51 protein-coding genes (2 of these 51 only partly in view) are annotated in these 56,376 nt (G+C 63.2%); 21 read left to right on the forward strand and 30 right to left on the reverse strand.

Going from position 1 to position 56,376, the window contains the following annotated elements; all coding sequences use genetic code 11:
- On the forward strand, window positions 1–14 hold the 3' end of the coding sequence (gene phoR, locus PSEEN_RS25275) for a phosphate regulon sensor histidine kinase PhoR (protein ID WP_231845328.1). The gene continues 1,258 nt to the left of window position 1, outside the view; 14 of the gene's 1,272 nt are visible here — the last part of the coding sequence; its start codon lies off the left edge, out of view; it ends in the stop codon at window positions 12–14.
- Between the two features lie 206 nt (window positions 15–220).
- Window positions 221–1,561, forward strand: a complete 1,341-nt coding sequence (locus PSEEN_RS25280) for a hemolysin family protein (protein WP_011536429.1) — start codon at window positions 221–223, stop codon at window positions 1,559–1,561.
- Window positions 1,562–1,615: 54 nt separating this feature from the next.
- Here the strand turns inward: PSEEN_RS25280 and PSEEN_RS25285 are convergent, their stop codons facing one another.
- From PSEEN_RS25285 to PSEEN_RS25320, 8 genes are all read right to left on the reverse strand, one after another.
- Window positions 1,616–2,512, reverse strand: coding sequence for a peptidoglycan DD-metalloendopeptidase family protein (locus tag PSEEN_RS25285; protein WP_011536430.1), 897 nt, complete (start codon window positions 2,510–2,512; stop codon window positions 1,616–1,618).
- A 191-nt stretch (window positions 2,513–2,703) separates the two neighbouring features.
- Window positions 2,704–3,612: a response regulator gene (locus PSEEN_RS25290; protein WP_011536431.1), complete on the reverse strand. Its 909-nt coding sequence runs from the start codon at window positions 3,610–3,612 to the stop codon at window positions 2,704–2,706.
- Between the two features lie 163 nt (window positions 3,613–3,775).
- A complete protein-coding gene (gene phoU, locus PSEEN_RS25295; protein ID WP_011536432.1) occupies window positions 3,776–4,546 on the reverse strand; it encodes a phosphate signaling complex protein PhoU in 771 nt (256 codons plus the stop codon).
- A 194-nt stretch (window positions 4,547–4,740) separates the two neighbouring features.
- Window positions 4,741–5,574 (reverse strand): phosphate ABC transporter ATP-binding protein PstB, encoded by an 834-nt coding sequence (pstB, locus tag PSEEN_RS25300; protein ID WP_011536433.1) that lies wholly within the window; start codon window positions 5,572–5,574, stop codon window positions 4,741–4,743.
- A gap of 72 nt (window positions 5,575–5,646) precedes the next feature.
- Entirely contained in the window at window positions 5,647–7,317 is a 1,671-nt protein-coding gene (gene pstA / locus PSEEN_RS25305) for a phosphate ABC transporter permease PstA (RefSeq protein WP_011536434.1), read from the reverse strand.
- 17 nt (window positions 7,318–7,334) lie between these two features.
- Complete coding sequence (locus PSEEN_RS25310; RefSeq protein ID WP_011536435.1) at window positions 7,335–9,623, reverse strand: ABC transporter permease subunit; 2,289 nt, start codon at window positions 9,621–9,623, stop codon at window positions 7,335–7,337.
- A gap of 142 nt (window positions 9,624–9,765) precedes the next feature.
- On the reverse strand, window positions 9,766–10,764 hold the full coding sequence (locus PSEEN_RS25315) for a phosphate ABC transporter substrate-binding protein PstS (RefSeq protein ID WP_011536436.1): 999 nt from the start codon (window positions 10,762–10,764) through the stop codon (window positions 9,766–9,768).
- A 238-nt stretch (window positions 10,765–11,002) separates the two neighbouring features.
- Window positions 11,003–12,292: an MFS transporter gene (locus PSEEN_RS25320; RefSeq protein WP_011536437.1), complete on the reverse strand. Its 1,290-nt coding sequence runs from the start codon at window positions 12,290–12,292 to the stop codon at window positions 11,003–11,005.
- A gap of 361 nt (window positions 12,293–12,653) precedes the next feature.
- Here PSEEN_RS25320 and PSEEN_RS25325 point away from each other — a divergent pair, with 361 nt between their 5' ends.
- Together PSEEN_RS25325 and PSEEN_RS25330 are read left to right on the forward strand one after the other, a co-directional pair.
- Window positions 12,654–13,052, forward strand: a complete 399-nt coding sequence (locus PSEEN_RS25325) for an acyl-CoA thioesterase (protein ID WP_011536438.1) — start codon at window positions 12,654–12,656, stop codon at window positions 13,050–13,052.
- A gap of 73 nt (window positions 13,053–13,125) precedes the next feature.
- Entirely contained in the window at window positions 13,126–14,022 is an 897-nt protein-coding gene (locus PSEEN_RS25330; protein ID WP_011536439.1) for a D-hexose-6-phosphate mutarotase, read from the forward strand.
- Between the two features lie 117 nt (window positions 14,023–14,139).
- On the opposite strand, the gene PSEEN_RS25335 is transcribed toward PSEEN_RS25330, so the two are convergent.
- From PSEEN_RS25335 to PSEEN_RS25355, 5 genes are all read right to left on the reverse strand, one after another.
- Window positions 14,140–14,673 (reverse strand): DUF3299 domain-containing protein, encoded by a 534-nt coding sequence (locus PSEEN_RS25335; RefSeq protein ID WP_011536440.1) that lies wholly within the window; start codon window positions 14,671–14,673, stop codon window positions 14,140–14,142.
- Window positions 14,674–14,723: 50 nt separating this feature from the next.
- Window positions 14,724–14,969: a GlsB/YeaQ/YmgE family stress response membrane protein gene (locus tag PSEEN_RS25340; RefSeq protein ID WP_011536441.1), complete on the reverse strand. Its 246-nt coding sequence runs from the start codon at window positions 14,967–14,969 to the stop codon at window positions 14,724–14,726.
- A 97-nt stretch (window positions 14,970–15,066) separates the two neighbouring features.
- Window positions 15,067–16,149, reverse strand: a complete 1,083-nt coding sequence (locus PSEEN_RS25345) for a 5-(carboxyamino)imidazole ribonucleotide synthase (protein WP_011536442.1) — start codon at window positions 16,147–16,149, stop codon at window positions 15,067–15,069.
- 10 nt (window positions 16,150–16,159) lie between these two features.
- Window positions 16,160–16,651: a 5-(carboxyamino)imidazole ribonucleotide mutase gene (purE, locus tag PSEEN_RS25350; protein ID WP_011536443.1), complete on the reverse strand. Its 492-nt coding sequence runs from the start codon at window positions 16,649–16,651 to the stop codon at window positions 16,160–16,162.
- Window positions 16,652–16,821: 170 nt separating this feature from the next.
- A complete protein-coding gene (locus PSEEN_RS25355) occupies window positions 16,822–17,751 on the reverse strand; it encodes a LysR substrate-binding domain-containing protein (RefSeq protein ID WP_011536444.1) in 930 nt (309 codons plus the stop codon).
- Window positions 17,752–17,932: 181 nt separating this feature from the next.
- Here PSEEN_RS25355 and aspA point away from each other — a divergent pair, with 181 nt between their 5' ends.
- Complete coding sequence (gene aspA / locus PSEEN_RS25360; protein WP_044488595.1) at window positions 17,933–19,357, forward strand: aspartate ammonia-lyase; 1,425 nt, start codon at window positions 17,933–17,935, stop codon at window positions 19,355–19,357.
- Window positions 19,358–19,447: 90 nt separating this feature from the next.
- On the opposite strand, the gene PSEEN_RS25365 is transcribed toward aspA, so the two are convergent.
- From PSEEN_RS25365 to PSEEN_RS25375, 4 genes are all read right to left on the reverse strand, one after another.
- The gene (locus tag PSEEN_RS25365; RefSeq protein WP_011536446.1) at window positions 19,448–21,601 is read right to left on the reverse strand and encodes a lipase family protein; all 2,154 of its coding nucleotides are present in this window, start codon (window positions 21,599–21,601) and stop codon (window positions 19,448–19,450) included.
- Between the two features lie 6 nt (window positions 21,602–21,607).
- Entirely contained in the window at window positions 21,608–22,216 is a 609-nt protein-coding gene (locus PSEEN_RS26435; protein WP_231845287.1) for a hypothetical protein, read from the reverse strand.
- Window positions 22,217–22,319: 103 nt separating this feature from the next.
- Window positions 22,320–23,216: a DUF4123 domain-containing protein gene (locus tag PSEEN_RS25370; protein ID WP_011536448.1), complete on the reverse strand. Its 897-nt coding sequence runs from the start codon at window positions 23,214–23,216 to the stop codon at window positions 22,320–22,322.
- Window positions 23,213–25,264 (reverse strand): type VI secretion system Vgr family protein, encoded by a 2,052-nt coding sequence (locus PSEEN_RS25375; RefSeq protein ID WP_011536449.1) that lies wholly within the window; start codon window positions 25,262–25,264, stop codon window positions 23,213–23,215. Before PSEEN_RS25375 ends, PSEEN_RS25370 begins: the two co-directional genes overlap by 4 nt.
- Before the next feature lie 211 nt (window positions 25,265–25,475).
- Between PSEEN_RS25375 and PSEEN_RS25380 the strand changes: the two genes are divergently transcribed.
- The 3 genes from PSEEN_RS25380 to PSEEN_RS25390 all read left to right on the forward strand — a co-directional run bounded on the left by PSEEN_RS25380 (window position 25,476) and on the right by PSEEN_RS25390 (window position 28,829).
- Window positions 25,476–26,468, forward strand: a complete 993-nt coding sequence (locus PSEEN_RS25380) for an AraC family transcriptional regulator (protein ID WP_011536450.1) — start codon at window positions 25,476–25,478, stop codon at window positions 26,466–26,468.
- Between the two features lie 214 nt (window positions 26,469–26,682).
- Window positions 26,683–27,723 (forward strand): histone deacetylase family protein, encoded by a 1,041-nt coding sequence (locus PSEEN_RS25385; RefSeq protein WP_011536451.1) that lies wholly within the window; start codon window positions 26,683–26,685, stop codon window positions 27,721–27,723.
- Window positions 27,724–27,725: 2 nt separating this feature from the next.
- Window positions 27,726–28,829: an extracellular solute-binding protein gene (locus PSEEN_RS25390; protein WP_011536452.1), complete on the forward strand. Its 1,104-nt coding sequence runs from the start codon at window positions 27,726–27,728 to the stop codon at window positions 28,827–28,829.
- A 46-nt stretch (window positions 28,830–28,875) separates the two neighbouring features.
- Here PSEEN_RS25390 and PSEEN_RS25395 read toward each other — a convergent pair whose 3' ends face one another.
- Together PSEEN_RS25395 and pdxR are read right to left on the reverse strand one after the other, a co-directional pair.
- Entirely contained in the window at window positions 28,876–29,340 is a 465-nt protein-coding gene (locus PSEEN_RS25395) for a hypothetical protein (RefSeq protein ID WP_044488598.1), read from the reverse strand.
- Between the two features lie 271 nt (window positions 29,341–29,611).
- Complete coding sequence (gene pdxR, locus PSEEN_RS25400) at window positions 29,612–31,138, reverse strand: MocR-like pyridoxine biosynthesis transcription factor PdxR (protein ID WP_011536453.1); 1,527 nt, start codon at window positions 31,136–31,138, stop codon at window positions 29,612–29,614.
- 90 nt (window positions 31,139–31,228) lie between these two features.
- Between pdxR and PSEEN_RS25405 the strand changes: the two genes are divergently transcribed.
- From PSEEN_RS25405 to PSEEN_RS25415, 3 genes are read left to right on the forward strand one after another with little or no spacing between them, the layout of a single operon-like run.
- Window positions 31,229–31,858: an FMN-binding negative transcriptional regulator gene (locus PSEEN_RS25405; RefSeq protein ID WP_011536454.1), complete on the forward strand. Its 630-nt coding sequence runs from the start codon at window positions 31,229–31,231 to the stop codon at window positions 31,856–31,858.
- A gap of 12 nt (window positions 31,859–31,870) precedes the next feature.
- Window positions 31,871–32,317 carry a GNAT family N-acetyltransferase gene (locus PSEEN_RS25410; protein ID WP_011536455.1) on the forward strand — a complete coding sequence of 149 codons (447 nt, stop codon included), beginning with the start codon at window positions 31,871–31,873 and terminating at the stop codon, window positions 32,315–32,317.
- 7 nt (window positions 32,318–32,324) lie between these two features.
- The gene (locus PSEEN_RS25415; RefSeq protein WP_011536456.1) at window positions 32,325–32,996 is read left to right on the forward strand and encodes a GNAT family N-acetyltransferase; all 672 of its coding nucleotides are present in this window, start codon (window positions 32,325–32,327) and stop codon (window positions 32,994–32,996) included.
- 146 nt (window positions 32,997–33,142) lie between these two features.
- Here PSEEN_RS25415 and oadA read toward each other — a convergent pair whose 3' ends face one another.
- Window positions 33,143–34,951 (reverse strand): sodium-extruding oxaloacetate decarboxylase subunit alpha, encoded by a 1,809-nt coding sequence (gene oadA / locus PSEEN_RS25420; RefSeq protein ID WP_011536457.1) that lies wholly within the window; start codon window positions 34,949–34,951, stop codon window positions 33,143–33,145.
- A gap of 11 nt (window positions 34,952–34,962) precedes the next feature.
- Window positions 34,963–36,378 carry an acetyl-CoA carboxylase biotin carboxylase subunit gene (locus PSEEN_RS25425; protein ID WP_011536458.1) on the reverse strand — a complete coding sequence of 472 codons (1,416 nt, stop codon included), beginning with the start codon at window positions 36,376–36,378 and terminating at the stop codon, window positions 34,963–34,965.
- Between the two features lie 189 nt (window positions 36,379–36,567).
- Here PSEEN_RS25425 and PSEEN_RS25430 point away from each other — a divergent pair, with 189 nt between their 5' ends.
- Window positions 36,568–37,530, forward strand: coding sequence for a LysR family transcriptional regulator (locus PSEEN_RS25430; protein WP_011536459.1), 963 nt, complete (start codon window positions 36,568–36,570; stop codon window positions 37,528–37,530).
- On the opposite strand, the gene PSEEN_RS25435 is transcribed toward PSEEN_RS25430, so the two are convergent.
- Together PSEEN_RS25435 and hexR are read right to left on the reverse strand one after the other, a co-directional pair.
- Window positions 37,472–37,690 carry a PA3496 family putative envelope integrity protein gene (locus tag PSEEN_RS25435; RefSeq protein WP_011536460.1) on the reverse strand — a complete coding sequence of 73 codons (219 nt, stop codon included), beginning with the start codon at window positions 37,688–37,690 and terminating at the stop codon, window positions 37,472–37,474. The genes PSEEN_RS25430 and PSEEN_RS25435 overlap by 59 nt on opposite strands.
- A gap of 179 nt (window positions 37,691–37,869) precedes the next feature.
- A complete protein-coding gene (gene hexR, locus PSEEN_RS25440) occupies window positions 37,870–38,736 on the reverse strand; it encodes a transcriptional regulator HexR (protein WP_011536461.1) in 867 nt (288 codons plus the stop codon).
- 103 nt (window positions 38,737–38,839) lie between these two features.
- On the opposite strand from hexR, the gene zwf reads away from it, so the two are divergent.
- Together zwf and PSEEN_RS25450 are read left to right on the forward strand one after the other, a co-directional pair.
- Window positions 38,840–40,282 (forward strand): glucose-6-phosphate dehydrogenase, encoded by a 1,443-nt coding sequence (gene zwf, locus PSEEN_RS25445; RefSeq protein WP_044488601.1) that lies wholly within the window; start codon window positions 38,840–38,842, stop codon window positions 40,280–40,282.
- A 182-nt stretch (window positions 40,283–40,464) separates the two neighbouring features.
- Window positions 40,465–40,782 (forward strand): hypothetical protein, encoded by a 318-nt coding sequence (locus PSEEN_RS25450; protein WP_011536463.1) that lies wholly within the window; start codon window positions 40,465–40,467, stop codon window positions 40,780–40,782.
- A gap of 24 nt (window positions 40,783–40,806) precedes the next feature.
- On the opposite strand, the gene PSEEN_RS25455 is transcribed toward PSEEN_RS25450, so the two are convergent.
- Entirely contained in the window at window positions 40,807–43,668 is a 2,862-nt protein-coding gene (locus PSEEN_RS25455) for an EAL domain-containing protein (protein WP_158020278.1), read from the reverse strand.
- Window positions 43,669–43,923: 255 nt separating this feature from the next.
- On the opposite strand from PSEEN_RS25455, the gene uvrD reads away from it, so the two are divergent.
- The 3 genes from uvrD (at window position 43,924) to PSEEN_RS25470 (ending at window position 47,681) form a co-directional block, all read left to right on the forward strand.
- Window positions 43,924–46,107: a DNA helicase II gene (gene uvrD / locus PSEEN_RS25460; protein ID WP_011536465.1), complete on the forward strand. Its 2,184-nt coding sequence runs from the start codon at window positions 43,924–43,926 to the stop codon at window positions 46,105–46,107.
- Between the two features lie 206 nt (window positions 46,108–46,313).
- The gene (locus PSEEN_RS25465) at window positions 46,314–47,159 is read left to right on the forward strand and encodes a Tim44 domain-containing protein (protein WP_011536466.1); all 846 of its coding nucleotides are present in this window, start codon (window positions 46,314–46,316) and stop codon (window positions 47,157–47,159) included.
- A gap of 114 nt (window positions 47,160–47,273) precedes the next feature.
- Window positions 47,274–47,681 carry an SMI1/KNR4 family protein gene (locus PSEEN_RS25470; RefSeq protein WP_011536467.1) on the forward strand — a complete coding sequence of 136 codons (408 nt, stop codon included), beginning with the start codon at window positions 47,274–47,276 and terminating at the stop codon, window positions 47,679–47,681.
- A 137-nt stretch (window positions 47,682–47,818) separates the two neighbouring features.
- Here the strand turns inward: PSEEN_RS25470 and PSEEN_RS25475 are convergent, their stop codons facing one another.
- Window positions 47,819–49,579, reverse strand: coding sequence for a cation:proton antiporter (locus PSEEN_RS25475; protein WP_011536468.1), 1,761 nt, complete (start codon window positions 49,577–49,579; stop codon window positions 47,819–47,821).
- A gap of 325 nt (window positions 49,580–49,904) precedes the next feature.
- Between PSEEN_RS25475 and PSEEN_RS25480 the strand changes: the two genes are divergently transcribed.
- Window positions 49,905–50,390: an acyl-CoA thioesterase gene (locus tag PSEEN_RS25480; RefSeq protein ID WP_011536469.1), complete on the forward strand. Its 486-nt coding sequence runs from the start codon at window positions 49,905–49,907 to the stop codon at window positions 50,388–50,390.
- 158 nt (window positions 50,391–50,548) lie between these two features.
- Here the strand turns inward: PSEEN_RS25480 and pdxY are convergent, their stop codons facing one another.
- The gene (gene pdxY / locus PSEEN_RS25485) at window positions 50,549–51,421 is read right to left on the reverse strand and encodes a pyridoxal kinase PdxY (RefSeq protein ID WP_011536470.1); all 873 of its coding nucleotides are present in this window, start codon (window positions 51,419–51,421) and stop codon (window positions 50,549–50,551) included.
- Between the two features lie 120 nt (window positions 51,422–51,541).
- Here pdxY and PSEEN_RS25490 point away from each other — a divergent pair, with 120 nt between their 5' ends.
- On the forward strand, window positions 51,542–51,934 hold the full coding sequence (locus PSEEN_RS25490) for a DUF3301 domain-containing protein (RefSeq protein WP_011536471.1): 393 nt from the start codon (window positions 51,542–51,544) through the stop codon (window positions 51,932–51,934).
- On the opposite strand, the gene PSEEN_RS25495 is transcribed toward PSEEN_RS25490, so the two are convergent.
- The 3 genes from PSEEN_RS25495 to zigA form a co-directional block, all read right to left on the reverse strand.
- A complete protein-coding gene (locus tag PSEEN_RS25495) occupies window positions 51,935–52,909 on the reverse strand; it encodes a CobW family GTP-binding protein (RefSeq protein ID WP_011536472.1) in 975 nt (324 codons plus the stop codon).
- 172 nt (window positions 52,910–53,081) lie between these two features.
- Entirely contained in the window at window positions 53,082–53,702 is a 621-nt protein-coding gene (locus tag PSEEN_RS25500; RefSeq protein WP_011536473.1) for a DUF1826 domain-containing protein, read from the reverse strand.
- Window positions 53,699–54,907 (reverse strand): zinc metallochaperone GTPase ZigA, encoded by a 1,209-nt coding sequence (zigA, locus tag PSEEN_RS25505; RefSeq protein WP_011536474.1) that lies wholly within the window; start codon window positions 54,905–54,907, stop codon window positions 53,699–53,701. Before zigA ends, PSEEN_RS25500 begins: the two co-directional genes overlap by 4 nt.
- 109 nt (window positions 54,908–55,016) lie before the next feature.
- On the opposite strand from zigA, the gene PSEEN_RS25510 reads away from it, so the two are divergent.
- Window positions 55,017–55,394 carry a hypothetical protein gene (locus PSEEN_RS25510; protein ID WP_011536475.1) on the forward strand — a complete coding sequence of 126 codons (378 nt, stop codon included), beginning with the start codon at window positions 55,017–55,019 and terminating at the stop codon, window positions 55,392–55,394.
- A 25-nt stretch (window positions 55,395–55,419) separates the two neighbouring features.
- The gene (gene folE2 / locus PSEEN_RS25515; protein WP_011536476.1) at window positions 55,420–56,301 is read left to right on the forward strand and encodes a GTP cyclohydrolase FolE2; all 882 of its coding nucleotides are present in this window, start codon (window positions 55,420–55,422) and stop codon (window positions 56,299–56,301) included.
- A gap of 5 nt (window positions 56,302–56,306) precedes the next feature.
- On the opposite strand, the gene PSEEN_RS25520 is transcribed toward folE2, so the two are convergent.
- Window positions 56,307–56,376, reverse strand: partial view of a DUF3617 domain-containing protein gene (locus PSEEN_RS25520; protein WP_011536477.1) — the end only. Its footprint extends 458 nt past the window's final position; only the last 70 of its 528 coding nucleotides appear in the window; its start codon lies beyond the right edge, outside the window; the stop codon is at window positions 56,307–56,309.

Consider the following 56,376-nt stretch of genomic DNA (forward strand, 5'->3'; position numbering starts at 1 on the left):
TGAGCAAAGGTTGAGATCGCCGGGCTGCTTTGCAGCCCATCTGCCGGCAGCCGGCTCCTACCGTAGGCGCCGGTTTGCCGGCGATGGGCGCAAAGTGCCCCAATAAGACCACGGCCCTTTGCTTTTGCGGCCTCAGCCGCTACATTGGATCCCCTGTGCCAGCCATCGCTGGCACTTTTTTTCTTCCTTTCTCAAAGACGGACCCCGTAAAAACTCCATCATGGACCCTTCCCCTGGTATCAGCCTCACCTCGTTGTTCGCCGATTTCGGCATGATTCTCTTTGCCCTGTTCCTGGTACTGCTCAACGGCTTCTTCGTGGCCGCCGAGTTCGCCATGGTCAAGCTGCGCTCCACCCGGGTCGAAGCCATCGCCGAGCTGCATGGCTGGCGTGGCAGCATCCTGCGCAAGGTGCACAACCAGCTCGACGCCTATCTCTCGGCCTGCCAGTTGGGCATCACCCTGGCCTCCCTGGGCCTGGGCTGGGTCGGTGAACCCGCGTTCGCCCACCTGCTCGAACCGCTGCTGGCCGCCGTGGGCGTGGATACCCCGGAGTTGATCAAGGCGATCTCGTTCTTCGTCGCCTTCTTCGTGATCTCCTACCTGCACATCGTGGTCGGCGAACTGGCCCCCAAGTCCTGGGCGATCCGCAAGCCCGAGCTGCTGTCGCTGTGGACCGCCGTGCCGCTGTACCTGTTCTACTGGGCGATGTACCCGGCCATCTACCTGCTCAACGCCAGCGCCAACACCATCCTGCGCATCGCCGGCCAGGGTGAGCCCGGCCCGCACCACGAGCACCACTACAGCCGCGAGGAGCTCAAGCTGATCCTGCACTCCAGCCGTGGCCAGGACCCGAGCGACCAGGGCATGCGCGTGCTGGCCTCGGCCGTGGAGATGGGTGAGCTGGAAGTGGTCGACTGGGCCAACTCCCGCGAGGACATGGTCAGCATCGACGCCCATGCCCCGCTCAAGGAGATCCTGGCGCTGGTGCGCCGGCACAAGTTCAGCCGCTACCCGCTGTACGACGCCGAGCGCGAGGCGTTCACCGGCCTGCTGCACATCAAGGACCTGCTGCTGGAGCTGGCCGAGCTGGAGCACCTGCCCGAGACCGTCGACCTCGACGACCTCGCCCGCCCGCTGGAGCGCGTGTCGCGGCACATGCCGCTGGCGCAGTTGCTGGAGCAGTTCCGCAAGGGTGGCGCGCACTTCGTGCTGGTCGAGGAAGCCGACGGCAAGGTCATCGGCTACCTGACCATGGAAGACGTGCTGGAAGTGCTGGTGGGCGATATCCAGGACGAGCACCGCAAGACCGAGCGCGGCATCCTCGCCTACCAGCCGGGCAAGCTGCTGGTGCGCGGCGACACGCCGCTGTTCAAGGTCGAGCGCCTGCTGGGCATCGACCTGGACCACATCGAGGCGGAAACCCTCGCCGGGCTGATCTACGAGACCCTCAAGCGCGTGCCCGAGGAAGAGGAAGTGCTGGAAGTCGAAGGCCTGCGCATCATCATCAAGAAGATGAAAGGGCCGAAGATCGTGCTGGCCAAGGTGCTCAAGCTCGATTGAGCACCGGCTCGCCGGCACAGCCCGCTCCCGCAGGAGCCGGCTTGCCGGCGAACCTCAAGGATTCCCCGCCGTGAAATTCGGCAACCCGCCAATCGGCCGGTCGAACTGGAACGGAATCGACTCCAACGCCAACCCCACGTTGCGCTGCACCACGAAATGCAGGTGCGGCCCGGTGCTGTTGCCGGTGTTGCCCGACTTCGCCAGCGCCTGCCCCACCCCCACCCGCTGCCCCTCCGCCACCACCACCGAGCCACGCATCAGGTGCAGGTACACGCCCATGGTGCCGTCCGGGTGGAGGATGCGCACGAAGTTGCCCGACGGGTTGGTGCCCCGTCCGCTCTGGCTGTTTTCGACCTTCACCACCACGCCGCCGCGCGCCGCGATGATCGGCGTGCCCTCGGGCATGGCGATGTCCATGGCGTAACGGCCCTTGGGCCCGAAATGGCTGAAGCGACCGTTGGGCCCCTGGGTCAGGCGGAACGGCCCGCCCTTCCACGGGAACGGATAGCGATAGCCCTCGGAGCGCTGGATCGGGTCGCCCATGGCGTAGTTGAACGTGCTCGAATACTTCAACGGCCCGCCCGGAGCGGCCAGCACTACGCTGAGCACCTTGCTCGAGCGCGGCCCGATCACGCGCCGCACGACGCGCGGGGCATTACCGCCGAAGGCGTTGGCCAGCTTGTCCACGCGCAGTTCCACCTCCAGCGGCACGTACAGTTCGTTGCGCGCGATGAAACGCACACCACCGGGGAAAGGCTCGGCCTGCAGGCGCACCTGGCGGTCCAGGCGCTCGACGATCGGCTCGCGGAAGACGAACGGTTTGGCCCCCGGGCTTGGTCGGTCGGAATAAGAGACCACACCGAAGTTGTCGGTGGTCTTGTAGATGGTCATGGCCAAGCTCGGCGCCGAGGCCCAGAGCAAGGCACAGAACAGCAGCAGGCGGGCGGGCATGATGATGGCTTTGTGACAGTTATGGTCTGTCGAAGCCTAGCAGCCCAGATAAAGACAGGTTGTGACAGCTGGTCGGAAGTTTTTAGAGCCTTCTGTAGGAGCGGCTTCAGCCGCGATGCAGACAACGCGGTGTCTGGCACCCGCTTTGCGGGTGATCGCGGCTGAAGCCGCTCCTACAGAGTGTGCAGCGGTCAGGCGCCTGGGGTGAAGTGCTTCTGCGTGGTCCCGCGGGCAATCAGGCGCGACAGGTAGTCGAGCTTCTGCGCATCCTGGTCGACGAACTTGAAGGTCAGCTGCAGCCAGTCGCTCTCAGGCTTGGGCTCCAGCGCGGCGATGGCGTGCAGATAGCCGTTCAGGCGCGCCACCTCGGCGTTCTCGCCTTGCTCCAAGTCCAGCACTGCGCCTTCGAGCACCTGTGGCAGGTTGGCGCTGCGGCGCACCACCAGCAGGGCTTCCTTCAGGCTCAAAGCCTTGATCACGCACGGCTGGGTGCCGCTGGACAGGCGCAGCTGGCCCTGGCCTCGGCCAGCCTGGGCCGCGGCGGCGGCTGTCTTCGGCGTTGGGGCGTTGATCAGCGGCTTGGCTGCTGCCACAGGCGCGGCGGCGGGCGCGGCCACCTTGGCCGCTTCCGGGCGACCGCCGGTCAGGGCGCTGAGCGAGTCGTTGGCGAACGCCGAGTTGACCCGCGCCGGCGCGCTGGACATCAAGGCATCAAGCTTGCCGATCTTGGTCAGCGACTTCTTCACCTTGGTCAGCAGCTGCTCGTTGGTGAACGGTTTGCCGACGAAATCGGAAACGCCGGCCTGGATGGCCTGGATTACGTTCTCCTTGTCACCACGGCTGGTCACCATGATGAACTGCATGGTCTTCATCTCTTCCTGCTGGCGGCACCAGGTCAGCAGTTCGAGGCCCGACATCTCGGGCATCTCCCAGTCGCACAGGACCAGGTCGAAACGTTCCTTGCTGAGCATTGCCATGGCCTTGCGACCATTGACCGCGTCCTCGATTACCACGCCGGGGAAGGCGTTACGCAGGCACTTCCTTACCAGGTCGCGGATGAACGGGGCATCGTCCACGACCAGCACATTCACTTTACTCATCGATATTCCTCTTGAATCCCGGCTAGCATACCGCCGACTGATGGCCATTTGCCAAACCACTGGTCACGCCGGGACTTCTCACACGGTTCGCGGGTGCCTGCTGGTGCTCGACCGCAAACGAAAACGCCCGGCGATTGCCGGGCGTTCATGCTCGGGAGCAATTCTATTTATCGTCCGGTTCGGCCGGAACATTAGCGATTTCACCCTCGTCGAAGGCCTCGCCTTTCACTTCGGCTTTCATGCGTTTGAGGCCCATGTGGCGCACGTCGGTACCGCGCACCAGGTAGATCACCAGCTCCGAGATGTTGCGCGCGTGGTCGCCGATGCGCTCCAGCGAACGCAGAGCCCAGATCACGCTCAGCACGCGGGAGATCGAACGTGGATCTTCCATCATGTAGGTGACCAGCTCGCGCAGCGCGGTCTTGTACTCGCGGTCGATGGTCTTGTCGTACTGGGCCACCGACAATGCCAGGTCGGCGTCGAAGCGGGCGAAGGCGTCCAGCGCGTCGCGGACCATGTTGCGCACCTGGTCGCCGATGTGGCGCACCTCGACGTAGCCGCGCGGCGACTCGCCTTCCTCGCACAACTGGATGGCGCGGCGGGCGATCTTGGTCGATTCGTCGCCGATGCGCTCCAGGTCGATCACCGACTTGGAGATGCTGATGATCAGGCGCAGGTCGGAGGCCGCCGGCTGGCGGCGGGCGAGGATGCGCACGCACTCCTCGTCGATGTTGCGCTCCATCTGGTTGATCTGTTCATCGACTTCGCGCACCTGCTGGGCCAGGCCCGAGTCGGCCTCGATCAGCGCGGTGACGGCGTCGTTCACCTGCTTCTCGACCAGCCCGCCCATGGCCAGCAGGTGGCTGCGCACCTCCTCGAGCTCGGCGTTGAACTGCTGGGAGATGTGGTGGGTAAGGCTTTCTTTGTTGATCATCGTTTCGCTCCGCGAAGCAGCTGCAAGCTTCAAGTGATTCGTGTCGTTCCCTGGCCTGTAGGAGCGGCCTTGTGTCGCGAGAGGGCTGCAAAGCAGCCCCGGTGATTTTTGCATCAAGGCTGAAACCCTGGGGCTGCTTTGCAGCCCTTTCGCGGCACAAGGCCGCTCCTACACAAGCACCCTGTGGGCAATCGTTAGCCGTAGCGACCGGTAATGTAGTCTTCGGTCTGCTTCTTTGCCGGGTTGGTGAACAGGGTGTCGGTGTCACCGAATTCGACCAGTTTGCCCATGTACATGAAGGCGGTGTAGTCCGAAACCCGGGCCGCCTGCTGCATGTTGTGGGTCACGATGACGATGGTGTACTTGGATTTCAATTCGTAGATCAGTTCCTCGACCTTCAGCGTCGAGATCGGGTCCAGTGCCGAGCACGGTTCGTCGAGCAGCAGCACTTCCGGCTCCACGGCGATGGTGCGGGCAATTACCAGACGCTGCTGCTGGCCACCGGACAGGCCCAGCGCCGAGTCGTGCAGGCGGTCTTTCACCTCGTCCCACAGCGCCGCGCCCTTCAGCGCCCACTCGACGGCTTCGTCGAGCACGCGCTTCTTGTTGATGCCCTGGATGCGCAGGCCGTAGACCACGTTCTCGTAAATGGTCTTGGGGAACGGGTTGGGCTTCTGGAACACCATGCCCACGCGGCGGCGCAGCTCGGCCACGTCCTCGCCCTTGCGGTAGATGTTGTTGCCGTACAGGTTGATGGCGCCTTCGACGCGGCAGCCATCGACCAGGTCGTTCATGCGGTTGAAGGTGCGCAGCAGGGTGGACTTGCCGCAGCCGGACGGGCCGATGAAGGCGGTCACGCGCTGCTTGGGGATGTTCATGCTGACGTCGAACAGCGCTTGCTTGTCGCCGTAGAACAGGGACAGCCCGGGTACTTCGATGGCCACGGTCTCTTCGGCCAGGCGCAGGCTCTGCTTGTCGCGGCCCAGGGCCGACATGTCGATGCCGTGGGCGTGGGATTCATGCTGCATGGTCAACTCCATACGCTATCAATTCGTTTCAAAGGGCCGCCCGCTGTTCGGGCGGCACGCTTGCAATCAGGATCAGTGGTCCAGGGCCTTGTACTTCTCGCGCAGGTGGTTACGGATCCACACCGCCGAGAGGTTGAGGGTGGCGATCACCAGCACCAGCAACAGCGCGGTGGCGTAAACCAGCGGCCGCGCGGCCTCGACGTTGGGGCTCTGGAAGCCGACGTCGTAGATGTGGAAGCCCAGGTGCATGATCTTCTGGTCCAGGTGCAGGTACGGGTAGTTGCCATCCACTGGCAGCGACGGCGCCAGCTTCACCACACCCACCAGCATCAGCGGGGCCACTTCGCCCGCGGCGCGGGCCACGGCGAGGATCATGCCGGTCATCATGGCCGGGCTGGCCATCGGCAGGACAATTTTCCACAGGGTCTCGGCCTTGGTCGCGCCCAGGGCCAGCGAACCTTCGCGCACAGTGCGCGGAATGCGCGCCAGGCCTTCCTCGGTGGCCACGATCACCACCGGCACCGCCAGCAGCGCCAGGGTCAGCGAGGCCCACAGCAGGCCAGGCGTGCCGAGGGTCGGCGCCGGCAGCGACTCGGGGAAGAACAGCCGGTCGATCGAGCCGCCCAGCACGTAGACGAAGAAGCCCAGGCCGAACACGCCGTAGACGATCGCCGGGACACCAGCCAAGTTGTTCACCGCGATGCGGATCAGGCGGGTCACCGGGCCCTGCTTGGCGTATTCGCGCAGGTAGACCGCAGCCAGCACGCCGAACGGGGTGACGATCACGGCCATGATCAGGGTCATCATCACGGTGCCGAAGATGGCCGGGAAGATACCGCCTTCGGTGTTGGCCTCACGCGGGTCGTCGCTGAGGAATTCCCACACCTTGGCGAAGTAGGCGCCCATCTTGGTCATGCCGGACATGGCGTTCGGCTGGATGGCGTGGACCACCTTGCTCAGGTTGATCTCCACTTCGCGGCCATTGCCGTCGCGGGCCACCAGGCTGTCGCGGGCGAAGGCCTGGTGCAGGCCGGTCAGGCGCTCCTCGATGGCCTTGTAGCGGTTGTTCAGCTCGGCGCGCTCGGCGTCCATGTCGGCCTGGGCGGCGGCGTCCAGCTTGCCGTCCAGCTCCAGCTTGCGGCCGTGCAGGCGCAGCCGCTCCAGACCATGGTTGATGGCGCCGATGTCCTTCTTCTCCAGCTTCACCAACTGGTCGTTGAGCTCGCTGGCGCGCTTGAGGCGGGCCTGCAGCTCGTTCCAGGCTTCCGGGCCCTGGGCAACCACGCGGCCTTCTTCCTTGACGCTCACCAGGTAGCCATAGAAGTTGCCCCACTCGCGGCGCTCCAGGGCGATCAGGTCGACCGGCTTGCGCTGGTCCACCAGCCACTCACCGACCACCCAGGTGAAGTCGCTGCCGTTTAGGTCGCGGTTACCGACCTTGATCAGCTCGCGGGTCATGAACTCCGGGCCCTGGTCGGGTACCGGAAGGCCGGCGCCCTTGAGGCGTTCGCGGGGTACTTCTTCCTTCTGTACCACTTCACCGATGACCACGTGGTCGGCCTGGCCCGGCACCTTGTAGGTGGCCTGGACCAGGTCGGCCGGCCAGAAGTGGCCCAGGCCGCGCACGGCGATCACGGCCAGCAAGCCGACGGTCATGATGACCGCCATGGCGACCGCGCCACCACTGATCCAGACGCCGGGGGCGCCGCTCTTGAACCAGCCTTTGAGGGAATCCTTTTTCACGGATCTCTACCTTTCTATCAAAGCGACGAGTATTTCTTGCGCAGGCGCTGGCGAATCAGCTCGGCCAAGGTGTTCATCACGAAGGTGAACAGCAGCAGCACGAGGGCGGCGAGGAACAGCACACGATAGTGGCTGCCGCCGACTTCCGATTCGGGCATTTCCACGGCCACGTTGGCGGCCAGGGTGCGCATGCCCTCGAACAGGTTCAGCTCCATCACCGGGGTGTTGCCGGTGGCCATCAGCACGATCATGGTCTCGCCCACCGCACGGCCCATGCCGATCATCAGCGCCGAGAAGATACCCGGGCTGGCGGTGAGGATGACCACGCGGGTCAGGGTCTGCCACGGTGTGGCGCCCAGCGCCAGCGAACCCAGGGTGAGGCTGCGCGGCACGCTGAACACGGCGTCTTCGGCGATGGAGTAGATGTTCGGGATGACCGCGAAGCCCATGGCGATACCGACCACCAGGGCGTTGCGCTGGTCGTAGGTGATACCGAGGTCGTTGGTGATCCACAGGCGCATGTCGCCGGCGAAGAACCAGCTCTCCAGGAACGGGCTCATGTACAGGGCGAACCAACCGATCACCAGGATCACCGGGATCAGGATCGCCGCTTCCCAGCCATCGGGGATGCGCAGGCGGATCGACTCCGGCAGGCGGCTCCAGCCGAAACCCGCGAGCAGGATGCCGACCGGCATGATCACGAACAGGCTGAACACGCCCGGCAGGTGGCCTTCGAGGTACGGCGCGAGGAACAGGCCGGCGAAGAAGCCAAGGATCACCGTCGGCATCGCTTCCATCAGCTCGATCACCGGCTTGACCTTGCGGCGCATGCCCGGAGCCATGAAGTAGGCGGTGTAGATGGCGGCGGCGATGGCCAGCGGGGCGGCCAGGATCATCGCGTAGAACGCGGCCTTGAGCGTACCGAAGGTCAGCGGCGACAGGCTCAGCTTGGGCTCGAAGTCGGTGTTCGAGGCGGTCGACTGCCAGACGTATTTAGGCTCGTCGTAGTTCTCGTACCAGACCTTGCCCCACAGCGCGCTGAAGGAGATCTCCGGGTGCGGGTTGCGCAGGCTCAGGGGCAGCAGCTTGCCGCCTTGCTCGATGACGATGCGGTTGGCCCGCGGCGACAGGGCCAGGATGCCCGCGCCTTCGGCGACCGGCTCGACCAGCAGGGTGCGGTGCGCGGTGCTGTGGAACACACCGAGCTTGCCTTCGCTGTCCAGGGCGACGAAGCCCTTGCGGCGCTCTTCGGCATCGATCTGCACCACCGGGGCCTTGCCCAGCTGGAAGCTGCGGATCAGCTTGAAGCGCGACTCGCCATCCGGGTCACGGGCCATGAACCACTGGCTCAGGCCACCCTTGGAGTCACCGAAGATCAACGAGATGCCACCGACCAACTGGGTGCTGGCAGTGATTTCGGCGTTGCCGTCCTCCAGCAGCTTGTAGCGGCCATTGAGGCTCTTGTCGCGCAGACTGAACACGTCGGCGGTGGCGCGGCCGTTGACCACATAGAGCCACTGCTGGCGTGGGTCGATGAAGATGTTCTTCACCACCTCGGTCATCTGCGGCAGCTCGATGCGGTTCTGCTCGATGGTGACCTCGTCGGTCATCATGTTCTCGGTGCGCGACAGCTCGATCACCTGCAGGTGCGCGCCGGTGGAACCGGCCAGCAGCAGGGTGTCGCCGTTGACGTTGACACTCACGTGCTCAAGCGCGCGGCCTTCGCTGTCCAGGGTGAACAGGTCCTGACCATAGGGGTAGTCGATACCCGGCTCGATGGTCTTCTTGTTGTCGGGGTAGGTGATCTTGTAGGTGTGGTGGAACACCAGCGCCTGGCCGTTGGACAGGCCCAGCACCACCAGCGGGCTGCCGGGCTGGTCGGTGCTGATCGAGCTGACCTGGGTGCCGGCGGGCAACGGCAGGTCGACACGCTTCAGTTCGCCACCGGTCTTGGTGTCGAAGAACAGGGCCTGGCCCTTGTCGGAAACGCGCATGCCCACGAGGTTCTGCTCCTCGAGGGCGATCATCAGGGGTTTGCCGGCGTCCTGTTGCAGCCAGGTCGGCTCCAGGGCCTTCTTGCTGGTCAGCTCGGCGCCCTGGAACAGTGGCAGCACCACGTAGGCCAGGTAGAAGAAGATCAGCGTGATCGCTGCCAGCACGGCGAGGCCGCCCACCAGGACATACCAGCGGGTCAGGCGGTCCTTCAGGGCGCGCATGCGGCGCTTGCGTTGCAACTCGGGCGTATTGAAGTCAATGCGCACGGGAGGAGAATTTTGGGTCATTGTGGAGTTGGCCAGATCATTCATGCGCACACCCTAGCGGTCCCGTATGACAAAAACATGACAGTGCAGTGACGCAAAAAAGCCCGCCGCTCAGGAGCCCTGGCTTCGGACTAAGGAATTCGTGGAGGAGGCCGGCATGATAGTCACCGGCCTCGTCCTCAGTTACTTACTTCTTTGCAACGTTACCCGCGTGGGACAGGCCCAGGTCGGCCAGGGTCTTGTCGACCACTTTGGCTGGCAGCGGGATGTAGCCGTCCTTCACCACCACTTGCTGGCCGGCCTGGGACAGGACCAGCTTGACGAACTCGGCTTCCAGCGGGGCCAGAGGCTTGTTCGGGGCCTTGTTGACGTAGACGTACAGGAAGCGCGACAGCGGGTAGGTGCCGTTCAGGGCGTTGGCTTCGTTGTCTTCGACGAAGGCGCCGCCTTCTTTCTTGGCCAGGGCCACGGTCTTGACGCTGGCGGTCTTGTAGCCGATGCCCGAGTAGCCGATGCCGTTCAGCGAGGAGCTGATCGACTGCACGACCGAGGCCGAGCCAGGCTGTTCGTTGACGTTAGGCTTGAAGTCGCCTTTGCACAGGGCTTCTTCCTTGAAGTAGCCGTAGGTGCCCGATACCGAGTTGCGGCCGAACAGCTGGATTGGCTTGTTGGCCAGGTCGCCGGTCACGCCGACGTCGCCCCAGGTCTTGATCTCGCTCTTGCCACCGCACAGGCGGGTGGAGGAGAAGATGGCGTCGACCTGAGCCATGGTCAGGCCCTTGATCGGGTTGTCCTTGTGCACGAACACGGCCAGGGCGTCGACGGCAACCGGGATGGCGGTCGGCTTGTAGCCGTACTTCTGCTCGAAGGCCTGCAGCTCGACGTCCTTCATCTTGCGGCTCATCGGGCCCAGGTTGGCGGTGCCTTCGGTCAGCGCGGGTGGCGCGGTGGAGGAGCCGGCGGCCTGGATCTGGATGTTTACGTTCGGATATTCCTTCTTGTAGGCCTCGGCCCACAGGGTCATCAGGTTCGCGAGGGTGTCGGAACCGACGCTGGAGAGGTTGCCCGATACACCGGTGGTCTTGGTGTAGGTCGGGATTGCTGGGTCGACGGCGGCGACCGCATTGGCGGCAGCGACGCCAGCGGCGGCAAAGGTCAGGGCCGCCATCAAACGCTTCAGTTTCATGCCTTGCTCCTAGCAGGAATATCGTGGGTTGTGAGATGGAACGGGCCCAAGTATCTGCAGGCCGCATGAACACTCTATGACTCGAATGTGACAATTGGATGAAAGGCCATCACCGGGTACCGGGGTGGCCTTTTCAGGATGTTTCAGGAGGGGGGTAGGCAGGTTTGGCCCATTCGCCGGCAAGCCGGCTCCTACAGGTATTGCGCGCCTCTGTAGGAGCCGGCTTGCCGGCGAACTGTCAGCGTTTCCTGGCCAGCAGGTAGGTGCCTACGGCCAGACCAACGGCGCACAGACAGGCAACATAATAGGCCGGCGCCATAGGGCTGAACTTCAGCAGCGCGGTGACCACCATCGGCGTCAGGCCACCGAAGATCGCGTAGGCCAGGTTATAGGAGAACGACAGGCCGCTGAAACGTACCACCGGCGGGAACGCCTTGACCATCACGTAGGGCACGGCACCGACGATGCCCACGCACAGGCCGGTCAGGGCATACAACGGGAACAGCAGGTCCGGGCGGGTTGGCAGGCTGTGGTAGAAGGCCCAGGAGGACGCCAGCAACGCCAGGCTCCCCACGATAAAGACGCGCCCTGCACCAAAGCGGTCGGCCAGGCTGCCAGCGCCGATGCAGCCCAGGCTGAGCAGCACGATGGCCAGGCTATTGGCCTTGAGCGAATCCGTTGGGCTCACGTGGTAGAGGCTTTGCAGCAATGCCGGAGTCATGAGGATGATCACCACGATGCCAGCCGACAACAGCCAGGTGAGCAGCATCGACAGGATGATCGCGCCGCGGTGGTCGCGCAGCACCGCGCGCAGCGGCAGCTCTTCGGCCAGCGCCTTGCGCGCCTGCATCTCGGCGAACACCGGGGTTTCATGCAACCAGCGGCGCAGGTAGACCGCGAAGAAACCGAACACCCCACCCAGCAGGAACGGAATACGCCAGGCGTAGTCCGCCACTTCTTCAGGACTGTAGATCGTGTTGATCAGCGTCGCCACCAGCGAGCCAAGCAGAATGCCCGAGGTCAGGCCGGCGGTGAGCGTGCCGCAGGCATAGCCGGTGTTGCGCGCGGGCACGTGCTCGGAGACGAACACCCAGGCGCCCGGCACCTCGCCACCGATGGCCGCGCCCTGGATCACCCGCATCAGCAGCAGCAGGATCGGCGCCCACAGGCCGATCTGTGCATAAGTCGGCAGCAGGCCCATCACCAGGGTCGGCACCGCCATCAGGAAGATGCTCAGGGTAAACATCTTCTTGCGCCCGAGCAGGTCGCCGAAGTGGGCCATGACGATGCCCCCCAGGGGCCGCGCCAGGTAGCCGGCGGCGAAGATGCCGAAGGTCTGCATCAGGCGCAGCCATTCGGGCATGTCGGCAGGGAAGAACAGCTTGCCGACCACGGTGGCGAAGAACACGAAGATGATGAAATCGTAGAACTCCAGCGCACCGCCCAGGGCGGACAGCGAAAGGGTCTTGTAGTCACTGCGGGACAACGGCCGGGACGGCTGCTCGATACTGCTCTGCACGGAGGTCATCGCTGTGGTTTCTCTTATTGGTCTGCGGACCGCTTGGCATGCGGCTTCTGGGTAGGTCAGGCAGCGAAGATAGCAAATTGCCGAGCCGCGCTCATAGCGGTACAAAATCCGTACAGATATTCATCAATGTGCGGTCGTCGCTGGCTGTGTGGGTATATATACTGCCCGCTCGTAGGAAAAGGTTGCTTGCATCAAGGGATATTGTGCGAAAACGTCGGTCAGAAGCGTCGGACTGTTTCGCAGAGTCTCCCTTTGGCCGCCCCTGAAGCGAAATCAGCGTAGTATGTGTGTTGCTGAATCGTTTTTATGGCGTCCTTCACTGCGCCACCCACGAAGCGTCACGGGTCAGAGGCCCCACGGCATGATTGAGCTCGAACAAGAAGATCCTATCCCGCAAGGTGACCTGGCCTTGCAAATCACCGCGCTGCCGCGCGAAACCAACGGTTTCGGCGATATCTTCGGCGGCTGGCTGGTGGCCCAGATGGACTTGGCCGGTACCGCCATGGCCAGCCGCGTCGCCGGTGGCCGGGTGGCCACCGTATCGATCGATCGCATGGCGTTCCTGGTGCCGGTGGCCGTGGGCGCGCAACTGTCCTTCTATACCCAGACCTTGAAGATCGGTCGCAGCTCGATCCAGATGAGGGTCGAAGTGTGGAACGACGATCCGCTGTCTGGCGAATGGCGCAAGGTGACCGAAGCGGAGTTCGTGTTCGTCGCCATCGACGGCAGCGGTCGTACCCGCTCCGTGCCTCGTCGCTGAGCCACGCGGGCGTTAAACTCATGGCAGGTCACCGGGTCCAACGGCCCGACAGGCAACCAATGAGACGAGTGCAATGGCTAACTTCCAGGTCGACACCGAGCAACACGGCGAACTCAACTGCTGGCGCATCACCAGCGAACACGCCGAACTGCTGATCGCCCAGCAGGGCGCGCAGGTCCTCAGCTACCAGCGGATCGGCGAGCCGCCGCTGCTGTGGCTGAGCGACCAGGCCATCTTCCGCCAGGGCAAGTCGGTGCGCGCCGGCGCGCCGGTGTGCTGGCCGTGGTTCGGCATCTTCGAGCGCAACCCCGACTCGGTCAAAGCCATGTACAAGGGCGAGCAACCACCGGCCCACGGCCTGGTGCGTGGCCGCGACTGGCAGTTGCTGGGCGTCGAGGAGGCCGGCGACACCTTGCGTATCGAGTTCGCGCTACCCGAAGCCCAAGGCGATCTGCCGGGCTGGCCGCACGAAGTGGAGCTCAAGCTTGTGGTGGAGCTGGGCCAGCAACTGAAGCTGACCCTCACCAGCTATAACCTCGGCAACACCGATGTCACCCTGAGCCAGGCCCTGCATAGCTACTTTGCCGTTAGCGACGTGCGCCAGGTGCAGGTGGAAGGTGTGGATGGGCTGGCCTATATCGAAACCCTGGCCAACTGGGAACAGCGCCAGCAGCAGGGCAACCTGGGCTTCGCGGGCGAGACCGACCGCATCTACCTGAACGCCCCTGAGCGCCTGGCCATCGTCGACCCGCACTGGAACCGGCGCATCACCCTGCAGGCCGGCGGCTCACGCACTGCGGTGATCTGGAACCCCTGGACCGACCGCGCCCGCGACCTGCCGGACATGGCCGACGATGGCTGGCAGCGCATGCTGTGCATCGAGACGGCGAATGTGATGGATGATGTGGTGACGCTGAGGCCGGGGGCCAGTCATTCGATGAGCGTGGCGATCGGTAGCGAAGTACTCTGAAGCTTCCGGGACCGCTACGCGGTCCTTTCGCGGCACAAGGCCGCTCCCACAGGAGCCATGCGAATCCCGTGGGAGCGGCCTTGTGTCGCGATGGGCTGCGAAGCAGCCCCAGTAGCCTTACAGATCGGCGTCTTCCACCACCCTCACCTGCCCCGCGTCCAGCGCGTACGCAGCATCTGCCAGGTCATTGCTGACCTTCTCCACCTTCAACAAGCCGGTCACCCACAACGGCGTGTAGATATCGTCGATCTTCAACCCTTTCGGATAACGCACCAGCACCAGCTGGTTCGGCGGCGGCGGCGGTACATGGATGCAGGCGCCCGGGTACGGCACCAGGAAGAACAGTGTGCTGTTGCCCTTGGCATCGCTCTCCAGCGGCACCGGATACCCCCCCAGGCGGATCTGCTTGCCATTCATCGCTGCCACGGTCTTGGTCGAGTACATCACCGCCGGCAAACCCTTGCTCTGCTTCAAGCCGCCCTTGGCGGTGAAGGTCCCTTGGGCTTCCGGAGAGTTGTGGTCGATCTCGGGCATCTGCTCGAGGGCTTTCTGGTCCGACTTGGGCATCAGTTCCAGCCAGTCGGTCTCGGGCAGTTCTGCATGAGCCAGGGCGCTGGCCAGCAGCAAGGGAAGGAGAAATAACGCACGCATGGAAATGCTCGGCAACTCGGGGATTGAATTGCCGACATTCTAACGTGTGTTCAGCTCTTCTTGATGAAGCCGTAGATCACCAAGAGGATGATGGCGCCCACCAAGGCCCCGAAGAAGCCTGCGGCCTGCCCGGCCTGGTAGATGCCAAGGGCTTGCCCGCCATAGGTGGCGGCCAGGGAGCCGGCGATGCCGAGGAGGATGGTCATGATCCAGCCCATGCTGTCGTCACCCGGTTTCAGGAAACGCGCCAGCAGGCCGACGATCAGGCCGATGAAGATGGTTCCAATGATGCCCATGGCAAACCCTCTGAGATGAAAGATGGAACAAGCCAAAGCCTAGACAGCGCTTTGGCTTGTCGCCATTTCAGAGCGGTGTTGCCCCGCAGAAGTTCGCTCAGCCGGCGATCAACGCCTCTACTTCGGCGATCTTGGCCTTCAGCGTGGCCATGTCGTCGCAACGCAGGGTGGCGTGGCCGACCTTGCGCCCGGCCTTGAAGGCCTTGCCGTAGTGGTGCAGGTGGCAGTCGTCGATGGCGATGACCTTGTCCACCGCCGGCACTTCGCCGATGAAGTTGAGCATGGCGCTCTCACCCACCTTGGCGGTCGAACCCAGCGGCAGGCCGGCCACGGCGCGCAGGTGGTTCTCGAACTGGCTGCATTCGCTGCCTTCGATGGTCCAGTGCCCGGAGTTGTGCACGCGCGGGGCGATCTCGTTGGCCTTCAGGCCACCGTCGACTTCGAAGAACTCGAATGCCATCACACCGACATAGTCCAGCTTCTGCAGGACGCGACCGACGTAGTCTTCGGCCAGGGCCTGCAGCGGGTGTGCATCACTGGCCACCGACAGTTTCAGGATGCCGCTGTCGTGGGTGTTGTGCACCAGCGGGTAGAAGCGGGTTTCGCCATCACGGGCACGCACAGCCACCAGCGACACTTCACCGGTGAACGGCACGAAACCTTCCAGCAGGCAGGGCACGCTGCCCAGCTCGGCGAAGGTGCCCACCACGTCCTCGGGCTTGCGCAGGACCTTCTGGCCCTTGCCGTCATACCCCAGGGTGCGGGTCTTGAGCACGGCCGGCAGGCCGATGCTGGCGACGGCGGCATCCAGGTCCGCTTGCGAGAGGATGTCGGCGAACGCCGGGGTCGGAATCCCCAGGTCGCGGAACATGCTCTTCTCGAACAGGCGATCGCGGGCAATGCGCAGCGCTTCGGCGCTCGGGTAGACCGGCACGAACTGCGAGAGGAAGGCGACGGTCTCGGCCGGCACGCTCTCGAACTCGAACGTTACCAGGTCGACTTCGTCGGCCAGCTGGCGCAGGTGGTCCTGGTCGCCGTAGTCGGCGCGCAGGTGCTCGCCCAGCGGGGCGGCGCAGGCGTCCGGGGCCGGGTCGAGGAAAGCGAAGTTCATGCCCAGCGGGGTGCCCGCCAGGGCCAGCATGCGGCCCAGCTGGCCGCCACCGATTACACCGATCTTCATAGCGTCAACCTCAAGCCTGGCGCGGGTCTGGATTGTCCAGCACGGTGTCGGTCTGTTCCGTGCGGAACTGCTTGAGCGCCGCATGGAACTGCGGGTACTTGGCGCCCAGGATGCTCGCCGACAGCAGCGCGGCGTTGATCGCGCCGGCCTTGCCGATGGCCAGGGTGGCTACCGGCACGCCAGCAGGCATCTGCACGATCGACAGCAGCGAGTCGACACCCGACAGCATCGACGACTGCACCGGCACGCCCAGCACCGGCAGGTGGGTCTTGGCGGCGCACATGCCTGGCAGGTGGGCGGCGCCACCGGCACCGGCGATGATCACCTCGATGCCGCGGCCGTCGGCCTCCTCGGCGTACTGGAACAGCAGGTCCGGGGTACGGTGGGCGGAAACCACCTTCACCTCGTAGGGAATGCCGAGTTTTTCCAGCATATCGGCGGTGTGGCTAAGGGTGGACCAATCGGACTTGGAGCCCATGATCACGCCAACCAGTGCACTCATCGTCGAGCCTCTTCGCTTGTGCGCCCGCAGGCGCGTCAAAAAACAACAAGCCACGCGGGACGACCGGCGTGGCTTGTTTGCTGATCTGGACCGGAGCTGTCCGGTCGAAAGGCCGCGCAGTATACCGCAAGGGAGTGCGTTTAAGGCACCCCGGCGACCAACTGTCGCCCTTATTTTTCGGGGGTTTGGCTGACTTTCGGGTCAACTGAACCGCCCTCCAGCTTGCGCCACAGCAACCGCACGTTGGCCTTGCGCACCAGGGCGCAACGATAGAGGCGGATTTCCAGCGGCACATGCCATTGGCTGCCACCACAGATCACCAGTTCGCCACGCTCCAGCTCGCCGCGCATCGACAGCTTGGGTACCCAGGCAATGCCCATGCCTTCCAGCGCCATGCTCTTGAGACTGTCGGCCATCGCGGTTTCATAGACAGTGGTATAGCGCAGGTTGCGCTGGCGCAGCAGCAGGTTGACCGAACGGCCGAGGAAAGCGCCGGCACTGTAGGCCAGCAACGGCACGCTGCCCTCGCCTTCAAGGTCGAACAAGGGCTTGCCGTCCGGCCCCACGGCGCACACCGGCAGCATTTCGGTGTCGCCCATGTGCAGTGAAGGGAAGATTTCGGCATCCATCTGCAATGCCGCATCCGGATCATAGAAGGCCAGCATCAGGTCGCAACCACCCTCGCGCAAGGCATGCACCGCATCACCGACGTTGGTGGCCACCAGGCGGGTGGCGATGTTCAAGCCGTCGTTGCGCAACTGGGCCACCCAGCGGGGGAAGAAGCCCGAGGCCAGGGAGTGGGCCGCCGCCACCTGGATAACCTCGCCCTGCCCGCCTTCGAGGTGGTGCAAATGGCGAAGAACTTCGCTCAACTGGTCGACAACAGTGCGCGCGGTGACGAGAAACAGCTGCCCGGCCTCGGTCAGTTCGATGGGCGTGCGGGAACGATTCACCAAGGTCAGCCCCAGCGCCGCTTCCAGGCTTCTTATGCGGCGGCTGAACGCCGGCTGGGTGACGAAACGGCGCTCGGCCGCCTGCGAGAAACTGCGGGTGGAGGCCAGGGCACTGAAGTCCTCCAGCCATTTGCTTTCGAGGTTCATCGACTACTCCGCAACGCGTGCACCAAAATGGAACACGCTCGATTGTCAATCGGCGTCACATCAAACCGTATGCCGTTTGTGCATAGGTTAGCGTGCAACAGCATTGGCCGCAAAATCCGGGCAGCCCTAGGATTGGCGCCATTCCGGCAGGTGCCGGGTCAAAATCGAGATGATATCTATCATGTCCTCCGCTGCATCGTTCCGCGTCGAAAAAGATCTGCTTGGTACCCTTGAAGTCCCTGCCGATGCCTACTACGGCATCCAGACCCTGCGCGCTGCCAACAACTTCCACCTCTCCGGCGTTCCGCTGTCGCACTACCCGAAACTGGTAGTCGGCCTGGCGATGGTCAAGCAGGCCGCTGCTGACGCCAACCGTGAGCTGGGGCACCTGAGCGATGCCAAGCACGCTGCCATCAGCGCAGCCTGCGCCCGACTGATCAAGGGTGACTTCCACGATCAGTTCGTCGTGGACATGATTCAAGGCGGTGCTGGCACCTCCACCAACATGAACGCCAACGAAGTCATCGCCAACGTTGCGCTGGAGCACATGGGCCACCAGAAAGGTGAGTACCAGTACCTGCACCCGAACAACGACGTGAACATGGCGCAGTCGACCAACGACGCCTACCCGACTGCGATCCGTCTGGGCTTGCTGCTGGGCCACGACGCCCTGCTGGCCAGCCTCGACAGCCTGATCCAGGCCTTCGCCGCCAAAGGTAAAGAGTTCGACCACGTACTGAAGATGGGCCGTACCCAGCTGCAGGACGCCGTGCCGATGACCCTGGGCCAGGAATTCCGCGCCTTCGCCACCACCATGACCGAAGACCTGCAGCGCCTGCGCTCGCTGGCTCCGGAACTGCTGACCGAAATCAACCTGGGCGGCACCGCCATCGGTACCGGCATCAACGCCGACCCGGGCTACCAGATGCTGGCCGTGCAGCGCCTGGCCATCATCAGCGGCCAGCCGCTGGTGCCTGCCGCCGACCTGATCGAAGCCACCTCCGACATGGGCGCCTTCGTGCTGTTCTCCGGCATGCTCAAGCGCACCGCGGTCAAGCTGTCGAAGATCTGCAACGACCTGCGCCTGCTGTCCAGCGGCCCGCGTACCGGCATCAACGAGATCAACCTGCCGGCGCGTCAGCCAGGCAGCTCGATCATGCCAGGCAAGGTCAACCCGGTAATTCCGGAAGCCGTCAACCAAGTCGCCTTCGCCATCATGGGCAACGACCTGGCCCTGACCGTCGCCGCCGAAGGTGGCCAGCTGCAGCTGAACGTGATGGAACCGCTGATCGCCTTCAAGATCTTCGACTCGATCCGCCTGCTGCAACGCGCCATGGACATGCTGCGCGAGCACTGCATCGTCGGCATCACCGCCAACGAACAGCGCTGCCGTGAACTGGTCGAGCACTCGATCGGCCTGGTCACCGCCCTGAACCCGTACATCGGCTACGAAAACGCCACCCGTATCGCCCGCGTCGCCCTGGAAACCGGCCGCGGCGTGCTGGAACTGGTGCGCGAGGAGAAGCTGCTGGACGAAGCGATGCTCAACGACATCCTGCGTCCGGAAAACATGATCGCTCCCCGTCTGGTTCCGCTGAAGGCGTAACCCAGACCGCTGCAAAACGTCTCACCAGGTCGAGGGACTAGACACCTCTCAACCTTTCAAGGGCCCGAGCGCACGCTCCGGGCCCTTTTTTTATATGAGGTCGAGCGGGTCATCAAGGCTGGCGAACAGCTCGTCGAACGTCACCACGTTGATGTCCTGTTCCTTGGGCGCCATGGCCAACGGCGCGGCCTGGGTGCTGGCGGCGTGGGCCTGCCAGCGGTCCAGGGCCTCAGCCAGTTGCGGCTGGCCTGCGAGGCTGCCGTAGACGTCGGCTTCGCTGACCGGGGCGCGGCGCAGGCTGGCCAGCCGCTCGCGGGTAGCCTGCAGGCGTTCCAGTTCTTTTTCGATGGCGGTCAGGCTGGGCTCGCGTGAACGCGGGTAGTAGTCGCCCCGACTCAGCCGGGAGCGGCGCTCGCGCAGTTGCTGGCTGATCGATGCCAATGCTGTGTCCACCGCCTCCAGTTCCCGCACGGTCACCGCTGGCGTGCGGTTGGCCAACGCCTGCTGGTGACGGCGCAGCATGGCCCAGCAGGCCGGGATGTAGCTGGACACCATGAAATGATCCGCCAGGCTGACCGACCGGTGCTGCGGCAGGCCATCGACCTTTTCCAGGTAGTAGTTGCAGGCGGGCTGGGCGGTGATGGTGGTGCAGCCCGGGCGCCAGAGAATGGCCGAGGATTCCTGGTTGCTGAGCTGGATCGGCATGAAATGCTGCAGCTCGCCATGGTGCCCGTAGGGCTCGCCGTCCTGGTTGACCAGGCCTGTTCGCATGACCATGGCGCCAAGCGGGAAGTTGATACTCGCCAGGACGGCGCCAGTGGCGATCACCTCGTAACGGGTGTTCATCCACGGCAGTGGCAGGTTGGGGACCATGTCGTCATTGTTGACGATGCGGTGGTGGCGCAGGTCGGCGGCGCTGGCGAGGAACGTGCTGTCGCCGACTCGGGGGGCGCCGTAAGTATAGAGCTGGAGCGGGCCACTGTAGCCCCCTGTGCGCAGCATTTGGGCCAGCAGCAGTGCTACCGCGCCGCCGAGGCTGTGGCCGCAGATGATGAGTTGCTGGGACTGGTAAAACTTGTCCATGTAAACTTCCACGAACTGTAAAGCACGCTTTGCGGCAAGGTAGAAACCACGATGAACCTTGCCATGCCCCTCTTCGAACGGGACCTGTAATGCGTCCACGTCACGCAATAGATCCGGGATCTTTTCGCTGGTGCCACGGATAGCGATGATCATCACATCGGCATTGTGGGTCATGAATGCCTGGGTGTCGGTGGTGTCCGAATATTCTCTATCATCCAAAAAGTGGATTCTGGCAGGATTCTTCTGGTCTTCACCTAGCGCTGGGTCGTTCTCCTCATACAGTTCAGGATCGAATGGCACAATTTCCCATCGCTGGGAATAAGGAACATCCTCGTAGAATGGGAAGTACTCTGTCTGTTGTTTCGTGTCTACGCGCCAGATCTCCTGCCCTTTGGCCAGAGCGTCGCCAAACCAGTTTCCGACGGTGGGGACATAAGGAAAATTGACCGATTTGGCTTTGACTGGGTGACCTGGAGGCTCCTGCCCGAACGGGGTGTAACTGAGCGTGGCCATCAATGCCAACTGATAGAGGTTCAGCGCGCAAAACTCCTGATCCATTGACAGGACAGGCCGCAGCGCTCGCAGCGGGCGAACTTCCAATACCGTGTGCTTGCCGAACATGAGCCCGACACCCCATTCGCAATGCTTGCCCATGATTCGTCGAATACCCAGATCCGAAGGAAAGTCACTCAAGGACCTGGGCGGAAGGTGGCAGATGTGGCAGACAAGCTCGCTCACTTCGACTTGATAAAACTCGTCAGCGCTAACGGCTGCGGGATTTGACTGTGTTCTTCTACCGTCGCGATTCTGGAAATGCGTTTGCTCAGCACGAACTTGAATATCGGTAATCTTCAGCGGGTAAAAATCTCGTGTCTGCAATTTCATATAGCCATCATCACCTCCCGCATATTCGCTCGCAAAGCGCAACGATACAGGACCACGGCAATGATTTAAGACCTCACCTCTACCCTCTGTGTCTAGGGCTCCCTTATAGGTTGTGCCATCCATATCCACAACTTCAAAAAAAGCACCTGCATACGGGGCCCCATGACCTTGCTCGTCTACCAATTGAAAGCTCGTTGAGACGCCGCGCACAGGACAAACAAGCATAATATTATTGAGTGGATGATTAACTTCCTTGAGGAACTGATTATGGCCCATAACATTTCACTCCTCGCAACCTGGGTATAAATTGCAGATTCGTCCATCTGGCATCTTGAAATCGATAAAATCCGAATAATTGCCTTGACAATACCCAGACAGATCATCCACACCCTTCCCTATGCACCGTTTCCAGCCTCTTGGAAATTTCACCCAGGTATCTTTGAAATATGGCCTCTCGCTCTCAACGACACGAATATTCATTCGTATTGTCTTTCCCGGTAACTGGTCGACCAGGTAGGCGCCAAATGGATTTCCGACAAATCTTTCCCCACGCTCCTTATCTTTTTTACAACGAAGAATCTTCCTTATATTTCGTTCCTTGTGCATTGTACGAAACAGCCACTGACACTCCCCATAAAACGTATCACCATCGTCGGCATTCATAACACGCCTATACTTATCATCCAGCTCTGTATATATACCAACATTAGCATCGGCTTCCGTCACTTGATTAAAGACCTTCCCATAGACCCCAAAAATTCTGATCCTTATATGACTAATAACCATTCGACACCCTTTGATAATCTTATAGATCTCTATAATCGATACAGGATTGTACTCTTTACGCCAATCCGAATTAAAAGTTGGCATCGTTCTCTTCCAGTCAGTCACTGAGCACTCCGTGCCTGGCTCTGGCTTATAATACGCAGCCGCTGAATACGCGAAGTCAGGCGGCAGTTCCCCCACCAACTTGAACGTATTCGGCAGCTCTTCCTTACACCCCACCAACGAAGCCAGACCCAACGTCACCAGACACTTCAAGAACGTCCCCTTCATTCTTCTTTCTCCCTGTTAAAAACACCGTACGAAGTCGCAACCGCTCCAGATGCGCCTGTGGGCTTTCATCAACCAACGGTGCACACTCCCGCGGCACTTCGTACCCCGGCGAGCGCAGGCTCAACATCAGCAGGAACTCGATCTCCTCCCCTGCATGCCAACCCCAGGCACGGGCCTGGCGCAGTTGGCGTTGCAACCACTCAAGGGGCATCTGGTTCCGGGATAGGGTGCGATAGGCGTCCAAATGCAGGCCGGAGAGATAGCGATGGGCATTGGCCAAGGCGACCCCATTGCCTTCGACTTCGGCCGGAGTCGGTAACCAGACCGGAACGGGCGGCACGGGGTAGGCACGGGGCGCCGGGTTATCCACCACCCGCCAGGCCGTGGCCTGCCAGTAGCACACGCTGATGGCCTGGCCGAGCCAGACGGCCCTGCGATCCGCGACCGCCATCGCCCGCGCCAGTACACGGTTGTCGTGGAACCGGTACAGTGCCCGCTGCGGCCGCTGGCCCAGCAGCAACCGTGCACGCCAGTGCTCGACCCAGTCTGGCAAGGCGCCGGGCGCCAGGCTGGCCAACCACCCCCAGTTGCCTTGCGGCGCCTCGAACAAGCCCTGCAGCAAGCGCACCTCTCCCTCACCAATCAGAAAGCAGGCCGGCCCTTGCGCCGCGAGGTGGGCGACGTCGGTCTGCTGGTACAGCACGCTCCAGCGCTCGGAGCCCAAGCGGGCCATCAGGGCCTGGCGGGCATCGAAGCCGGCGCCCAGCATCAGCACGATGTCACGGCCGCAAGCGCGCTCGCGGGCCATCCACTGCCACGGAGTCAACTCGCTCATACCGCACCTCCCAAGGGTGTGTCGCAACAGCTGTCACAGACCGGACACAGCGCGCAGTCGAGGGCCTGGCTTCCTGCCCACAACGCCCACTGCACCGGCCCCGCCGTCACGGGCAGCGGCAGCGCGTCAGGCAGACCCTGACCGTCGCCCGGCAGCAGGGGCTGCACCAGGACGCTGGCCGCCGGCGCCCCACCGATCTGGATCGGGCTGCTGCAGAAGATGCCTGCGCCATTGATCACCAGGTGCTGCCCACCAACCTTGAGGGTGATGCTGGCGCCGCCCTCCACCACCACCTCGCCGTCCGCCGACACCTGCACCTGGCGCCCGGCGTGCTGCACCAGCACCGTGCCCACGCGGGTCTGGCTGTCCTGCTCGACCACCAGGTGGTCGCTGGCCCGCACCAGCACCTGCCGATGCCCGCCGACGGTGCGCTGCTCCTCGGCCTCCAGGGTGACCCGGCTGGGCCCCTTCACCCGCACCTCGCGCCGGCCACCGATTGCCTCATGGCTGTCGTTGCCCACCTGCCGCTCGTAGTCGCGCTGGGCGCGCAGGTACAGCAGCTCCTGCCCCGCGCGGTCCTCCATGGCCAGTTCGTTGTAGCCCCCGCCGCCACCCAGGCTGCGGCTGCGCAACACCGTGCGGCTGCGGTTTTCGGGCAAGGCATAGGGTGGCGGGTGCAGGCTGTCGGGCAGGCAGCCGCTGACCACGGGCTGGTCGGGGTCGTTGTCGAGGAAGCTGACCACCACCGCCATGCCGACCCGGGGCAGCGTGACCGCGCCGTAACGGTCGCCGGACCAGCTGGACAGCACCCGCAACCAGCAGCTGGTGTGCGCGTCGCCCCGGCCTTCGCGGTCCCAGTGGAACTGCACCTTGACCCTGCCCAGGGCGTCGCAATACACCTCCTCGCCGGGTGGGCCGGTGACCTTGGCCACCTGGCCGCCGGGCACCTGCGGCCGGGGCCGGGCCAGCGGCGGGCGGAACAGCACGTCCCAGGGGATGGCGTTGAAGGTGTTGCTGTAGCGCGTCTGCGCGTCGGCTGCGGCGTGCTCCTCGAGCACCTGGGGCTGTTGGCCCTCGTGGTGGACGTGGGTGAGCAGCCACAGGTCGTTCCAGGCCTCGCGGGGGTGGTCGTTCAGCTGCAGCAGATGGCCGCTGCGCAGAAACGCCGCGTCGCTGGCTCCTTCGGCCAGGCAATGGTTGAAGCGACAACGCTGCAACGCCCGCTTGCTCAGCGAAGCGCCCCGCTGCTGGTCGAGGGTCTGGCGCAGGCTGCCAGGGTAGGCGTAGTGCTCCAGGGGCAGCACCTGGGCCTCGCCGGTGCTGCTCGGGTAGGCCAGCGGCAGCGCGGCCTTGCGAAAGTCATGGTCGCGCAGCTCCACCTGGTTGACCGCGGTGCGCACGCTCACGCCGAACTGGCTGACCACCTGGGTGTCGGCCTGCAGGCCGGTGGGGGGATGAAAGCCCAGGGCGCGCCCGAGCCGGGGGAAGTGCGACTGGTGGTCGGCGAACACCACGCCGTGGCCCTGGCGCGAATGCTGGAAGTGGTAGTGGATGCCGTCTTCCTGGCACAGCCGTTCGATGAACGCCAGGTCGCTCTCGCCGTACTGCACGCAGTACTCACGCGGTGGATAGGGTTCTTCGAGGAGGAAGCGGTAGCTGTCACCCAGCAGCCCGTGCTCTTCGAGCACCTGGCCGATGATCTGCGCCACCGTGCGCTGCTGGAAGACCCGGTAGTTGGTGCGCAGGCCCAGCCGCGCCAACCGTGGCTCCAGCCGGGCGTGGTAGTGCGTGAGGCGGTCGCCGATCACGCCCTGGCGGAACCGGCTGATGACACCGTGGATACCGCAGTCCAGGCCGTCGAAGGCGAGAAAGGCCGGTTGGTTGAGCATCCGCTCGAGCGGCAGGCGGGCATTTTCGCTGACCAGTTCGAGCTCGAAGCGGTAGAGCCTGCTGATGTATTCGTCGCCGCTGAATTTCAGGACCTGAAGCTCAGGCTGGACTGCCGGTACATGAAACCGCAGGCGGTCGGGGGGTAATGAGTCGAACATCCGTTGTCCCTGGTTGGGCCACCTTGGCCGGGGCGCAGCATTGCCCCCTGCAAAGTGGGGAAAACCGCCAAGCTAGCGGAACTTCTCCGCCAGATATGCAGGACCGATCCGAGCTCGCGTAGGAGCTTTCCTTGAAACGCGTAAGGCGTTTACTAAGCCACGAGGCACGCAAATTGCTGCTGATTCCCCTCAGCCCTACGGGATACCGAGCATGCTGCACAGCCACCTCACCACCCTCAACGCGGTTTCGCTGATCCTCCAGGTGTTCCAGGAGGCCGGCGTCGACCCGCGACAGCTGCTCGCCGGCAGCGGCATTGGCCCGGCGGACCTGGGCCACAGCGATGCGCGCATCACCACCCAGCAGGAGCTGCAGGTGTGCGCCAACGCCGTGGCCCGGCGCGAGGACATCGGCCTGGAGCTGGGCCGGCGCATGCATGTGTCGTGCTACGGGATGCTCGGTTACGCCCTGCTCTCCAGTGCCACTTTGGGTGACGCCCTGCGCCTGGCGCTGAGCTATCCGGCACTGCTGGGAACAGTCTTCCAGCTGCGCCTGGTCGACGATGGCCAGCGGGTCTGGCTGTGCGCCAGCGACCACTACGACGCGCCGGGGCTGGCGGCCTTCAACGCCGAGTTCTGCCTGGTGTCGCTCAAGGTGATCTGCGACGACCTGCTGGGCCGCCCGCTGCCGTTGCTGGCGGCACGCTTCGAACATGCCCGGCCCGGTTATCACGCGCTCTACAACGGGGCATTCCAGTGCCCGCTGGGGTTCGAGGCCAGGGACAACGCCTTCGCCTTCGAACGCCGCTGGCTGGACATGCCACTGCCACTGGCCGACCCGATCACCCACAAGGCCATGGGCGAGCGCTGCCGGCGCCTGAACCTGGAGTTCACCGGGCGCCAGGCCTGGCTGGGGCGAATTCGCCAGTTGCTGCTGCAGCAACTGGATGCCGCACCCGGGCTGGACGGGCTGGCGCGGCAGATGAACTGCTCGTCGCGCACCTTGCGCCGGCACCTGCAGGCGCTGGGCAGCAGTTATCAACAGCTGCTCGACGAGTTGCGCTTCGAGCGGGCCAAGCAGTTGCTGGCCGAGGACCAGATGCCGATCTATCGCATCGCGGAAACACTGGGGTTCAGCGAGACCGCAAGTTTCCGGCATGCCTTCCAGCGCTGGAGTGGCGTGGCGCCGAGCCATTTTCGCGGGTGATCTGTACCGGCCATTTCGCGGGTAAGCCCGCTCCTACAGGATCAGCACCGCTCTCGATATTTGCGCCATGCCCGCAAATGGGCTGGTGCAGGATGATCAAGATTCGGCCAGTACCCGTGGCCACATCGATCCCCTTTTGGCCGTTTGCATCGTTCTCCCTGGACTGGCCGCCCACCAGAATGGCCCCACGCCAGTCATAACCGGAGAACAATAAGTGCTGACGATCTATTCCGATGACCACCGCCTGCACCATGGCCGCTGCGAGCTGATCGACGGCCAGCTGATGCCCTGCTTCGAAATGCCCTCCCGCGCCGATCACGTCCTCGATCAGGTAAAGCAGCGCAACCTCGGCCCCGTGCAAGGCCCCACCGATTTTGGCCGCGCCCCGCTGCAGCGCATCCACAGCGCCGACTACCTGAATTTCTTCGAGGGCGCCTGGGCCCGCTGGGCGGCACTGGGCCATGATGGCGACCTGCTGCCCTTCACCTGGCCGGCGCGCACCTTGCGCCAGGTCAAGCCCACCGGCCTGCACGGCGAACTGGGCTACTACAGCTTCGACGCCGGCGCGCCGATCACCGCCGGCACCTGGCAGGCCGCCTACAGCGCCGCGCAGGTGGCCCTGACCGCCCAGGCCGCGATCCAGCAGGGTGCCCATGCGGCCTTCGCCCTGTGCCGCCCGCCAGGGCACCACGCCGCCGCCGAGGTGATGGGCGGCTACTGCTACCTGAACAACGCCGCCATTGCCGCCCAGGCCTTCCTCGACCAGGGTCGGCGCAAGGTGGCCATCCTCGATGTCGACTACCACCACGGCAACGGCACCCAGGACATCTTCTACACACGCAACGATGTGTTCTTCGCCTCGATCCACGGCGACCCGCAGGACGAGTTCCCGTTCTTCCTGGGGTATGCCGACGAGGTCGGCGAAGGCGCGGGCGAAGGCTGCAACGTCAACTATCCCCTGCCCGCCGGCAGCGACTGGGCCGCCTGGAGCGCCGCGCTGGAAGCAGCCTGCCAGCGCATCGCCGCCTACGACGCCGAGGTGCTGGTGATCTCCCTGGGCGTGGACACCTTCAAGGACGACCCAATCTCCCAGTTCAAGCTCGACAGCCCCGACTACCTGGCGATGGGCAAGCGCATCGCCCAGCTCGGCAAGCCGACCCTGTTCGTGATGGAGGGTGGCTACGCCGTGGAGGAAATCGGCATCAACGCGATCAATGTGCTGGAAGGTTTCCAGCGCGCCCAGCCAGGAGCCTGAACATGGTCCGACTCAAGCGTCTGCTCGCCCCGCTCATCACCGCCGGCCTGCTCGCCGGCGCGCTCCAGGCCCACGCCGACCAGCGCACCTTGCGGGTGTACAACTGGTTCGACTACATCACCCCGCAAACCCTCACCGACTTCCAGAAGGACAGCGCGGTGAAGCTGGTGTACGACATCTTCGACACTAATGAGGCACTGGAAGCCAAGCTGCTGACCGGCAACTCCGGCTACGATGTGGTGGTGCCGTCCAACGTGTTCCTCGCCAAGCAGATCGAGGCCGGTGTGTTCCAGCCGCTCGATCGCTCGAAACTACCCAACTGGCAGCACCTGGACCCGGCGCTGATGAAGCTGATCGAGGCCAACGACCCGGGCAACAAGTTCGCCGTGCCCTACATGTACGGCACCGTGCTGATCGGCTTCAACCCGGACAAGGTCAAGGCCGTGCTCGGCGAAAATGCCCCGGTGGACAGCTGGGACCTGATCTTCAAGGAAGAGAACATCGCCAAGCTCAAGCAATGTGGCGTGGCGCTGCTGGACTCGCCGTCCGAGATCCTGCCCCTGGCCCTGAAATACCTGGGCCTGGACCCCAACAGCAACAAGCCGGCCGACTACCAGAAAGCCCAGGACCTGCTGCTGAAGATCCGCCCGCACATCACTTACTTCCACTCCTCCAAATACATGGCCGACATCGCCAATGGCGACATCTGCGTGGCGGTGGGCTATTCGGGCAGCTTCTCCCAGGCCGCCAACCGCGCCCGCGAGGCGAAGAATGGCGTGACGGTGGACATGCGCCTGCCCAAGGAAGGTGCGCCGATCTGGTTCGACATGCTGGCGATCCCGAAGAACGCGGCCAATCCAGAGGATGCCCACACGTTCATCAACTACCTGCTGCGGCCTGAAGTGATTGCGCCGATCAGCGATTTCGTGGGGTATCCGAACCCGAACAAGGATGCGACCGACAAGGTCAACCCGGCGATTCGCAACAACCCGAACTTGTACCCGACAGCAGAGGCGATGGCCACGCTGTATACGCTCAAACCGTTGGCACGGGATGCAGAACGAGCGCGTACGCGAGCCTGGACCAAGATCAAGTCAGGAACCTGACAGGCAAGCGTCATGCCCCTGTCGAGAGGACAGGGGCATTTCAAACTTACTGAATTTCTTCAAATTTATTAAGATGGAACTTTGCGCCGGCAATAGTATTGATATATTTATCAGACATCAGCTCTACAATAAATTCACCTGAGTAGGGCCCGTCACCTTTGAAGGTGATTTCAGCTCCACCTAAAATGGCTGGGTACTCGATTGTCGGCTTCTCCATCCTTTCAACGGTATACCCGACTGTCACCATGCCTTCCTTGTCCTCGGGACCGACAGGAAAAATACCATTTTTACTTTCCTCATCAGCCGCAAAGGAGAGATAACGTTTGGAACCTTTGTCTTCAGTAATACCCAATACCATATAAAGCCCGAAGCCTGAGAACCCACGCACCTCTCGAGCCTCAAATAACTTCCCACCAATGAAGGCAGTGAAGTGACCGTTGCTCTGAGCCAGTACACCCGGGGCTGCGATTTTTTCCAGTGCTTTAACAAGAAGTTTTTTGTACGCACTCATTTTTCCATGCTCCAGATCAAATTAACGTGGCGGCACAACACATAGAAAATCTTGCATGGTCGAAATATATATCGATAAGTTGACCAAGAAACCTATCACTTCTAACAGTTGCCAAACCTAGGCGAATGGAGGTATGCAGTGATGACTCAAGCCGATTTGAAAAACTAGATTAGCCAGCTAATTGGCTAACTTAACGGCTTGCAACAGGAATGCAGCCGTGGCATCAGCGCGATTCACAGCTTAGAGGGAGGCTCAGACTGGAGGCACCGTGCTACCTCCAGACCCTGCGCAAGCGCATCAGCGCATCCGCAATCCCGGCTTCCGGCACCGCCGCAAAACCCAGCACCAACCCCGCCCGCTTATCCACAGGCACCTCGCTGTCTTCCAGCCAGTACCCGCTCAAAGGATTGACCTCCACCCCCACCGCTTCGGCCCGGCGCACCAGCTCCTGCTCCCGCGCAAAGTTATCCACATCCACTTTCACATGGAGCCCCGCCGCCACCTCCGGCATCGGCCCCAACCCCGGTACATCCACCGGCCAGCCGGCCTTGAGCACATTGCGCCGCGCCAGCGCGGCCCGCCGCATGCGCCGGATATGCCGCTGGAAATGCCCCTGGGCCATGAACTGTGCCATGACGCACTGGGTGCCCACCTCGGAATGGCGCACCGCCAGCGCCCTCGCCTGGCTGAAGGCCTGCACCAGCCCGCGAGGCAGCACCAGGTAGCCCAGCCGCAACGCGGGAAAGGCGATCTTGCCGAAGGTGCCGACGTAGAGCACCCGCCCCGCCCGGTCCAACGCGGCCAACGGCGCCAGGGGTGCACCGCTGTAACGGTACTCGCCGTCGTAATCGTCCTCGATGATCCAGCCCTCCCGGCGTTCGGCCCAAGCCAGCAGCGCCAGGCGCCGGGCCAGGCTCATTGTGACCCCGGTGGGGTACTGGTGGGCCGGCGTCACATAGGCCAGTCGGCACTCGGGCAACTCGCTTAGCCTCGCGCAATCCATGCCCTCTTCATCCACCGGTACGCCCCGGAGCTTCGCCCCGGCCATCGCGAAGGCATGCCCGGCGGCACGGTACCCCGGGTTTTCCACAGCCACGCCATCGCCAGGCCGCAACAGCAACTGTGCACAAAGGTTAATTGCTTCCTGCGAACCACTGGTGATCACAATTTGTTCAGCCGTGCAAGACAGGCCCCGAGAGCGGCGCAGGTAGGTGGCGATCAGTTCACGCAGCTGCGGCTCCCCGGCCGGATCGCCATAACCCAGCAATGCCGGGTCGGGGTTTCGCCAGAAACCCGCTTGCAGCTTGGCCCACACCTCGAACGGAAAGAGATCGAACGCAGGCACTCCCACACGAAACGCCTTTGGAGAACCCCCTCTGGGTAGCGGCAGTTGATGATTTTTCAGACGCCCAAAAGGCTCGTCGGTATCACCAAAACTGGATAAATCCTCAGTATCAGAAGCACAAAATGTGGATAAGTCTGTTGATAAACCCCGGGATAACCTTGTGGATAGTTGTGTGGATAGTTTCGGTAGCTGGCTCACATAAGTGCCATCCCCTACCCGGCTCTCGATGAAGCCTTCGGCGTACAACTGGTCATAGGCCCGCACCACGCTGTTGCGCGACAGCGCCAGCACCGCTGCCAGGTCCCGTGTCGCCGGCAGCCGCGTACCGCTGCCCAGGCGCCCATCCAGCACGCGCGCGCGCAGTGCCTGGTAAAGCTGCTGGCTGAGCCCCCGGCGACGGTCAAGCACGATGCCGGCGGGGTCGAAAGGCAATGCGTGGGAAGGCTCACTCATGGCATTGGACCTATAAAAACAGAGGTAAATGGCTCTTACACAGAGCCAATAGCCTGCCTAGGATGGAGCCACAGCACAAGGAACTCCGGCATGTACAACAACAAGCCCCATCAGGAACACGACCTCGCCCGCCTGCACCGGCACATGTTGGAAACCCGGCTGGCGTTATTGGTCAGCCACGGCGAACAAGGCTTGCTGGCCACCCACCTGCCGGTGCTGGTCGACACCGCTGATGGCGAGTTCGGCACCATTTATGGACACCTGGCCCGCGCCAACCCGCAATGGCGGGACCTGGAACAGGGTGGTGAGGCGCTATTGGTGTTTCCCGGTGCCGACGCCTATGTCAGCCCAGGCTATTACCCCAGCAAGGCAGACAACCCCAAGGTGGTACCGACCTGGAACTACCTGTCCGTGCACGCCTACGGCCCGATCGAAGTTATCCACAATGCGCAGCCGCTGCTGGACATCGTCAGCCGCCTGACCAATCGCCATGAGCAGGGCCGCAGTGAACCCTGGACAGTGGCCGACGCACCCAATGACTACCTGGAAGGCATGCTCCGCGCCATCGTCGGTATCCGCATGCCCATTGCCCGCCTGCAAGGCGCACGCAAGCTGAGCCAGAACCGTTCGGCGCAGGACATAGCCGGCGTGCGCGAAGGCCTGGGCGCCAGCGCCGACACCCTGGACAACCAACTCGCCGCGCACATGCGCGATCTCTGAAGGAAAAGACCGATGACCACCGTTACCCTGCGCCCGGTGGGCGCCAACGATCAATCAGCCTGGCTGCCACTGTGGAACGCCTATCTGAAGTTCTACGAAACCGAACTGGCCGACGCGATCAGCACAAACACCTGGCAGCGCCTGCTCGACCCCAACGAACCTACCCACTCGGCGCTGGCCTGGGTCGATGGCAAGGCGGTGGGCATGGTCAACTTCATCTACCATCGCTCCAACTGGAGCATCGAAAATTCCTGCTACCTGCAGGACCTCTACGTGGACAGCGAAGTCCGTGGCCTGGGCATCGGTCGCCAGTTGATCGAGCATGTGTACACCACGGCCAAGGCCGCAGGCTGCATCAAGGTGCACTGGCTGACCCACGAAACCAACGCCACCGCCATCGGCCTGTACGAGCAGGTCGCCGAGCGGCCGGGCTTCATTCAATTCCGCAAGCCACTGTAGGCCGACCATGACCGACGCATTGAACTGGAAACCCGCTGGCACGCCCAAGGCCGAGCCCATCGAAGGCCGCTTCATCCGCCTGGAAAAACTCGACCCGGCCCGCCATGGCGATGATCTTTGGGACGTGTTGCAGGGGCCGGGATCGGACCCGGTGCTGTGGGACTACCTGCCGTATGGACCCTTCCAGGAACGCGCCGGCTTCGACCGCTGGCTGGAGGGCAACGCCGCCAGTCGCGACCCGCTGTTCTACAGCGTCATCGACCGGGCCAACGGCCAGGTCCAGGGCATCCTCAGCTACATGTCGATCGTCCCGGAGCAGGGGCGCTTCGAGATCGGCCATATCGCCTTCGGCGCCGCCATGCAGCGCACACCAAAGGGCACCGAGGCGGTGTACCTGCTGGGCAAGCTCGGCTTCGAGCTGGGCAACCGCCGGCTGGAGTGGAAGTGCAACGATGCCAATGCGCGCTCCAAGCGGGCGGCGGAGCGTTTCGGCTTTGTCTTCGAAGGGGTGTTCCGCAACCACATGGTGGTCAAGGATCGCAATCGAGATACCACTTGGTATTCGATCACCGATGCCGAGTGGCCAGCGGTGGCGGCGGGGTTCGAGCGCTGGTTGAGCGTGGCGAACCAGCAGCCTGAAGGCCAGGTGCGATCGCTGGAAGCTTGTCGCAAAGGCTGATGGCCTATTCGCCGGCAAAGCCGGCTCCTACAGGTTTGGCATTCCCCTGTAGGAGCCGGCTTGCCGGCGAACAAGCCCAAAACCAGCACAAAAAAAGGGGAGCATTCGCCCCCCAGAGGTTAACCACTTGCAGATGAAGGCGTCTGTCAGCCTTCGATCTCGATCAGGATCTCGCCCGGGGTCACCCGGTCGCCCTTGGCCACATGGATGGCCACGACCTTGCCGGCAATGGCCGCCTGGACCTCGGTCTCCATCTTCATCGCCTCGGTGATCAGCACCGCCTGCCCGGCCTTGACCACATCGCCTTCCTTGACCAGCACATCGACGATGTTGCCCGGCATGCTGGTGCTGACGTGGCCCGGCTCGCTGGCTTGCTTGCGCTTGCTGCCGCCACCGCCGACGAAATCGTTGAGCGGCTCGAACACCACTTCTTCCGGCATGCCGTCGATGGACAGGTAGAAGTGGCGCTTGCCCTCGGCCTTGACACCCACGCCGGTGATGTCGACGCGGTAGGTCTCGCCGTGCACGTCGATGACGAACTCGGTCGGCACGCCTTCACCACCCGCCGAGCCCACCGCGCCGGCTTCCGGAATCGGCAGCAGGGCTTCGGGCTTGAGGGTGCCGGCTTCGCGCTCCTCGAGGAACTTGCGGCCAATGTCGGGGAACATGGCAAAGGTCAGCACATCTTCCTCGGATCGCGCCAGGCTGCCGATATCGGCACGCAGCTTGGCCATCTCCGGCTTGAGCAGGTCGGCCGGGCGCACGTCGATCACTTCCTCGCTGCCGATCGCCTGGCGGCGCAGCTGCTCATTGACCACGCCCGGGGCCTTGCCGTAACCACCCTGCAGGTACAGCTTCACCTCGTTGGTGATGGTCTTGTAGCGCTCGCCGGCCAGCACGTTGAAGAACGCCTGGGTACCGACGATCTGCGAGGTCGGGGTGACCAGCGGCGGGAAGCCGAGGTCTTCGCGAACACGCGGGATCTCCGCCAGCACTTCGTTCATGCGGCTGAGCGCGCCCTGCTCCTTGAGCTGGTTGGCCAGGTTGGAAATCATCCCGCCCGGCACCTGGTTGACCTGCACGCGGGTGTCCACGGCGGTGAACTCGCTCTCGAACTGGTGGTACTTCTTGCGCACGGCGTAGAAGTACAGGCCGATCTCCTGCAGCAGCTCCAGGTCCAGGCCGGTGTCGAACTCGCTGCCCTTGAGCGCGGCGACCATCGACTCGGTGCCCGGGTGGCTGGTGCCCCAGGCGAAGCTGGAGATCGCGGTGTCGATGTGGTCGGCGCCGTTTTCCACCGCCTTGAGCTGGCACATGGCGGCCAGGCCGGCGGTGTCGTGGGAATGGATGAACACCGGCAGCGACTGCTCGGCCTTCAGCGCCTTGACCAGCTCGCCGGTGGCGAATGGCGTGAGCAGGCCGGCCATGTCCTTGATCGCCACCGAGTCGCAGCCCATGGCTTCCATCTGCTTGGCCTGCTGCACGAAGGCATCGATGGTGTGCACCGGGCTGGTGGTGTAGGCGATGGTGCCCTGGGCGTGCTTGCCGGCGGCCTTCACCGCTTCGATGGCCACGCGCAGGTTACGCACGTCGTTCATGGCGTCGAAGATGCGGAACACGTCGATGCCGTTGACTGCGGCCTTGGCCACGAAGGCCTTGACCACGTCGTCGCTGTAATGACGGTAACCGAGCAGGTTCTGGCCGCGCAGGAGCATCTGCAGGCGGGTGTTGGGCAATGCGGCGCGCAGCTTGCGCAGGCGCTCCCACGGGTCTTCCTTGAGGAAGCGCACGCAGGCGTCGAAGGTGGCGCCACCCCAGACTTCCAGCGACCAGTAGCCGACCTTGTCGAGCTTGTCGCAGATCGGCAGCATGTCTTCGGTGCGCATGCGGGTGGCCAGCAGGGACTGGTGGGCGTCGCGCAGGATCGTGTCGGTGACAAAGATTTTCTTGGACATTGTTCGGTTCCTCACAGGCCTGCGTGCGCGGCGATGGCGGCGGCGATGGCCAGGGCCAGCTCTTCGGGTTTGCGCTTGATCGAGTAGTTGGTCAGTTCAGGGTGGCTTTCGACGAAGCTGGTGTTGAACTGGCCGCTGCGGAATTCCGGGTTGCGCAGGATCTCCTGGTAGTACGCGGCGGTGGTCTTCACCCCTTGCACGCGCATGTCGTCCAGGGCCCGCAGGCCACGGTCCATGGCTTCTTCCCAGGTCAGCGCCCAGACCACCAGTTTCAGGCACATGGAGTCGTAGAACGGCGGGATGGTGTAGCCGGTGTAGATCGCCGTGTCGGTGCGCACGCCAGGGCCGCCGGGGGCGTAGTAGCGGGTGATCTTGCCGAAGCTGGGCAGGAAGTTGTTCTTCGGGTCTTCGGCGTTGATGCGGAACTGCAGCGCGTAGCCGCGGTGCTGGATGTCTTCCTGCTTGATCGACAGCGGCAGGCCGGAGGCGATGCGAATCTGCTCGCGGACGATATCGATACCAGTAATTTCCTCGGTGATGGTGTGCTCCACCTGCACCCGGGTGTTCATCTCCATGAAATACACCTCGCCATCGGCGAGCAGGAACTCCACGGTACCGGCGTTCTCATAGTTCACCGCCTTGGCCGCGCGCACCGCCAGGTCGCCGATGTAGGCGCGCTGTTCAGGCGTGAGCTGCGGGCTCGGGGCGATCTCGATGAGCTTCTGGTTGCGGCGCTGGATCGAGCAGTCGCGCTCGAACAGATGCACCACGTTGCCAAAGCTGTCACCGAGGATCTGCGCCTCGATGTGCTTGGGGTTGACGATGCACTTTTCCAGGAACACTTCCGCCGAACCGAAGGCCTTGGTGGCCTCGGAGATCACCCGGGGGAAGTTCTGCTCCAGCTCTTCACGGCTGTTGCAGCGGCGGATACCGCGGCCGCCACCCCCGGAGGTGGCCTTGAGCATCACCGGGTAACCGATGCGGTCGCCTTCCTGCAGGGCTTCATGGATATCGGCGACGTTGCCTTCGGTGCCGGGGGTGACCGGCACGCCGGCCGCGATCATGGTGCGGCGCGCTTCAGTCTTGTCGCCCATGCGGCGAATGACGTCGGCGGCCGGGCCGATGAACTTGATCCCGCGCTCGGCGCAGATCTCCGCCAGTTCGGCGTTTTCCGACAGGAAACCGTAGCCTGGGTGCAGGGCGTCGCAGCCAGTCTCCACAGCAAGGTTCACCAGCTTGCGCGGGTTCAGGTAACCGGCCAGGGGCTCGGCACCGATGCTGTAGGCCTCGTCGGCGCGCTTGACGTGCAGGGCGTGGCGGTCGGCGTCGGCATAGATCGCCACGGAGCGAATGCCCATTTCGGCGCAGGCACGCACGATCCGAACTGCGATTTCACCCCGGTTGGCGATCAGGATTTTTGTTATCACTGGAGTCTTCCCAAAGCCGTAGGAACAGACGATCCGGTTCTACCGGTCGGCGCGTGACCAGACGTCGCTGGCCAGTCGCATATTCACCCTAGCGCTGAAGGTCGATAAACAAAAATCAATATTTGTTAGAGGCAGTATTAGCAAAAGCTTATAGTTCGGTAACAAGGTTTTGCCGGAGCCAAGAATAAAATGCGTAAGTCCTTGATGCGTATGACTTTACGTCAGCTGCAGGTGTTCAACGAGGTGTGCGATTTACGCTCCTACAGCCGGGCCGCCGAGGAGATGTCGCTGACGCAACCCGCCGTTAGTCTACAGATCCGCCAGCTCGAGGAACTGGTCGGCCAGCCACTGTTCGAGTACGTCGGCAAGAAGCTCTACCTGACCGAGGCGGCCGAGGCACTGCAACGCGCCAGCCGGGATATCTTCGGGCGTCTGGAAAACCTCGACATGCAGCTGTCCGACATGCAGGGCTCACTGCAGGGGCAGCTGAAGCTGGCGATCGAGTCCAGCGCCAAGTACTTCGTGCCACACCTGTTCGCCGCCTTCAAGCAGCACCACCCGGAGGTCAACCTCACCCTGACGGTAGTCAACCGGGCCCAGGCGATCCGGCGCCTGTCGGACAACCGCGACGACCTCACCATCATGTCCATGGTGCCCCAGGACATGGGCCTGGAGTTCCTGCCCTTTCTCAACAACCCGATCGTTGCCGTGGCGCCACCGGACCATCCGCTGTGCAAGCTCGAACAGCTGCGCCTGCAGGACCTCGAACCTCATACTCTGCTGGTCCGCGAGCAGGGGTCGGGCACGCGCAAGGCCTGCGAGGAGTTCTTCAAGGACAAGCGCGTGCACTTCACCCAGACCCTCGAAGTAGCCTCCACCGATGCCCAGCGCGAGTGCGTGGTGGCCGGCCTGGGCATCGCCCTGCTGACCCGCCATGCGGTAAACCTGGAGCTGGCCACCGGTGTGCTTAAGGAGCTGCCGGTGGAAGAACTACCGCTGTACCGCAGCTGGTGCCTGGTGCAATCGAAAAGCAAGCGGCAGTCGCCGGTAGCGTTGGCATTCCAAGCGTTCATCCGTGGCGAACGTGCGCAGATCAGCCGGCTTGTGGAGCGTTTCTCGGGGAAGTTGCCGCCGATACCTGCCACACCGTGAAGTCTTGCAAGTCGGGGTAGTCGGCCAGTTCGCGCAGCAGCTGGCGCTGGTCGCAGTAGCTTTCGATCGCGCGGCGGAACTCCATGCGGCGCTGGTCCTTTTCCTGCTGCTTGCGAGCTTTGGCGTTGGGTTGGTACACACCGTCGTGATCGCGTGCCATTGCCTGTCTCCCAGATAGGATGCGGGGAGTTTCAGACTGACCTCAGGGGTTTACGGTTTGGCGGTGGAATGGTGACAGAATCGTGAATTTTCGCAGTTTTCACGGGCCTGTTCGCCGGCAAGCCGGCTCCTACATGACAACCCGTAGGAGCCGGCTTGCCGGCGAACAGGCCTTTACGCTCAGTCGTCGGTAGCCTTGATCGACTTGGGCGACAAACGCAGGCTGCGCAAACTGCGCTTCACGCTCTTGAGGTGGTTGACCAGGCTCGGCCCGCGGGCCATGGCCACGCCCATGGCCAGCACATCGATCACTACAAGGTGGGCGATGCGCGAAGTCAGCGGCGTGTAGATCTCGGTATCTTCATGCACGTCGATGGCCAGGTTGACGGTCGACAGCTCCGCCAGCGGCGTCTGGCTCGGGCACAGGGTGATCAGGTTGGCGCCGCTCTCGCGCACCAGGTTGGCGGTGATCAGCAGGTCCTTGGAACGCCCCGACTGCGAGATGCACACCGCCACATCGCCGGGCTTCAAGGTGACCGCCGACATCGCCTGCATGTGCGGGTCGGAATAGGCGGCGGCGCTGAGCAGCAGGCGGAAGAACTTGTGCTGGGCGTCGGCAGCCACCGCACCCGATGCGCCAAACCCATAGAACTCCACGCGCTGGGCCTGGGCCATGGCCGTCACCGCCTGCTGCAACGCCTGTGGGTCGAGGTGCTCGCGCACCTCCATCAGCGTGTGCAGGGTGGTGTCGAAAATCTTCAGGCTGTAGTCGGCGACCGAGTCGTCTTCATGGATGGCGAACTGGCCGAAACTGGCGCCCGCGGCCAGGCTCTGCGCCAGCTTGAGCTTGAGGTCCTGGAAGCCCGAGCAGCCGATCGCCCGGCAGAAACGCACGATGGTCGGCTCGCTGATGCCCACGCTGTGCGCCAGGTCGGCCATGGAGCTGTGCATGACGGCAGCCGGATCGAGCAGCACGTGGTCGGCCACTTTGAGTTCCGATTTGCGCAGCAGGTGGCGCGATTGGGCGATATGTTGCAACAGATTCACGGGCTGGACTCGGTTATGATCGGCTGGCCGGGATGTAGCTTTCTTGTAGTTATACTACATGCTTGCCAACCCGCCCAGCTAAACGAACGTGGAGTGTGGTGGTTTGACTATTCCTTGCGACATCCTGGTTTTCGGCGGCACCGGCGATCTTGCCCTGCACAAGCTGCTGCCGGCGCTCTACCACCTGTATCGCGAGGCTCGCCTGCACAACGCCGTGCGGATCATCTCCCTGGCCCGAAGGCCGTTGCCGCGCAACGACTACGTCAAACTCGCCGAGCGCCACTGCCGGGCACAGATCGCCCGCCAGGATTTCGACGAGGACGTGTGGCAGCGCTTCTCGGCACGCCTGGACTACTTCCCGATGGACGCCGCGCAAAGCGCCGACTTCGGCCGCCTGGCCCGCTACCTCGGTGAGCCCGGCGGGCTGACGCGTATCTACTACCTGGCCACCGCGCCCAGGCTGTTCGTACCCATCGCCAACCACCTGCGTATCGCCGGGTTGGCCGACAGCGAGGCGCGCATCGTCCTGGAAAAGCCCATCGGCCATTCGCTGGAATCGGCTACCGCGATCAACGAGGCCATCGGCGACGTGTTCGACGAGTCCCAGGTGTTCCGCATCGACCATTACCTGGGTAAGGAGACGGTGCAGAACCTGATGGCCCTGCGCTTTGCCAATGCCCTGCTGGAGCCAGTGTGGCGCAACAGCCAGGTCGACCATGTGCAGATCAGCGTCTGCGAGACGCTCGGGGTCGAGAACCGCGGCGCCTATTACGACCGCGCCGGCGCCACCCGCGACATGCTGCAGAACCACCTGTTGCAGTTGCTGTGCCTGGTGGCCATGGAGCCACCCGCGCAGTTCGAGGCCGAAGCGGTGCGCGACGAAAAAGTGAAGATCCTCCGCGCCCTCAAGCCCATCACCGGGCAGGATGTACAGGACAAGACCGTGCGTGGCCAGTACGGCGCCGGCAAGATCGGCGGCCAGGAAGTACCCGCCTACTACTTCGAGAAGGATGTGGACAACGACAGCGACACCGAGACCTTCGTTGCGGTCCAGGCGCACATCGACAACTGGCGCTGGGCCAGCGTGCCCTTCTACCTGCGCACCGGCAAGCGCATGGCGCGCCGCTCGTCGCAGATCGTTATCCAGTTCAAGCCGGTGCCGCACGAGCTGTTCAGCGGTGGGCAGGTCAACCAGTTGCTGATCCAGCTGCAACCGGACGAACACATCAGCTTGCGCATGATGACCAAGAGCCCGGGCAAGGGCATGCGCCTGGCACCGGTCGAACTGGACCTCAACCTGGCCCAGGCCTTCGCCCAGACACGGCGCTGGGAGGCATACGAACGCCTGCTGCTGGACGTGCTGGAGGGTGACTCGACGCTGTTCATGCGCCGTGACGAGGTCGAGGCGGCGTGGGCCTGGATCGACCCGATCCTGCAGGGCTGGGAAGAACACTTCCAAGCACCGCGCCCCTACCCAGCCGGCAGCAATGGCCCGGAACAGGCTAACAGCCTGCTGGCACACCAGGGCAGGCACTGGCATAGCTGAAGCGCCTGCCACTGCTGTATTCATGAAGAAATTCCACAAGCTTGAAAGCACTCAACCGACACCCAACGAGGAAGTGCCGCACATAGCTAAACGAATTCCCTCTGATACAAGTGGTCGTAACAACTGACTCTTCGACCCATGGCGACGCATTTCGCGTCGCCTTGATGACGAGGAGTCAATACATGAAAATCGAAACCAACGGTTGGGTTGCACAGAATGACAAGATGCCGGGCAACGCTCGCTTCCGTGTCTACGGTACCGTCACCGTCGGGCACCCTGGTGTCCAGCCAACTCTGTCCCTGCGTGCCGTTCAGGACAAGTCTTATGCTCTGGCCCTGGAGCTGACCCTGAAGGCGGCAGATGGCATCTATCCACAGGTCGTCACCGACAAGGCCGTCACCTTTGAAATGCCGGGCGATCACAGCAATATCCCGAAAGTAGACATCTTCCACGACGGCGAGCTGATCACCAGCATCACCGACATCGTCGAAACCCACTGATCAATCACCTGCCGCCGCCCATGCTCACCGCATCAGGTGAACTGTAGGTCGCTCCAGCAAGGCCTGGAATGCATCCGCGTCCACCGGCCGACTGATCAGGTAGCCCTGGACTTCGTCGCAACCGTGCTCACGCAGGAATGCCAGTTGCTCCAGGGTTTCCACCCCTTCGGCGACCACCTTCAATTGCAGGCTCTTGGCCATGGCGATGATCGCCCGGGTGATAGCTGCGTCCTGGCTGCCCTCTAGCAGGCCACGGATGAAAGCCTGGTCGATTTTCACGTAGTCCACCGGGAAGCGCTTGAGGTAGCTCAGCGACGAGTAGCCGGTACCAAAATCGTCGATCGCCAGCTTCACGCCCAACGCATGCAACTGCTCGAAGGTGGCGATGATGTGCTCCACGCTGTCCAGCAACTGGCTTTCAGTCAGCTCAAGTTCCAGCAGATGCGGTGCCAAACCTGACTCCTGCAGGACCTGACGCACCAGGCTGACCAGTTTACCCTGGCGCAACTGGTACACCGACAGGTTGACCGAAACACGTACCTCCAGCCCCTGGCGCAACCATTCGCAGGCCTGCCAGCACGCCTGGCGCAAGACGAACTCACCCATCGGCGCGATCAGCCCGGTCTCCTCCGCCAGCCCGATGAACTCGCCGGGCGGGACCATGCCCCATTGCGGATGCTGCCAGCGCACCAGCGCCTCGGCCGCATGCAGTTGCCCTGTGCGCAGGCACAGCTTGGGTTGGTAGTACACCAGCAGCTGGCCTTCATCGATGGCCTTGCGTAGTTGGTTCTCCAGTTGCAGGCGCTCCAGGGTGCTGGCGCGCAGGCTCTCGGTATAGAACTGGAAGTTGTCGCCCCCCAGGTGCTTGGCATGTTGCTTGGCCATGTCGGCCTGGCTGACCAGCGCATTGATGTCGAAGGAGGCGTCCGCCAGCACGCTGATGCCCACCGACGCGCTGACCACCAACTCATGGCCACCCAGCCGCTGCGGCACCCGCAGTTTGTCCAACAGGCGTGTGGTCACGCGCACCAGGCTCGACAGGTTGGTGTAGCCATCGAACAGAATGGCGAACTCGTCACCCGACAGGCGTGCCACGGTGTCGGCTTCCGGCACCGCGTTGGCGATGCGTTGCGCCATCTTCTTCAGCAATTCGTCGGCCAACTCATGGCCGAGGCTTTCATTGAGCAGCTTGAAGCGATCGAGGTCGACATGCAGCAGCGCCAGGCTGCGCCCGTTCAGGCGCAGACGCTGGGCGGCGTCGTGCAGCCGCAGGCGGAACAGGGCGCGGTTGGCCAGCCCCGTGAGGTCGTCGTAATGGGCAAGGTAACGCAGGCGCTCTTCCGATTCGCGGCGCGCCGACAGGTCGGTGAAGAAGCCGACGATATTGACGATCCTGCCCCGTGCGTCGCGCACGCTGTTGAGCTGCAACCATTGCGGGTAGAGCTCGCCATTCTTGCGCGCTTCGACCAACTCGCCCTGCCAGCCGCCGTGCTGTTCCAGTGCCTGGTCGATCGCCTGGCTGTGCCGGCGCGCGTCACGGCTGCAGGGCAACTCCAGGGCGTTGCGGGCAATCAATTCGGCGCGACCGTAGCCGGTGACGTCGCAGAACGCCTGATTGACCGCCAGCAACTGGTAATCGGCCCCCAGGATGGCGATGCCTTCGCTGGCCGCCTCGAACACCGTGGCGGCCAGGCGCTGCTGTTCTTCCTGCTCCTTGCGGGCAGTGATATCGCGTCGAGTCCCCAGCATGCGGGTCACCTTGCCGTCCGAGGAACGCTCCACCGCCCTTCCGCGGTCCTCGATCCAGCACCAATGGCCCTGGACGTGACGTATGCGGTACTCGACCCGGTAGTCCTCGGTGCGGCCTTTCAGGTGCTCGACCAGCGTTCGCCGCAGCAGCGGCAAGTCGTCAGGGTGCAGGCGCGGCTTGAGGTCGGCGCGTACCGAACGCACCTGGTCGGAGTCCAGGCCGAACAACGTCTGCAACTGAGTGTGGTGAACTTCGTCGGTCTGCAGGTTCCAGTCCCACAAGCCCAGCTCGCTCGCTTCGAGTGCCAACGCCAGGCGTTCCTCGCTCTTGCTCAGCGCCTGGTTGGCCAGGTCCAGTTCATGGCTGCGTTGCGCCACCCGCAATTCCAGGCCCGCTTGGGCCAGGCGCAGTTCTTCTTCAGCTTGACGACGCTGGCGGACTTCGGCGCTGAGCTGGTGGTTGAGGTCCGCGCCATGGCGCTGGGCACTTTGCAGGTGCTCGATCAGTGCCTGGTTCTGGAAGCGGCGCAGCAGGCCACGTTCGATCAGCCGGTTGACCTGCCAGGCCACCACCATCAATGCCCCTAGCAGGATCAGCCCGAGCCAGCCCCAGCCCCGCTGGTGACCCGTGTCATAGACGAACAGGAAAACGATCGGCGGCAGCAGGCAAGGCAAGGCGAAACTGAGGAATGCCGGCAGGCTCACGGCGTAGGCGACACTGGCCGACAATGCCGCCGTCCCCAGCAGACCGAACACCCAGGCCTGCTGCACGAAGTTGTCCACAGGCACCAAGGCGATCGCCGCACTGGCGAGCGTCAATCCGCTGAACGCGGACCCGCACAGGAACATCCGCCGCCAGGTCGGCATGGCCTGGCGCCCGGGCGGGGCGGCGTCGAAAGCCGCCACCTGGATCACCCGCAAGGCCACCAGCGCCAGCAGCCAGGTCATCCACACGCCGACCAGCAGGTAGCGCGCAGGGCTCCACAGCAGCCAGGCACTCAGCAGGCCGGTGATCAACATGAACAGCGTGGGCAACAGGGAGCCTTGGTACAGCAGGCGGGTGCGCTCGACCGACAGCTGGGTGGCGAATTGCCTGCGAACGCTCCGTGTCGTCTCCGGCGATGCTCCGATCGCCATGCAATCCTGGGTCATAGGGCTGGATTCTTGTTGTGTTCTTGTTATGGCAGACCGCAAATGTGCAGCGAGCATACACAAGCGTCGCACCGGACCAAACTGCTCTGCGTCATGATTTCGAAAATGTCTGTTGCGTCGAAGTGCGACCGCTCAACCACGCCGACCCGCCACCCTTATCGATGAACGGCGGATCGCCGACGAGACGAATTGCACCGCAGGCGTTTGCCCCTGCCCCCCGCCCGGCCCTAGAATGGCCGGATGCGCAATGATGACCTCTCCCTCCTGCTGAACTCCCTCAACGACGCTCAACGCCAGGCCGTGGCGGCCCAGGTCGGGCGGCAATTGGTGCTGGCCGGCGCCGGCTCGGGCAAGACCCGCGTGCTGGTGCACCGTATCGCCTGGCTGATCCAGGTCGTGCAAGCCTCGCCGCATTCGATCCTGTCGGTGACGTTCACCAACAAGGCCGCGGCGGAAATGCGCCACCGCATCGAGCAATTGCTGGGCATCAACCCGGCCGGCATGTGGGTCGGTACCTTCCACGGCCTGGCCCACCGCCTGTTACGGGCGCACTGGCAGGAAGCGGGGCTGGCGCAGAATTTCCAGATCCTCGACAGCGACGACCAGCAGCGCCTGATCAAGCGGGTGATCCGCGAGATGGGTCTCGACGAGCAGAAATGGCCCGCGCGCCAGGTCCAGTGGTTCATCAACGGGCAGAAGGACGAAGGTCTGCGCCCACGGCATATCCAGGCCAGCGGCGACCTGTTCCTGACCACCATGCGTGACATCTACAGCGCATACGAGCAAGCCTGCGAGCGCGCCGGGGTCATCGACTTCTCCGAGCTTTTGCTGCGCGCTCTCGACCTGTGGCGCGACCAGCCAGGGTTGCTCGAACACTACCAGCGCCGCTTCCGGCACATCCTGGTGGACGAGTTCCAGGACACCAACGCCGTGCAATACGCCTGGCTGCGTCTGCTGGCCGGCGGCGGCGACAGCCTGATGGCGGTGGGTGACGACGACCAGTCGATCTACGGCTGGCGCGGCGCCAAGATCGAGAACATCCACCAGTACACCGCCGACTTCCCGGACGCCGAGCTGATCCGCCTGGAGCAGAACTACCGCTCCACCGGTGGCATCCTCAAGGCCGCCAACGCCTTGATCGCCAACAACAGCGGGCGCCTGGGCAAGGAGCTGTGGACCGACCTGGGTGAAGGCGAGCCGCTGACGCTCTACGCCGCCTTCAACGAACACGACGAAGCGCGCTATGTGGTCGAGACCATCGAAAGCCTGATCAAGCAGGGCAACGCCCGCAGCGATATCGCCATCCTGTATCGCTCCAACGCCCAGTCGCGGGTGTTGGAGGAGGCCTTGCTGCGCGAGCGCATCCCCTACCGCATCTACGGCGGCCAGCGCTTCTTCGAACGCGCCGAGATCAAGAACGCCATGGCCTACCTGCGCTTGCTCGAAGGCCGCGGCAACGACGCGGCGCTGGAGCGGGTGATCAACGTGCCGCCACGTGGTATCGGCGAGAAGACCGTCGAGGCCATTCGCGAGCATGCCCGTCACAGCCAGTCGTCGATGTGGGACGCGATGTGCCAGCTGCTCGCCGCCAAGGCCCTCAAAGGCCGCGCCGCCAGCGCCCTGGGCGCATTCATCGAGCTGCTCGACAACCTCGCCGCCAAGGTGCTGGACATGCCGCTGCACCTGATGACCCAGACGGTCATCGAGCAGTCCGGCCTGATCATCTACCACCAGGAAGAAAAGGGTGAAAAGGGCCAGGCACGGGTGGAAAACCTTGAAGAACTGGTCAGCGCCGCGCGCAACTTCGAGACCAGCGACGAGGATGCCGACCTGACGCCGTTGTCGGCGTTCCTCGGTCACGCCTCGCTGGAGGCCGGCGACAGCCAGGCCGACGAGCACGAGGACAGCATCCAGCTGATGACCCTGCACAGTGCCAAGGGTCTGGAATTCCCGTACGTGTTCCTGGTGGGCATGGAGGAAGGGCTGTTCCCGCACAAGATGAGCCTGGAAGAGCCCGGCCGCTTGGAAGAGGAACGCCGCCTGGCCTACGTGGGCATTACCCGGGCCATGCGTCAGCTGGTCATGACCTACGCCGAGACCCGCCGTCTGTATGGCAGCGAAACGTACAACAAGGTGTCGCGCTTCGTCCGCGAGATCCCGGCGGGCCTGGTGCAGGAAGTGCGCCTGTCGAACTCCGTCAGCCGCCCCTTCGGCGGCGCAAAGACGCCTGCCAGCAGCCTGTTCGCCAACGCCAGCATCCCGCAGACCGCCTTCAGCCTCGGCCAGCGGGTGCAGCACGCGGTGTTCGGCGAGGGCGTGATCCTCAACTTCGAGGGTTCCGGCGCCCAGGCGCGGGTGCAGGTGAACTTCTCCGAGGGCAGCAAGTGGCTGATGCTCGGTTACGCCAAGCTCGAAGCCATCTGACGTAGGAGCCAGCCTTGCTGGCGAAGCAGGCGCCGCGGTGGATGGCACCGGCTGCGCCGGTGTTCGCCGGCAAGGCCGGCTCCTACAATGGCGCGCGCCTTCTGACTATCAGGCAAAAGCTCGAAACATCTTGTCGCTGGCCATGTCTGCTGCTTCATGTGCACCATGACGCGCGTGCAATCCACAAAAATGGGAACCCCCAACTTATGCAACGTTTTCTTAGCATCGCTCTGGCGCTTTGCGTCGGCCTGACGCTGAGCCTCGACGCCAACGCCAAGCGCTTCGGTGGCGGCAAGAGCTCGGGCTCCGCGCCAATCCACCAAACCCGCCAGGCCACCCCGACCACGCCAGCCGCCGCACCGACCGTCCCAGGCCGTGCGCCAGCCGCCAGCGGCGCTTCGCGTTGGCTGGGCCCGCTGGCCGGCATCGCCGCCGGTGGCCTGCTGGCCTCCATGTTCATGGGCGACGGCTTCGAGGGCATGCAGATCCTCGACTTCCTGCTCATGGGCCTGATCGCCTTCCTGGTATTCCGCTTCATCGCCGCGCGCCGTCGCCAGCAGCAGCCGCAACACGCTGCCGCCGGTCACGCCCCGTACCAGCGCGAAGCCCAGCCGCAGGCTGCTCCACAGCCGATCTTCGGCGGCTCTGCCGCACCGGTCGCCTCGCCTGTGATCAACGCCCCGGCCTGGTTCAACGAAGCCAGCTTCCTGGCCGCCGCCCGTTCGCACTTCCAGTCTCTGCAGCAGCACTGGGACGCCAACGAGATGGACAAGATCGCCGAATTCGTCACTCCACAGATGCTCGACTTCCTCAAGCGCGAGCGCGCTGAGGAAGGTGAGGGCTTCCAGTCCACCTACATCGACGACCTCGATGTGCAACTGGAAGGCGTCGACGACCGCGCCGACAAGACCATCGCCACCCTCACCTTCCGTGGCGTATCGAAGACCTCGCGCTTCGACCAGGGCGAGGTGTTCAACGAGAGTTGGCACATGGAACGCGCACAGGGCGAAAACCAGCCTTGGCTGCTGGCCGGTATCCGCCAAAACGGTTAACCGTCGCACGTTGTACAAAAAACCCCGGGCCTGTCCCGGGGTTTTTGCTTTTGCCAGACTCGACTACTAGGGTATAACGCGCAGCGTTGTCATCTAGGTCAGAGGAAGTGAACCGTGGAAGAAGTGATCGAACAACTCCGTGAAGCCAACGAACCGGTGCCGGTGCCGCTGGATCTGCCGGACGAGGATCAGTTGGTCGAGGTCGAGGAACAGCTGTTCATCAACATTCCCTTCGTGTTCAAGGAATTCCTGCTAACCGTCAGTGACGTGGTGTATGGCAGCCTGGAGCCGGTGACCGCCACTGACCCGCAATCCCATACCTACCTGCCGGAAGTCGCGGCCACTGCCTGGGACGCCGGCGTCCCTCGCGATCTCATCCCGATCTGCCAGGACGGCGACGATTACTACTGCGTCGAGGAAGACGGCACCGTGGTGCTGTGGTCAGGTGAAGAAGAGATCGTCACCGAAGAAAGCTGGGAATCGGTGTGGCACTGGGCCCGGGATGTCTGGCTGGAAAGCTGAATGAGAAATACCCGCACAAAATAATGGCTCTTAGCTATCAAGCCTCGTAGAATCGCCAGGCTCTCTGCGCCTGGCGACATCGCTACCGCTCCATCCCCTCGGACGACGGTGACGTCTCGCGCAGAAGGCGATAACCCTCAGTGCGAATTTTCCCGGCTGCTCTCCAGCGTCTCCAGCAAGGCGACCTGCATCCGCGTGTGCACCCGGACGAACCAGCGCCATAGCAACGCCACCACCACTGCCGCGACCATCGCAATGATCAGCAGCAGTTCATTGGTCGGCAGAATGCTCGCCGACAACGCTGCCAGCAGCAGGAAGATCACCAGCAGCGACAGCAGTGGTATCACCTCGGCAATCACGCGCCGCACGCGTTGGGTGTGCCGCCCGGCCATTTCCGGCTTGACCCCCATCTCCGCCAGCAGCATCGACAACGCCTTGAGCTTGCGATAGGCCGCGATCAGGAACGGCAACGACAGCAACAAGGCCGCCCCCCATATCAACGCCTTCTGTTGGCCGACATCGCCGACCCATTCGCTGAGCCAGGTGCCGATGCGCCCGGCGAAATAGCCACCACTGAAGAAGATGGCGATCACCAGCGCCAGGTTCACCCCAACTTGCAACAAGATGCGCCGGATCATCGCCGCCAGCATGGCGCCTTCGCCCTGCGGCTGGATGCTGCGCAGCCATTCACCATACAACGACAGCACCCGTGCCAGCCGGCTCGGCACCACCTTGCCGAGCTTCAGCGACAACGGGTCGGCCGCGCGGATCAGGTAAGGCGTCAACAAGGTGGTGATGGCCGACACCGCCACCGCGACGGGGTAGAGAAAATCGCTGGTGACCTGCAGGGTCATGCCCAGCGCCGCAATGATGAACGAGAACTCGCCGATCTGCGAAAGCCCCATGCCCACGCGCAGCGAAGTGCGTCCGTCATTGCCGGCAATGAAGGCTCCCATGCCGCAGGAGAGCATCTTGCCCAGCACCACCGCCAGGGTGATCACCACGATTGGCCAGGCGTACTCGACAAGGATCGCCGGGTCGATCATCAGGCCAATGGCGACAAAGAAGATCGCGCTGAACAGGTCGCGAACCGGCTCGATCAAGCGTTCGATCTTCAGCAACTGGCGCGATTCGGCCATGATCGCGCCGATCAGGAAGGCGCCGAGCACCATGCTGTACTCAAGCTTGACCACCAGCAGGCAGAAGCCGAAGCACAGCCCCAGCACGGTGATCAGCAGCATCTCGTTGCTTTCGAACTTCGCCACGTACGCCAACAGCCGCGGTACCAGCAGGATGCCGATGACCAACGCGACGATCATGAACAGCGACAGCTTGCCCACGGTGGAGAACACCTCGCCGGAGCTGACCGTGCCGCTGACGGCGATACCCGACAGCAGCGCGATGATGCCGATGCCCAGGATGTCCTCGACGATCAGCACACCGAAGATCAGCTGGGCGAAGCGCTCGTTCTTCATCTTCAGGTCGTTGAGCGCCTTGACGATGATGGTGGTCGAGGAAATCGCCAGGATCGCCCCGAGGAACAGCGAGTCCATGGTGTTCCAACCGAACCAACGGCCGATCTCGAAACCGATCCAGATCATCAGGACGATTTCCAGGAAGGCGGCGATGAACGCCGTGGCCCCCACCTTGAACAACTTGCGCAGGCTGAATTCCAGCCCCAGGCAGAACATCAGGAAGATCACCCCCAGTTCGGCGAGGGTCTTGATCGTGTCTTCATCGTGAATCAGCCCGAACGGCGGGGTGTGCGGGCCGATGATGAAGCCGGCGACGATGTAGCCCAGCACCACTGGTTGCTTGAGGCGGTGGAAGAGAATGGTGACCACCCCGGCGACCAGCATGATCACCGCCAGATCCTGGATGAAGCTGATGGCATGCATGGCGTGGTACTCCTTGTTCTCGATGCACGGGGCGAACCGCTCCTCTGCCGGAAAACCCTGAACACGGAGCAGGCACATACTGTTCTGATAGACGGAAAAGCCCACGTTGCATGGGCGTCGTCAGGTTAACATCGCGCCTTGCCACAAATGGCCGATGCAATATGCAGAAACAGATCGGCCGATTCGACACCGCCGATGGCAAAATTGTCGTGACGATGGAGCGTCAGCCGACGTCCCGTACCAGGATGGGAAACCTCAAAAGAGGGGAACAGAAGTGTCAGCAGATACCCGCCCCGATTCAGCGCAAACTCACCGTGAGCTCTCTATGGAACCTGGAAACGCCCAGTTGACCATGACCGTCCTGATGACACCGGACATGGCCAACTTCTCTGGCAACGTACACGGCGGCACCCTGCTCAAGTACCTCGACGAAGTGGCCTATGCCTGCGCCAGCCGTTATGCCGGCACCTACGTGGTCACCCTGTCGGTGGACCAGGTGATCTTCCGCGAACCGGTGCATGTCGGGGAGCTGGTGACCTTCCTGGCGTCGGTCAACTACACCGGCAACACCTCGATGGAAGTGGGTATCAAGGTGGTCACCGAGAACATCCGTGAACGCTCGGTACGCCACTCCAACAGCTGCTTCTTCACCATGGTCGCGGTCGACGACGACCGCCGTCCGGTGAAAGTGCCACCACGCCAGCCCCAGTCCAGCGAAGAAAAGCGCCGCTTCCTGCAAGGCCAGCAGCGCCGCCAGATCCGCCAGGAGCTGGAGCAGCGCTACCAGGACCTGAAGACCGACGCCATCTAGTGTCCTGTCTCGGAAATACGTTCTCTTTTGGCGAGTGGCTTGGGTGTTCGGCCAAGGCGCCGCGACGAGTCATAGCAGGGCTATGGCGAGGAGTGGCAACGCCGGCCGGGCGCCCAAGACGCCGCCAAAAGTGAACAGCTTATTTCCGAGACTGGACACTAGTACAGGAGTCGCTGCGCCTCGAAGCGCACCCGGGGATGGGCGATGCGATCCTGGGCCCGCACCAGCTGCAGTTCGTAGCTGGCGCAGGCCTGGGTTTCCAGCAGCACTTCATGCACTGCCGCCGCGGCGAACTCGAACGCCTGCACATCGCTGTCACCCAGCAGCAGGCGAGCCATGAACAGCCCCGAGGTCAGATCCCCCACCCCGACCGGCTGGCGTGGGAAAGCCAGCAGCGGCCGGCGCAGGTGCCAACTCTCCTCGCCCGTCACCAGCAGCATTTCGAACGCGTCGTCGGCGCGCCCAGGGTAGTTCAGGTGCTTGACCAGCACGATGCGCGGTCCACGCTCCAGCAGGCCACGGGCCATGCCCACGCAATCCTCGAGGGACTCGGCGCGCCGGCCGCAGAAGCTGTCCAGCTCAAGCTGGTTGGGGCAGAGGATGTCGGCCTTGGCGACGGCCTCTTCGAGCAGGAACTCGCTCACCTCGGCAGGGACGATGCAGCCTTTTTCAGCGTGGCCCATGACCGGGTCGCACAGGTACAACGCCTTGGGGTTGACCGCCTTGATGCGCGCGACCCCGGCCAGGATCGCCCGGCCTTGCTCGGCGCTGCCCAGGTAACCCGACAGCACCGCGTCGCAGTTTCCCAACTCGCCGATGTTGGAAATGCCTTCCACCAACGCGGGAATTTGCGCTGGGGCAAGCACTTCCCCGGCCCACTGTCCATACTGAGTATGGTTGGAGAACTGCACGGTGTTGAGCGGCCAGACGTTGACCCCGACCCGCTGCATGGGAAACACCGCGGCGCTGTTGCCGGCGTGTCCAAAGACCACGTGGGACTGAATGGCGAGCAAGTGCGGCGTACGTTTCATGCAGGGCTATTCCGAAACTGTGTGGATAAGTGTGCGGCCCGCAGTATGAACCCGATTGCCATCTGTACGACAGGCCAGAGACGCAGTTAAGCTGGATCGACCTGTCTGGAGCTTACGCAAATGCTGACCCTGGAAAACCTTTTCGTCCTGATGCTGGTGGCGACCGCAGGCGCCTGGCTGTGGCACAACCACGGGCTGCGCGAAAAGGCCCTGGCCCGGGTCAAGCAGCATTGCGCCAAGCTCGATCTGGAGCTGCTCGACGACGCCGTGGCGCTCAAGCGCATCGCCTTCGTGCGCGATGCCAATGGCAAGAAACGCCTGGCGCGCATCTACAACTTCGAGTTCACCGTTACCGGTGAGCAGCGCCATCCCGGGACCGTCACGCAGTTCGGCGCCCACACCCTGCAGATCGAACTCGCGCCCTACCCCTTCGAGATCAAGACGCCGCCGCGCACCGATAACGTCATCGAGATGCAGCAGTGGCGCCAGGAGCACAACCGCTGGCGTAACTGATCAGGCGCCCAGCCGGCACGCGGCAAGCGCCTCCTGCAGCTCGTCCACCGGTTGCGCCTCGACGAAAATCAGTTCCATCCGCGAATCCTTGCGCCATTCGCTCGGCTGCCAGCCGGGCAACTGCCCATCGAGCCCATTGAACGACAGCCAACCCAGGTCGCTGTGGATAACACCCTTGGCCCGGCGCCATGGCCACGCCTGGAGAAAGGCATGCAATCTCTGCGTGTCGAAGCGTTGGCTGGGGTGCCAGCGCCAACCGATGCTCCAGCCACCTTCGCCCTGCTGGGCCTGGCATAGCGGCCGGCTTGGATCTGTCCACAGGGCAGCAAGCGCCGGACTTGGATTGTCCACAACCTGCCGACTTGCGTCAGAACAGCCCTTCCCCTCTGTGGAAAAACCTGGCAGCCGGATCAACGGCAAGGCGCCATGATCGACCCAAACCTTAGGTAGATCGGGCAATCTGTCAGTTATCAACAGGCGGGCCTGGCTGTCCACAGCGGACGACTTGTTCAACACCAGCAACCCTGATGCAGGCAACGCCAATTGCTGCGCTTCAGGCAAGGCTTCGCCACGCGCCAGGGCCTGGGCATCCAGCACCATGAGCAGTGGTTGCACGGCCAATACATCCGTCCAGGGTGCTTGCTCCAGTTGTTGAAGCAACTGCTGGGGATGACCCAGGCCCGAAGGCTCGATGAACAAGCGATCGGGGCGTGCCTTGCGCAATAGACGCCCGAGGCCGACCTGGAACGGCGCGCCATTGACACAGCAAAGGCAGCCCCCCGCCACTTCGCCAATGGCAATGCCGTCTTCATCGCCTGCCAACAGGGCTGCATCCAGGCCGATCTGCCCGAATTCATTGACCAGCACCGCCCAGCGTTCGTCAGCTGGACGCTGGCTCATCAGATGGCGGATCAAGCTGGTCTTGCCGGCCCCCAACGGGCCGGCGATCACATGGGTGGGGATGTTCTGCAGCATGGCTCGGTGTCGGGTCGGGATTCATGCAAGTCTATCGCGAGCCAGCAGCAACGCGACACACGCACTCTGTAGGAGCGGCTTCAGCCGCGATCACCCGCGAAGCGGGTGCCAGGCACGGCGTTGCCTGCATCGCGGCTGAAGCCGCTCCTACAAAACAAGGTCTGTGAACAACTCAGGCCAGCCAATCCAGGCTCAGCAACAACCGCCGATCGCCTGAAGAAGCCTGCGGCGAACGGTGGATAAGTCCGGCACCCTCGTTGCCCTGCCATTTCTCGCCCTTGAGCAACGCGACATCACCTGCCATCAGGCGACGTATGTTATCCACAGGCGGTGGGTCATAGAGCAACCGTGATCGATCAATTGCGCCTTCGTCCAACCACTCGCTGCCTGCGCCTGCATAGCTGCTCAGCAACCGCAGCGGCACATGATCCACATGGAAACGCGGGCACATCGCACTGTCCAGCACACGCAGACGCAACCCGACCCGTCGGGCGCCCAACAGGCAGGTGTAGGCCGCCACCAGCCAGCACACGTCAGCGACAAAGCCGTCATAGCCATGCAGGTCCTGCGCCTCCCTGAGCAAACCAGGCAGCCGGGGTGGCTGACGTTCATCCACTTCGATCACCCGCTCATCCGTCAACGTCTGGCCAAGGCTGATCACCAGCGCGGCGAAGTCTTCTACCTGGGCGGGCAGGCGACGCTGCCATACCGCCAGGTTGACGCCGTCCTGAAGAATCTCCGTCAAGATTTGGGGCGATTCGCCGAACGCCTGGCGGATATCCACAGCCCTCACGCTGCCTCATCCTCGTGCCAGGCACCGAACGGATCAGGCAGGCGCAACCAGGCCGCGGGCCCCTGGTCCATTTCTTCATCGTCGAGCAGGCAAGCATCCAGCTCTGTGGATAACCTTGCGAAATCGATGTTCTGCCCGATGAATACCAGCTCCTGCCGGCAGTCACCTGCTTCGGCCGACCACTGCTTGAAAATCGCTGCCCGGCTGTCCTCATCCTGCGGCCATTGCTCACGGGGCACAAAACGCCACCAGCGCCCGGCCAGACCATGGCGCATCATGCCGCCGGCCTGTGACCAGCTACCGGCTTCCTGGTACTTGCTGGCCAGCCAGAAGAATCCCTTGGAGCGTAGCAGCCGTCCATTGCTCCAGGGCTTGTGGATAAAGTCATGGAAGCGTTGCGGATGGAATGGCCGGCGCGCCTGCCAGGTGGTCGCGGCGATGCCGTACTCCTCGGTTTCCGGCACATGCTCGCCCCGTAGTTCCTGCAACCACCCCGGCGCCTGGGCGGCCTGGTCGAAATCGAACAGGCCGGTGTCGAGAATGCGCGAAAGCGCGACCTGACCCATCACCATGGGCAGGATCTGTGCCCGGGCATTGAGGCTGCGCAGAATGGCGATCAGTTCTTCGCGTTCGTGCTGGCTAATCAGGTCGATCTTGCTCAGCAACAGCACATCGGCGAATTCGACCTGTTCGATCAACAGGTCGCTGATCGAGCGTTCGTCCTCCTCACCCAAGGTTTCGCCACGGCTGGCAAGGCTGTCGGCAGCCTGGTAGTCGCGCAGGAAATTCAGGCCATCGACTACCGTGACCATGGTGTCCAACCGCGCCATGTCGGACAGGCTGCGACCCTGCTCGTCGCGGAAGGTGAACGTCTCGGCAACCGGCAGAGGCTCGGAAATGCCTGTCGATTCGATCAGCAGATAATCGAAGCGCCCCTCCCGCGCCAGCCGGGCAACTTCCTCCAGCAGGTCCTCGCGCAGGGTGCAGCAGATGCAGCCGTTGCTCATCTCCACCAGTTTCTCCTCGGCGCGGTTGAGGCTCACGTTGCGCTGGACTTCACTGGCATCGATGTTGATTTCACTCATGTCGTTGACGATCACAGCGACACGCAGGTCGTCGCGATTGCGCAGAACGTGGTTGAGCAGCGTGCTCTTGCCGGCCCCCAGAAAGCCGGACAGCACGGTGACGGGAAGACGGTTGGGCATGACGGACCTCATCGGGCGGGCGCATTCGAAACGATGCATTGCGCAATGTTATATTATAACAATACAATTTAGCCAAGCCGCTTTGGCCGAACGGTTGTCTGGAGAGCACATGAAATCACTCGGCATCGCTGCGTTGCTGCTGGCCACCCTGCCGGCACCGTTGTTTGCCATGCCCCACACGGATCTTGCCCTGTGCACCCGCAGTGCCACCTTGCTCGCCTGCCAGGACAAACAGGGCAATTACTACAGCGTCCGCACCGAAGGCAGCACCTTCTACCTGCGCGGCTACGAAGTGGTGGGCAAACGGCTGTGGGCACAAACCAATAGCCGCTATGGCCCATTGACCTTCTTCACCGGCCTGGCCAGCGACGGCGAAGCCTGGGTCGGCTACAGCCGGCGCGTTGGCTGGACGACCCTCAACCGTGTTTCAAGCTCCAGCGGCCAACGCTTCGATCTGCATTGCAGCCTGATCGGTGGCTGCCGTTGAACACCCCAAACTCCAGGATCTCGCCATGACCAGCCTCACCCTTCCCGACATCGCCGCTCAGAGCGCCCAGCAGCCGTTGCCGCTGGACTGGGTAGGCATGTGCGGCATCGCCATGCCGGTGCAGTTCGAGGGGCGCCAACTGAGCGCGCTTGCCGATGCAGGGGTGAGCCTCGACGACGGTGCATCGCGTGGCATTCATATGTCGCGGCTGTACCTGGCGCTGGAAGCACTGGAGCGAGACACGCTCACCCCACGGCTCATCCACCAGGTACTCGAGCAGTTTCTGTTCAGCCACGAAGGCCTTTCAGCAAGCGCCCACCTCCGTCTGCAGTTCGATCACCTGCTCAAGCGCCCTGCGCTGGTCAGCCCGCTGGCGGGATGGAAGCACTACCCGGTGGCTATCGATGCACGGTTGAAAGCTGAAATGTTCCACGTGGAACTATCCGTGGAGATTCCCTATTCATCGACCTGCCCGTGTTCGGCGGCGCTCGCCAGGCAACTGATCCAGGAGCGTTTCGACCAGGACTTCACGGGGCAGGCGGTGGACCGACAAGGCGTGAGGGCATGGCTTGGCAGCAGCAGCGGGATCGTTGCCACACCCCATAGCCAGCGCAGCATGGCGAAGCTACAGGTCCGCCTGGTGGGGGATGAACTGCCGGTTACCGTACTGATCGACAAGGCCGAAGCGGCCTTGGGCACGGCGGTCCAGACTGCCGTGAAACGTGCCGACGAACAGGCCTTCGCCTTGGCCAACGGCCAGAACCTGATGTTCTGCGAAGATGCCGCCCGGCGCCTTAACCTGGCCTTGCGCCAGCTCGATTGGGTGGCGGGGTTCACGGTGCGCGTGGAACATGCAGAAAGCCTGCATGCCCACGACGCGGTGGCGGTGAGTCGGTTCCAGAGGTAGGGCGATCAGCTGCGTGGCTTCACCGTTCCACAGTCGTTGCCCAGCCATACCGCGCGGGTGTCCATACTGCCAGCC

Origin of the sequence: Pseudomonas entomophila L48 (assembly GCF_000026105.1) — a bacterium.
Classification (GTDB): Bacteria; Pseudomonadota; Gammaproteobacteria; order Pseudomonadales; family Pseudomonadaceae; genus Aquipseudomonas; species Aquipseudomonas entomophila.

Excerpts from the sequence above, each read along its gene's own strand:
- PSEEN_RS25320 (WP_011536437.1), bottom strand. The coding sequence starts at position 12,292 with ATGACCTCCGTGCAGAGCAGTATCGAGCAGCCGTCCCGGCCGTTGTCC.
- folE2 (WP_011536476.1), top strand. The coding sequence starts at position 55,420 with ATGACCAGCCTCACCCTTCCCGACATCGCCGCTCAGAGCGCCCAGCAG.
- zigA (WP_011536474.1), bottom strand. The coding sequence starts at position 54,907 with ATGCCCAACCGTCTTCCCGTCACCGTGCTGTCCGGCTTTCTGGGGGCC.
- PSEEN_RS25315 (WP_011536436.1), bottom strand. The coding sequence starts at position 10,764 with ATGAAACTGAAGCGTTTGATGGCGGCCCTGACCTTTGCCGCCGCTGGC.
- PSEEN_RS25280 (WP_011536429.1), top strand. The coding sequence starts at position 221 with ATGGACCCTTCCCCTGGTATCAGCCTCACCTCGTTGTTCGCCGATTTC.
- pstB (WP_011536433.1), bottom strand. The coding sequence starts at position 5,574 with ATGCAGCATGAATCCCACGCCCACGGCATCGACATGTCGGCCCTGGGC.
- pdxY (WP_011536470.1), bottom strand. The coding sequence starts at position 51,421 with ATGAAACGTACGCCGCACTTGCTCGCCATTCAGTCCCACGTGGTCTTT.
- PSEEN_RS25490 (WP_011536471.1), top strand. The coding sequence starts at position 51,542 with ATGCTGACCCTGGAAAACCTTTTCGTCCTGATGCTGGTGGCGACCGCA.
- PSEEN_RS25390 (WP_011536452.1), top strand. The coding sequence starts at position 27,726 with ATGGTCCGACTCAAGCGTCTGCTCGCCCCGCTCATCACCGCCGGCCTG.
- PSEEN_RS25310 (WP_011536435.1), bottom strand. The coding sequence starts at position 9,623 with ATGAATGATCTGGCCAACTCCACAATGACCCAAAATTCTCCTCCCGTG.
- PSEEN_RS25480 (WP_011536469.1), top strand. The coding sequence starts at position 49,905 with ATGGAACCTGGAAACGCCCAGTTGACCATGACCGTCCTGATGACACCG.
- PSEEN_RS25345 (WP_011536442.1), bottom strand. The coding sequence starts at position 16,149 with ATGAAGATCGGTGTAATCGGTGGCGGCCAGCTGGGCCGCATGCTGGCC.
- uvrD (WP_011536465.1), top strand. The coding sequence starts at position 43,924 with ATGCGCAATGATGACCTCTCCCTCCTGCTGAACTCCCTCAACGACGCT.
- PSEEN_RS25405 (WP_011536454.1), top strand. The coding sequence starts at position 31,229 with ATGTACAACAACAAGCCCCATCAGGAACACGACCTCGCCCGCCTGCAC.
- PSEEN_RS25430 (WP_011536459.1), top strand. The coding sequence starts at position 36,568 with ATGCGTAAGTCCTTGATGCGTATGACTTTACGTCAGCTGCAGGTGTTC.
- PSEEN_RS25370 (WP_011536448.1), bottom strand. The coding sequence starts at position 23,216 with ATGAGCGAGTTGACTCCGTGGCAGTGGATGGCCCGCGAGCGCGCTTGC.
- PSEEN_RS25495 (WP_011536472.1), bottom strand. The coding sequence starts at position 52,909 with ATGCTGCAGAACATCCCCACCCATGTGATCGCCGGCCCGTTGGGGGCC.
- PSEEN_RS25285 (WP_011536430.1), bottom strand. The coding sequence starts at position 2,512 with ATGCCCGCCCGCCTGCTGCTGTTCTGTGCCTTGCTCTGGGCCTCGGCG.
- PSEEN_RS25465 (WP_011536466.1), top strand. The coding sequence starts at position 46,314 with ATGCAACGTTTTCTTAGCATCGCTCTGGCGCTTTGCGTCGGCCTGACG.
- pdxR (WP_011536453.1), bottom strand. The coding sequence starts at position 31,138 with ATGAGTGAGCCTTCCCACGCATTGCCTTTCGACCCCGCCGGCATCGTG.
- PSEEN_RS25325 (WP_011536438.1), top strand. The coding sequence starts at position 12,654 with ATGATTGAGCTCGAACAAGAAGATCCTATCCCGCAAGGTGACCTGGCC.
- PSEEN_RS25365 (WP_011536446.1), bottom strand. The coding sequence starts at position 21,601 with ATGGGCCATAATCAGTTCCTCAAGGAAGTTAATCATCCACTCAATAAT.
- PSEEN_RS25510 (WP_011536475.1), top strand. The coding sequence starts at position 55,017 with ATGAAATCACTCGGCATCGCTGCGTTGCTGCTGGCCACCCTGCCGGCA.
- PSEEN_RS25335 (WP_011536440.1), bottom strand. The coding sequence starts at position 14,673 with ATGCGTGCGTTATTTCTCCTTCCCTTGCTGCTGGCCAGCGCCCTGGCT.
- PSEEN_RS25355 (WP_011536444.1), bottom strand. The coding sequence starts at position 17,751 with ATGAACCTCGAAAGCAAATGGCTGGAGGACTTCAGTGCCCTGGCCTCC.
- PSEEN_RS25290 (WP_011536431.1), bottom strand. The coding sequence starts at position 3,612 with ATGAGTAAAGTGAATGTGCTGGTCGTGGACGATGCCCCGTTCATCCGC.
- PSEEN_RS25455 (WP_158020278.1), bottom strand. The coding sequence starts at position 43,668 with ATGGCGATCGGAGCATCGCCGGAGACGACACGGAGCGTTCGCAGGCAA.
- PSEEN_RS25330 (WP_011536439.1), top strand. The coding sequence starts at position 13,126 with ATGGCTAACTTCCAGGTCGACACCGAGCAACACGGCGAACTCAACTGC.
- aspA (WP_044488595.1), top strand. The coding sequence starts at position 17,933 with ATGTCCTCCGCTGCATCGTTCCGCGTCGAAAAAGATCTGCTTGGTACC.
- PSEEN_RS25450 (WP_011536463.1), top strand. The coding sequence starts at position 40,465 with ATGAAAATCGAAACCAACGGTTGGGTTGCACAGAATGACAAGATGCCG.
- PSEEN_RS25395 (WP_044488598.1), bottom strand. The coding sequence starts at position 29,340 with ATGAGTGCGTACAAAAAACTTCTTGTTAAAGCACTGGAAAAAATCGCA.
- PSEEN_RS25410 (WP_011536455.1), top strand. The coding sequence starts at position 31,871 with ATGACCACCGTTACCCTGCGCCCGGTGGGCGCCAACGATCAATCAGCC.
- purE (WP_011536443.1), bottom strand. The coding sequence starts at position 16,651 with ATGAGTGCACTGGTTGGCGTGATCATGGGCTCCAAGTCCGATTGGTCC.
- PSEEN_RS25435 (WP_011536460.1), bottom strand. The coding sequence starts at position 37,690 with ATGGCACGCGATCACGACGGTGTGTACCAACCCAACGCCAAAGCTCGC.
- oadA (WP_011536457.1), bottom strand. The coding sequence starts at position 34,951 with ATGTCCAAGAAAATCTTTGTCACCGACACGATCCTGCGCGACGCCCAC.
- PSEEN_RS25340 (WP_011536441.1), bottom strand. The coding sequence starts at position 14,969 with ATGGGCATCATTGGAACCATCTTCATCGGCCTGATCGTCGGCCTGCTG.
- PSEEN_RS25380 (WP_011536450.1), top strand. The coding sequence starts at position 25,476 with ATGCTGCACAGCCACCTCACCACCCTCAACGCGGTTTCGCTGATCCTC.
- PSEEN_RS25415 (WP_011536456.1), top strand. The coding sequence starts at position 32,325 with ATGACCGACGCATTGAACTGGAAACCCGCTGGCACGCCCAAGGCCGAG.
- phoU (WP_011536432.1), bottom strand. The coding sequence starts at position 4,546 with ATGATCAACAAAGAAAGCCTTACCCACCACATCTCCCAGCAGTTCAAC.
- PSEEN_RS25475 (WP_011536468.1), bottom strand. The coding sequence starts at position 49,579 with ATGCATGCCATCAGCTTCATCCAGGATCTGGCGGTGATCATGCTGGTC.
- PSEEN_RS25375 (WP_011536449.1), bottom strand. The coding sequence starts at position 25,264 with ATGTTCGACTCATTACCCCCCGACCGCCTGCGGTTTCATGTACCGGCA.